55 protein-coding genes and 3 tRNA genes (1 of these 58 cut by a window edge) are annotated in these 55,306 nt (G+C 60.8%); 34 read left to right on the plus strand and 24 right to left on the minus strand.

Annotated elements, in window-relative coordinates:
- Window positions 1-94 precede the first annotated feature (94 nt).
- Window positions 95-171, plus strand: a tRNA-Met gene (locus GDN47_RS00005).
- A 49-nt stretch (window positions 172-220) separates the two neighbouring features.
- On the opposite strand, the gene GDN47_RS00010 is transcribed toward GDN47_RS00005, so the two are convergent.
- Window positions 221-1,027, minus strand: coding sequence for a class I SAM-dependent methyltransferase (locus GDN47_RS00010; protein WP_152092838.1), 807 nt, complete (start codon window positions 1,025-1,027; stop codon window positions 221-223).
- Window positions 1,028-1,232: 205 nt separating this feature from the next.
- Here GDN47_RS00010 and GDN47_RS00015 point away from each other — a divergent pair, with 205 nt between their 5' ends.
- Window positions 1,233-2,096, plus strand: a complete 864-nt coding sequence (locus GDN47_RS00015) for an alpha/beta fold hydrolase (protein WP_145636551.1) — start codon at window positions 1,233-1,235, stop codon at window positions 2,094-2,096.
- 65 nt (window positions 2,097-2,161) lie between these two features.
- On the opposite strand, the gene GDN47_RS00020 is transcribed toward GDN47_RS00015, so the two are convergent.
- The 3 genes from GDN47_RS00020 to GDN47_RS00030 form a co-directional block, all read right to left on the minus strand.
- Window positions 2,162-4,723: a GcvT family protein gene (locus GDN47_RS00020; protein WP_145636554.1), complete on the minus strand. Its 2,562-nt coding sequence runs from the start codon at window positions 4,721-4,723 to the stop codon at window positions 2,162-2,164.
- Window positions 4,724-4,924: 201 nt separating this feature from the next.
- On the minus strand, window positions 4,925-5,815 hold the full coding sequence (locus GDN47_RS00025) for an amino acid ABC transporter substrate-binding protein (RefSeq protein ID WP_145636558.1): 891 nt from the start codon (window positions 5,813-5,815) through the stop codon (window positions 4,925-4,927).
- 144 nt (window positions 5,816-5,959) lie between these two features.
- Complete coding sequence (locus GDN47_RS00030) at window positions 5,960-6,823, minus strand: haloalkane dehalogenase (protein WP_145636561.1); 864 nt, start codon at window positions 6,821-6,823, stop codon at window positions 5,960-5,962.
- 76 nt (window positions 6,824-6,899) lie between these two features.
- Between GDN47_RS00030 and GDN47_RS00035 the strand changes: the two genes are divergently transcribed.
- Together GDN47_RS00035 and GDN47_RS00040 are read left to right on the plus strand one after the other, a co-directional pair.
- Window positions 6,900-7,382 (plus strand): MarR family winged helix-turn-helix transcriptional regulator, encoded by a 483-nt coding sequence (locus GDN47_RS00035; protein ID WP_145636563.1) that lies wholly within the window; start codon window positions 6,900-6,902, stop codon window positions 7,380-7,382.
- Window positions 7,383-7,599: 217 nt separating this feature from the next.
- On the plus strand, window positions 7,600-8,304 hold the full coding sequence (locus tag GDN47_RS00040; protein WP_145636565.1) for a cysteine hydrolase family protein: 705 nt from the start codon (window positions 7,600-7,602) through the stop codon (window positions 8,302-8,304).
- 60 nt (window positions 8,305-8,364) lie between these two features.
- Here GDN47_RS00040 and GDN47_RS00045 read toward each other — a convergent pair whose 3' ends face one another.
- Window positions 8,365-9,096 (minus strand): dienelactone hydrolase family protein, encoded by a 732-nt coding sequence (locus GDN47_RS00045; protein ID WP_145636568.1) that lies wholly within the window; start codon window positions 9,094-9,096, stop codon window positions 8,365-8,367.
- A 208-nt stretch (window positions 9,097-9,304) separates the two neighbouring features.
- Between GDN47_RS00045 and GDN47_RS00050 the strand changes: the two genes are divergently transcribed.
- The gene (locus GDN47_RS00050; protein WP_145636572.1) at window positions 9,305-10,831 is read left to right on the plus strand and encodes a S10 family peptidase; all 1,527 of its coding nucleotides are present in this window, start codon (window positions 9,305-9,307) and stop codon (window positions 10,829-10,831) included.
- Between the two features lie 46 nt (window positions 10,832-10,877).
- On the opposite strand, the gene GDN47_RS00055 is transcribed toward GDN47_RS00050, so the two are convergent.
- Complete coding sequence (locus GDN47_RS00055) at window positions 10,878-11,483, minus strand: TetR/AcrR family transcriptional regulator (protein ID WP_145636574.1); 606 nt, start codon at window positions 11,481-11,483, stop codon at window positions 10,878-10,880.
- 79 nt (window positions 11,484-11,562) lie between these two features.
- On the opposite strand from GDN47_RS00055, the gene GDN47_RS00060 reads away from it, so the two are divergent.
- Window positions 11,563-12,174 carry an NAD(P)H-dependent oxidoreductase gene (locus GDN47_RS00060; protein WP_145636576.1) on the plus strand — a complete coding sequence of 204 codons (612 nt, stop codon included), beginning with the start codon at window positions 11,563-11,565 and terminating at the stop codon, window positions 12,172-12,174.
- On the opposite strand, the gene GDN47_RS00065 is transcribed toward GDN47_RS00060, so the two are convergent.
- A complete protein-coding gene (locus GDN47_RS00065) occupies window positions 12,171-13,685 on the minus strand; it encodes a mechanosensitive ion channel family protein (RefSeq protein WP_145636578.1) in 1,515 nt (504 codons plus the stop codon). The two genes, GDN47_RS00060 and GDN47_RS00065, sit on opposite strands and share 4 nt — an antisense overlap.
- Window positions 13,686-13,909: 224 nt before the next feature.
- Here GDN47_RS00065 and GDN47_RS00070 point away from each other — a divergent pair, with 224 nt between their 5' ends.
- Window positions 13,910-15,496, plus strand: coding sequence for an aldehyde dehydrogenase (NADP(+)) (locus GDN47_RS00070; RefSeq protein ID WP_145636580.1), 1,587 nt, complete (start codon window positions 13,910-13,912; stop codon window positions 15,494-15,496).
- Window positions 15,497-15,682: 186 nt separating this feature from the next.
- Here GDN47_RS00070 and GDN47_RS00075 read toward each other — a convergent pair whose 3' ends face one another.
- The gene (locus GDN47_RS00075; RefSeq protein WP_113332532.1) at window positions 15,683-16,597 is read right to left on the minus strand and encodes a YncE family protein; all 915 of its coding nucleotides are present in this window, start codon (window positions 16,595-16,597) and stop codon (window positions 15,683-15,685) included.
- 251 nt (window positions 16,598-16,848) lie between these two features.
- On the opposite strand from GDN47_RS00075, the gene GDN47_RS00080 reads away from it, so the two are divergent.
- On the plus strand, window positions 16,849-17,832 hold the full coding sequence (locus GDN47_RS00080; RefSeq protein ID WP_152092493.1) for a substrate-binding domain-containing protein: 984 nt from the start codon (window positions 16,849-16,851) through the stop codon (window positions 17,830-17,832).
- A gap of 71 nt (window positions 17,833-17,903) precedes the next feature.
- Here GDN47_RS00080 and GDN47_RS00085 read toward each other — a convergent pair whose 3' ends face one another.
- From GDN47_RS00085 to GDN47_RS00105, 5 genes are read right to left on the minus strand one after another with little or no spacing between them, the layout of a single operon-like run.
- On the minus strand, window positions 17,904-19,169 hold the full coding sequence (locus tag GDN47_RS00085) for an ABC transporter substrate-binding protein (RefSeq protein WP_145636584.1): 1,266 nt from the start codon (window positions 19,167-19,169) through the stop codon (window positions 17,904-17,906).
- 32 nt (window positions 19,170-19,201) lie between these two features.
- The gene (locus tag GDN47_RS00090) at window positions 19,202-20,038 is read right to left on the minus strand and encodes a carbohydrate ABC transporter permease (RefSeq protein WP_145636586.1); all 837 of its coding nucleotides are present in this window, start codon (window positions 20,036-20,038) and stop codon (window positions 19,202-19,204) included.
- A complete protein-coding gene (locus tag GDN47_RS00095; RefSeq protein ID WP_145636588.1) occupies window positions 20,035-20,958 on the minus strand; it encodes a carbohydrate ABC transporter permease in 924 nt (307 codons plus the stop codon). The genes GDN47_RS00090 and GDN47_RS00095 overlap by 4 nt, the downstream gene beginning before the upstream one ends.
- Window positions 20,951-22,114 (minus strand): ABC transporter ATP-binding protein, encoded by a 1,164-nt coding sequence (locus tag GDN47_RS00100; protein WP_145636591.1) that lies wholly within the window; start codon window positions 22,112-22,114, stop codon window positions 20,951-20,953. Before GDN47_RS00100 ends, GDN47_RS00095 begins: the two co-directional genes overlap by 8 nt.
- Complete coding sequence (locus tag GDN47_RS00105; protein ID WP_145636593.1) at window positions 22,111-22,944, minus strand: metallophosphoesterase family protein; 834 nt, start codon at window positions 22,942-22,944, stop codon at window positions 22,111-22,113. Before GDN47_RS00105 ends, GDN47_RS00100 begins: the two co-directional genes overlap by 4 nt.
- A 234-nt stretch (window positions 22,945-23,178) precedes the next feature.
- Here GDN47_RS00105 and GDN47_RS00110 point away from each other — a divergent pair, with 234 nt between their 5' ends.
- From GDN47_RS00110 to GDN47_RS00135, 6 genes are all read left to right on the plus strand, one after another.
- Window positions 23,179-23,388, plus strand: coding sequence for a SlyX family protein (locus GDN47_RS00110; protein WP_113354466.1), 210 nt, complete (start codon window positions 23,179-23,181; stop codon window positions 23,386-23,388).
- A gap of 120 nt (window positions 23,389-23,508) precedes the next feature.
- Window positions 23,509-24,258, plus strand: a complete 750-nt coding sequence (gene msrA, locus GDN47_RS00115) for a peptide-methionine (S)-S-oxide reductase MsrA (protein WP_113354467.1) — start codon at window positions 23,509-23,511, stop codon at window positions 24,256-24,258.
- Between the two features lie 130 nt (window positions 24,259-24,388).
- Window positions 24,389-25,312, plus strand: a complete 924-nt coding sequence (locus tag GDN47_RS00120) for a bestrophin family protein (RefSeq protein WP_145636595.1) — start codon at window positions 24,389-24,391, stop codon at window positions 25,310-25,312.
- Between the two features lie 64 nt (window positions 25,313-25,376).
- Window positions 25,377-25,916, plus strand: a complete 540-nt coding sequence (locus tag GDN47_RS00125) for a sigma-70 family RNA polymerase sigma factor (RefSeq protein WP_113354469.1) — start codon at window positions 25,377-25,379, stop codon at window positions 25,914-25,916.
- A complete protein-coding gene (locus GDN47_RS00130) occupies window positions 25,903-26,673 on the plus strand; it encodes an anti-sigma factor family protein (RefSeq protein ID WP_113354470.1) in 771 nt (256 codons plus the stop codon). Before GDN47_RS00125 ends, GDN47_RS00130 begins: the two co-directional genes overlap by 14 nt.
- 22 nt (window positions 26,674-26,695) lie before the next feature.
- On the plus strand, window positions 26,696-27,412 hold the full coding sequence (locus tag GDN47_RS00135) for a Bax inhibitor-1/YccA family protein (protein WP_112341769.1): 717 nt from the start codon (window positions 26,696-26,698) through the stop codon (window positions 27,410-27,412).
- A gap of 324 nt (window positions 27,413-27,736) precedes the next feature.
- Here the strand turns inward: GDN47_RS00135 and dgoD are convergent, their stop codons facing one another.
- Window positions 27,737-28,885, minus strand: a complete 1,149-nt coding sequence (gene dgoD, locus GDN47_RS00140) for a galactonate dehydratase (RefSeq protein ID WP_145636597.1) — start codon at window positions 28,883-28,885, stop codon at window positions 27,737-27,739.
- Window positions 28,886-28,915: 30 nt separating this feature from the next.
- Window positions 28,916-29,710: a FadR/GntR family transcriptional regulator gene (locus GDN47_RS00145; protein ID WP_145636599.1), complete on the minus strand. Its 795-nt coding sequence runs from the start codon at window positions 29,708-29,710 to the stop codon at window positions 28,916-28,918.
- A gap of 359 nt (window positions 29,711-30,069) precedes the next feature.
- On the opposite strand from GDN47_RS00145, the gene GDN47_RS00150 reads away from it, so the two are divergent.
- The 5 genes from GDN47_RS00150 to GDN47_RS00170 all read left to right on the plus strand — a co-directional run bounded on the left by GDN47_RS00150 (window position 30,070) and on the right by GDN47_RS00170 (window position 36,326).
- Entirely contained in the window at window positions 30,070-30,501 is a 432-nt protein-coding gene (locus GDN47_RS00150) for an OsmC family protein (protein WP_004117925.1), read from the plus strand.
- A gap of 117 nt (window positions 30,502-30,618) precedes the next feature.
- Complete coding sequence (locus GDN47_RS00155; RefSeq protein WP_145636601.1) at window positions 30,619-31,098, plus strand: hypothetical protein; 480 nt, start codon at window positions 30,619-30,621, stop codon at window positions 31,096-31,098.
- Between the two features lie 228 nt (window positions 31,099-31,326).
- Entirely contained in the window at window positions 31,327-31,935 is a 609-nt protein-coding gene (locus GDN47_RS00160) for a TetR/AcrR family transcriptional regulator (protein ID WP_113332469.1), read from the plus strand.
- A gap of 60 nt (window positions 31,936-31,995) precedes the next feature.
- Entirely contained in the window at window positions 31,996-33,144 is a 1,149-nt protein-coding gene (locus GDN47_RS00165) for an efflux RND transporter periplasmic adaptor subunit (RefSeq protein WP_113354474.1), read from the plus strand.
- Between the two features lie 23 nt (window positions 33,145-33,167).
- Window positions 33,168-36,326 (plus strand): efflux RND transporter permease subunit, encoded by a 3,159-nt coding sequence (locus GDN47_RS00170; protein ID WP_173002422.1) that lies wholly within the window; start codon window positions 33,168-33,170, stop codon window positions 36,324-36,326.
- A 56-nt stretch (window positions 36,327-36,382) separates the two neighbouring features.
- Here the strand turns inward: GDN47_RS00170 and GDN47_RS00175 are convergent, their stop codons facing one another.
- The 3 genes from GDN47_RS00175 to GDN47_RS00185 all read right to left on the minus strand — a co-directional run bounded on the left by GDN47_RS00175 (window position 36,383) and on the right by GDN47_RS00185 (window position 38,675).
- Window positions 36,383-37,126: a metallophosphoesterase family protein gene (locus GDN47_RS00175; protein WP_113354475.1), complete on the minus strand. Its 744-nt coding sequence runs from the start codon at window positions 37,124-37,126 to the stop codon at window positions 36,383-36,385.
- A 229-nt stretch (window positions 37,127-37,355) separates the two neighbouring features.
- Window positions 37,356-37,829, minus strand: coding sequence for a VOC family protein (locus GDN47_RS00180; protein ID WP_113354476.1), 474 nt, complete (start codon window positions 37,827-37,829; stop codon window positions 37,356-37,358).
- Between the two features lie 99 nt (window positions 37,830-37,928).
- Window positions 37,929-38,675, minus strand: coding sequence for an SDR family oxidoreductase (locus tag GDN47_RS00185; RefSeq protein WP_113354618.1), 747 nt, complete (start codon window positions 38,673-38,675; stop codon window positions 37,929-37,931).
- A gap of 112 nt (window positions 38,676-38,787) precedes the next feature.
- Here GDN47_RS00185 and GDN47_RS00190 point away from each other — a divergent pair, with 112 nt between their 5' ends.
- Window positions 38,788-39,702, plus strand: coding sequence for a LysR family transcriptional regulator (locus GDN47_RS00190; RefSeq protein ID WP_145636603.1), 915 nt, complete (start codon window positions 38,788-38,790; stop codon window positions 39,700-39,702).
- 8 nt (window positions 39,703-39,710) lie between these two features.
- On the opposite strand, the gene pdxA is transcribed toward GDN47_RS00190, so the two are convergent.
- The 3 genes from pdxA to GDN47_RS00205 form a co-directional block, all read right to left on the minus strand.
- Window positions 39,711-40,724 carry a 4-hydroxythreonine-4-phosphate dehydrogenase PdxA gene (gene pdxA / locus GDN47_RS00195; RefSeq protein WP_113354478.1) on the minus strand — a complete coding sequence of 338 codons (1,014 nt, stop codon included), beginning with the start codon at window positions 40,722-40,724 and terminating at the stop codon, window positions 39,711-39,713.
- Window positions 40,721-41,905, minus strand: coding sequence for a four-carbon acid sugar kinase family protein (locus tag GDN47_RS00200; protein ID WP_113354479.1), 1,185 nt, complete (start codon window positions 41,903-41,905; stop codon window positions 40,721-40,723). Before GDN47_RS00200 ends, pdxA begins: the two co-directional genes overlap by 4 nt.
- A gap of 199 nt (window positions 41,906-42,104) precedes the next feature.
- The gene (locus GDN47_RS00205; protein ID WP_113354619.1) at window positions 42,105-42,956 is read right to left on the minus strand and encodes an oxidoreductase; all 852 of its coding nucleotides are present in this window, start codon (window positions 42,954-42,956) and stop codon (window positions 42,105-42,107) included.
- A gap of 182 nt (window positions 42,957-43,138) precedes the next feature.
- Here GDN47_RS00205 and GDN47_RS00210 point away from each other — a divergent pair, with 182 nt between their 5' ends.
- Complete coding sequence (locus tag GDN47_RS00210; RefSeq protein ID WP_113354480.1) at window positions 43,139-44,017, plus strand: AraC family transcriptional regulator; 879 nt, start codon at window positions 43,139-43,141, stop codon at window positions 44,015-44,017.
- 118 nt (window positions 44,018-44,135) lie between these two features.
- Window positions 44,136-44,483 carry a CAP-Gly domain-containing protein gene (locus tag GDN47_RS00215; RefSeq protein WP_113332530.1) on the plus strand — a complete coding sequence of 116 codons (348 nt, stop codon included), beginning with the start codon at window positions 44,136-44,138 and terminating at the stop codon, window positions 44,481-44,483.
- Window positions 44,484-44,518: 35 nt separating this feature from the next.
- Here the strand turns inward: GDN47_RS00215 and GDN47_RS00220 are convergent, their stop codons facing one another.
- Window positions 44,519-45,583: a D-alanine--D-alanine ligase family protein gene (locus tag GDN47_RS00220; RefSeq protein ID WP_152092494.1), complete on the minus strand. Its 1,065-nt coding sequence runs from the start codon at window positions 45,581-45,583 to the stop codon at window positions 44,519-44,521.
- A gap of 126 nt (window positions 45,584-45,709) precedes the next feature.
- Window positions 45,710-46,264 (minus strand): hypothetical protein, encoded by a 555-nt coding sequence (locus tag GDN47_RS00225; protein WP_145636608.1) that lies wholly within the window; start codon window positions 46,262-46,264, stop codon window positions 45,710-45,712.
- On the opposite strand from GDN47_RS00225, the gene GDN47_RS00230 reads away from it, so the two are divergent.
- Window positions 46,244-46,684, plus strand: a complete 441-nt coding sequence (locus tag GDN47_RS00230; RefSeq protein ID WP_145636610.1) for a hypothetical protein — start codon at window positions 46,244-46,246, stop codon at window positions 46,682-46,684. The two genes, GDN47_RS00225 and GDN47_RS00230, sit on opposite strands and share 21 nt — an antisense overlap.
- Here the strand turns inward: GDN47_RS00230 and GDN47_RS00235 are convergent.
- Window positions 46,663-46,737: transfer RNA gene (locus tag GDN47_RS00235), tRNA-Thr, on the minus strand. The two genes, GDN47_RS00230 and GDN47_RS00235, sit on opposite strands and share 22 nt — an antisense overlap.
- A 221-nt stretch (window positions 46,738-46,958) precedes the next feature.
- Here GDN47_RS00235 and GDN47_RS00240 point away from each other — a divergent pair.
- From GDN47_RS00240 to GDN47_RS00290, 11 genes are all read left to right on the plus strand, one after another.
- Window positions 46,959-47,177 carry a hypothetical protein gene (locus GDN47_RS00240; RefSeq protein WP_113354620.1) on the plus strand — a complete coding sequence of 73 codons (219 nt, stop codon included), beginning with the start codon at window positions 46,959-46,961 and terminating at the stop codon, window positions 47,175-47,177.
- A gap of 145 nt (window positions 47,178-47,322) precedes the next feature.
- Window positions 47,323-48,615, plus strand: coding sequence for a UDP-N-acetylglucosamine 1-carboxyvinyltransferase (murA, locus tag GDN47_RS00245; RefSeq protein ID WP_113354483.1), 1,293 nt, complete (start codon window positions 47,323-47,325; stop codon window positions 48,613-48,615).
- Window positions 48,616-49,057: 442 nt separating this feature from the next.
- Window positions 49,058-49,501: a DUF2948 family protein gene (locus GDN47_RS00250; protein ID WP_113332527.1), complete on the plus strand. Its 444-nt coding sequence runs from the start codon at window positions 49,058-49,060 to the stop codon at window positions 49,499-49,501.
- A 58-nt stretch (window positions 49,502-49,559) separates the two neighbouring features.
- Window positions 49,560-50,858 carry a histidinol dehydrogenase gene (gene hisD, locus GDN47_RS00255; protein WP_113354484.1) on the plus strand — a complete coding sequence of 433 codons (1,299 nt, stop codon included), beginning with the start codon at window positions 49,560-49,562 and terminating at the stop codon, window positions 50,856-50,858.
- 3 nt (window positions 50,859-50,861) lie between these two features.
- Window positions 50,862-51,335 carry a UPF0262 family protein gene (locus tag GDN47_RS00260; RefSeq protein WP_069615945.1) on the plus strand — a complete coding sequence of 158 codons (474 nt, stop codon included), beginning with the start codon at window positions 50,862-50,864 and terminating at the stop codon, window positions 51,333-51,335.
- A 5-nt stretch (window positions 51,336-51,340) separates the two neighbouring features.
- Complete coding sequence (locus GDN47_RS00265) at window positions 51,341-51,823, plus strand: arsenate-mycothiol transferase ArsC (RefSeq protein WP_113354485.1); 483 nt, start codon at window positions 51,341-51,343, stop codon at window positions 51,821-51,823.
- A gap of 141 nt (window positions 51,824-51,964) precedes the next feature.
- Complete coding sequence (gene infA / locus GDN47_RS00270) at window positions 51,965-52,183, plus strand: translation initiation factor IF-1 (RefSeq protein WP_004117876.1); 219 nt, start codon at window positions 51,965-51,967, stop codon at window positions 52,181-52,183.
- Window positions 52,184-52,272: 89 nt separating this feature from the next.
- Window positions 52,273-52,893, plus strand: a complete 621-nt coding sequence (locus GDN47_RS00275) for a Maf-like protein (protein WP_095435914.1) — start codon at window positions 52,273-52,275, stop codon at window positions 52,891-52,893.
- A gap of 5 nt (window positions 52,894-52,898) precedes the next feature.
- The gene (gene yacG, locus GDN47_RS00280) at window positions 52,899-53,114 is read left to right on the plus strand and encodes a DNA gyrase inhibitor YacG (protein WP_075851761.1); all 216 of its coding nucleotides are present in this window, start codon (window positions 52,899-52,901) and stop codon (window positions 53,112-53,114) included.
- 195 nt (window positions 53,115-53,309) lie between these two features.
- Window positions 53,310-53,385: transfer RNA gene (locus tag GDN47_RS00285), tRNA-Phe, on the plus strand.
- A 334-nt stretch (window positions 53,386-53,719) separates the two neighbouring features.
- Window positions 53,720-55,306, plus strand: partial view of a PrkA family serine protein kinase gene (locus GDN47_RS00290; RefSeq protein WP_069615949.1) — the 5' portion only. The gene runs 360 nt beyond the window's last position; only the first 1,587 of its 1,947 coding nucleotides appear in the window; its start codon is at window positions 53,720-53,722; its stop codon lies off the right edge, out of view.

Raw genomic sequence — 55,306 nt, forward strand, 5'->3', positions numbered from 1 at the left:
TGACGCAAGTCGGCTCCGCCGGCTTGCTACTCGCGACAAATCGCTCCGCGATTTGCGCAAGCGCGATAAGCCGCAACGCGGCTTACGCTGGTGACGCGGGGTGGAGCAGCCCGGTAGCTCGTCAGGCTCATAACCTGAAGGCCGCAGGTTCAAATCCTGCCCCCGCAACCAAGCTCTCCAAAATACATTAGATAGCGCTCGCGCGAAGACTGCTGCTCAGTCAACGGACTCGCTCGGCAGTGATGATCCATGCGCGGGAGTCGAAGAGCACGCCTTCGCAGGTCATGTGCGCTTCCAGCAAATTACGCAGCCGCTGCAGTGGTTGGTCGGGTGCCTCGTTGGTGTGCATGAGTGCGTCCTTGACCCTATAGAGGCCGGCAAGGGCATCGAGGGCGGCCTCGACATTTGCTCCATAAAACACTGGTTCCTTCACCTCGGTGAAGTCGATCGAGGTGAAGCCGGCAGCGCTTAGCAGCTCTTTGGCTATGGTGGGATTGCCAAGCGAGAACGGCTTGCCGGCATTTTCTGGAATTGCGCTTCCCGGAGCCAGCGCATGCCTGATGGCGCCAGACCATTCGTTGCGCTCCTGGCTTTGCCATACCATCCAGGCGATGCGTCCACCCGGGCGGATTGCTTGGGCGATATTGGCGAATGCCACCGGCGGATCGGCAAAGAACATAACGCCGAACCGGCTGATGCATAGGTCGAAGCCGGCTGCTGGGAAGTTGTGGTTTTGTGCGTCACCCAGCTCGAAGCTGACGTTGCGCAATCCCGCTTCAGCGCTACGCTGGCGGGCAATCTCTAGCATCTCGGCGGAAGTGTCCACGCCGACCGCGCTGCCTTGTGTTGCGGCAAGAGCTGCTTCGCGAGTGGTTTGTCCAGCGCCGCAGCCGATATCGAGTATCCGGTCATGCGTCCGGACTGGGGCGGCGGCCCGCAAATGCAGGTTATGCCGTGATAGTTCAGCGTCGTAAAAATCAGCACATTGCAGCACTACAGGCCTCCCTTGTCTCGCCTCGATCTCCATCGGGCGCAGTTCTTGCAAGATCTTCCAACAGCTCCAACGGCATTATTCCCACGCAATTCCGAATGGAAAACTGCTGAGCGCTTTTCTGGAACTGCTCTGACGGACGTCGATGACCGTGTTGCAGCTTCCTCATAAACTGATTGCATAATAAGATCAGTTATGCAATATCAATCCAGTTGCGATTTGCAATCGGATGGATTCTGTCATGGAAGAAACGAGATCATTCATCGCCACCGAGACGTCAATCGAGGTCAAGGGAGCGAAACTTCAGACCCAGGCTTTCGGTGATCCCTCCAGCCCGCCCATCATATTGATCATGGGGATGATGGCTTCGATGCTGTGGTGGCCGGACAGGTTCTGCGAGGCGCTTGCCGCCCGCCAGCGCTATGTGATCCGATATGACCAGCGTGACACGGGCCTTTCGACACATTATCCACAAGGCGAGCCGCGTTATTCGTTCAACGATCTTGCCGACGATGTCATCGCCATTCTCGACGGCTATGGGTTGGAAACGGCACATGTGGTGGGCATGTCGATGGGTGGCGTCGTTGCGCAAGAAGTCTCGTTGCGCCATCCTCGGCGTGTTCGGACGCTCACGCTGATCAGCACATCACCGCTCGGCGTCGAGGGCTTGCCTTCCTCGACAAAGGCCTATCAAGAGCATTCCAGGTCTGCCGAAGCAATCGACTGGTCGAACCTCAAGGCCATTGCCGATTTTTTGCGTCGCGATACGGCCATGCTTGCCGGCACCCGGCACCCGCATGATCATGACGCTGCAAATGCCCTGATCGCCCGTGACATGGCCCGGGCACCGTCATTTGCGAGTGCTACGAACCATTTCACGCTCGTGAGCGAGGAAAGGCCCGAAAGACTTCAAGCTTCCGATATCAAGCTGCCGGTGCTTGCGATCCATGGCACGGCCGATCCGCTGTTTCCTGTAGGACACGGCGAGGCCTTCACCAAGGTCGTGCGAGATGCCCGGCTGCACCGGGTCGAGGGTGGAGGGCACGAAATCCACGAGCGCGATATTGACGAGATTGCGCAGGCCATCATCGATCACACGACCTGACAGGCGTCCGGCCCGACAGACGACCGGAAAGCAAGGCATGACCTCGCTTTCCGGTCTGTTGGAGATCAGCTTCTCGGCTTCAGGTTCTCTGCGTCGTAGAGCGGTTTGTAGCCGACGCCGGCGACTTCGACCGGGTAGGTCTCGCCGAAATATTCGACCTTCAGCTTGCGGCCTTCCTGGGCATAGGACCAGGGGAGATAGGCGAGCGCAATGTTCTTGCCGATGGTCGGGCCGTAGGCGATCGAGGTGGTGAAGGAGCGGCGGCCGAGCTCGTCGACCAGGGTTTCGCCGGTTTCGGGATCCATGACTGGCAGGATGCCGACGGGGTAGCGGGCCACGCCGTTGGAGTCGATATTGTCGGTCATCACAAGCGTGCAGAGCATGGCCGGCTGATGCTCGCGGGCGCGGTATTCGAGGTGCTTCGCCTTGCCGCGGAAATCGGCCTCCTTGACCTTCGGGCGGGCGAGATCGGCTTCGAGAAGATTATATTCCGTCAGCAGGTCGGCATTCTGCAGGCGCAGGCTCTTTTCCATGCGGCGGCTGTTGGCATAGGTCTCGACGCCGACGGCAATGGCGCCGGTCGAACGCAGCGCATCCCAGACCGCCAGCGCATCACCATAGGCCATGTGCAGTTCCCAGCCCTGTTCGCCGACATAGGAGATGCGGAATGCGGTGACGTTCTTGCCGGCAATGCGGATCTGCCTGATCGCGGCGAAGGGGAAGTTTTCGTGCGAGAGGCTTTCCGGGCTTTCGACGACCTTCTGCAGGTTGGTGCGGGCATTCGGTCCCCAGATACCGATCGTGACATAGCGTTCGGTGACGTCGGTGATGGTGACGTCAAAGCCCTTGTCCTCGGCAACGCGGCGCATGTAGTGGAAATCGCGCGGGCCGGCATCGGCGCCGTCGATCAGGCGGCAACGGTCGGCCATGCGGATGACGGTAAAATCGGCCCGCACCATGCCCTCGTCGTCGAGGAAGTGGGTGTAGATGCCCTTGCCGATATTGGCATCGCCACCGATCTTGGCCGCACAGAGCCATTCCAGCAGCTCGACATGATCGGGGCCCTCGATGTCGTACATGGCGAAATGCGAGAGGTTGATGATGCCGCAATCTTCGCTGAGCGCCAGATGCTCGGCATTGGAGACGCGCCAGAAATGGCGGTTATCCCATTCGTTTTCGCGCACGGGGATGCGATCGCCATATTTTTCCAGCAGGTGCTCGTTGGCGGCATAGCCATGCGCACGCTCCCAGCCGCCAAGCTCCATGAAGTAGCCGCCGAGCTCCTTTTCGCGCTCATAGAAGGGCGAGCGGCGGATGTTGCGGCCGGTCGCGTAGGGCTCGCGCGGATGGACAGCGGGATTGTAGATCTTCTGCGCGGCCTCGGTGCAGCGGCCTTCGATGAATTTCTCTTCCAGCATATGCGGGTAGAAGCGGGAATAATCGATCCTGTTGTGATCGATCGGCGTGCGGCCGTCGGTCATCCAGTCGGCGACCAGTTTGCCGAAGCCCGGGCCGTCCTTCACCCAGATGGCGACGCAATACCAGAGCCCGCGGACCTTCTGGCTTTCGCCGACGGATGGGCCGCCATCGGTCGTGACCTGCAGAAGGCCGTTGAAGGAATGGCCTTCATTATAGCCGAGTTCGCCAAGGATCGGCGTCAGTTCCATGGCGCGCTCGAGCGGCTCGATGATCTGCTCCATTTCGAGATCGCGCTGCGAGGGCGAGAGGCGGGCCTCGTGCTTTTCAAGGAGATCGCGGGGATGGCAGAGGCGCGGGTTCTTCTCTTCGTAATAACCCCATTCGATCTGGCCACCCTCGGCGGTCTTCGGATCGCCGGTGTCGCGCATATAGGCTGAATTGCCTTGGTCGCGCATCAGCGGGAAGCCGATTTCCTTGCCGGTATTGGCGAATTCATTGTAGGGGCCGAAGAAGGTCAGCGGGTGGTCGACCGGCATGACCGGAAGATCTTCGCCGACCATTTCGGCGATCAGGCGGCCCCAGAGGCCGGCACAGACAATCACATATTCGGCTTCGATGGTGCCGCGATGGGTGACGACGCCGGAGATGCGACCGTCCTTGACGATCAGCGACTGGGCCGGCGTATTGGCGAAGGATTGCAGCTTGCCGCTCTTCTCGCCTTGATCGATCAGCTTGCCGGCAACAGTCTGCGAACGGGGAATGACGAGGCCGGCATCCGGGTCCCACATGCCGCCCTGCACCATGCTTTCCTCGATCAGAGGGAATTTCTCCTTGATCTCGGCGGGTTCGATCAGGCGGGCGCGCGTGCCGAAAGCCTTGCCCGAGGTCACTTTGCGCTTGATTTCCGCCATGCGGTCGTCATCGCCGACACGGGCGACTTCCAGTCCGCCGACGCGGGCATAGTGGCCGAGCTTATCGTAGAAATCGATCGAGTAGAGGGTCGTCCAGCAGGAGAGGAAATCGTGGCTGGTCGTGTAGCAGAAGTCGGAGGCATGGGCCGTCGAGCCGATATCCGTCGGGATGCCTGATTTGTCGATGCCGACAATATCGTCCCAGCCGCGCTCGATCAGATGGTGGGCGATCGATGCGCCGACGATACCGCCGAGACCGATGATGACGACCTTCGCCTTTTGAGGAAATACTGCCATTGCGTGCGACCCTGATTGATATTGAAGACGGATTTTATGACGTGTGCGACGCCGACCAGAGCCTGTCTACGACATATTGAAGATGCTTGCACGACGACTGTCACGCTGTCCCGTCAGGAAGTGGCTGGGTTTGTCGGCGACATATGATCAGGAGAACTGTCGCAAAGGCGACTTTGTGACAACCGGAAAGTTGCTGCCGCATTATTGCGGGATAGATTGCATCATGATCTCGCGGCGCAGGATCGGGCCTTCCTCGCCGAAATAGGTGGTCAGCAGCTTGGCGAAATCATCCGACTGGTAGATCTCGGTCAGCGTTTGATCAACGAGCAGGCGGAAGGCGGAGTCATCCTGCCGGAGGGCGATGCCATAGGGCTCATGTGTGAAGAGGCGGTTGCCGATGGCGAGTGTGAACGGATTGCGGGCATGAGAAGCGAGATCGAAGAGCAGGGCGCGATCGGCAAAATAGGCATCGATCTTGTGGTTTTCGAGCGCGACTAGGCCCTCCTGATGCGTAGCGAAATCGGCGATCCGTGTCTTCGGCACGTCGGAGCCTAGCGCCTCGCGCAGGGTCGCACCCGTCGTCGTGTCGGCGCGAACGCCGATCGTGCTCGTTGCGGGGGCGGGCTTGGCGGAGACTTGCGCCAGCCGCTTGTCGAGGAACAAAGCCATCAGATAATCGGGCGAATCCTTGCGCAGCAGGGCGCTTGCGCCGGTGATGAAGATCGGCTGCGAGAAATCGACGCTTTGGCGTCGCCCGAGATTGATGGTGATGGCGCCGCAGAGAAGGTCGACCTGGCCGCTTTTGACTGCATCGAAGCCATCGGCAAGCGTGGTTTCGACATAGTCCCGCTTCAGATTGGCGACCTTGGTACCGACAGCATCGGCAATCTTGCCGCAGAGGTCGATGGCATATCCCGTTGGGTTGCCATCCTTCTTCTTAAAGGAGAAGGGTTCTTCGTCGCTGATATAGCCGATGCGGATCGTGCCCTTTTGCGCGATAGTGTCGAGTGTCTGTGCGGCCACCGCCGTATAGGCAGACATGCCTAGGAGAATGCCTGCCAGAACCAGTCGTCTCATGCAGTTTGCCGGCATGATCCCGATCTCCAAAAGAAAAATGGGCAATCGCAAGGGCTTAGGCGCAGATTATGGGCTGGCAGGTTTTTGTCAACGATGGATTGTTCCCGGTGGTTAGTGATCGAGCACGAGTGGCGCAAGGCTCCTGTTCGATTACGAGGCCTATCTGGAGAAGGCGTGACGATCCGCCCAGTCGGAAATCGCTGACGCGATGGCCTCCGGCTGATCTTCCGGCGCATTGTGCCTGGCCGGCCCGCAATTCCTGATCTCGAGGTCGGCTATATTCTCCCGGCACCAGGCGGTCATCACCTCGCTGATTAGCAATGTCTCTGCCGGTCCTTCGAAGGTCAGCAGTAGCTTCGGGACATCAGCGCTTTGTGCCAGCCAGGCGTCATAAGCTTCGATGCGCTTGATCACGTCGGCCGGTTCTCCTTCGATTGGCATCGAGCGGGGCCAGGCGAGCAGCGGTCGTCGGCTGTCGCGCGTCGGATAGGGTGCCGCGTAGACGGCATGATCCTCTTCGCTGAGGCCGTTGAGAACGGTAACCTTCAATGCCTGCTCGATGAAGAAATTCTCGTCCAGCACTTTGGTCTCACCGATACCAGGCGACCGGAGCGCTTCAAAACGAGGACGCGCGCCCGGAAAATCGTCCCAGGTCATCGGCCGGACGATCGTTTCCATGAAGGCGATGCCGCGCACGCGCTCTGGGTGGCGAGCTGCCCAATCGAATCCGAGCGCACCGCCCCAATCGTGGCCGACGAGCACGACATCGTCGAGCGCCAGGGCGTCGAACCAGGCGTCGAGATAGCGGGCGTGATCGTGGAAGCTGTAGGCAATATCCGGTTTGCCGGAGCGGCCCATGCCGATGAGGTCAGGCGCCAGACGACGGCCCGGCGTGGTGACGCCAGGCGACACATTTCGCCAGAGGTAAGATGAGGTGGGATTGCCATGCAGGAACACGAAAGGCGTTCCCGTTCCCGTGTCCTGATAGAAAATGGTTGAATCCAGCACGTTAAGCGAGGGCATGTGGATATCCTTTCCTTGGTAAGAATGGTAAGGTACCTGTCTATCTACCATAATAGTCAGGCGCCTGTCTATATTCATGAAAGAACCTATTTCCCCCCATCTGTCGCTGGGCCTGCTTTTGCGGCTCGTTCATCAGCATTATGCGCAGGCTGTCGATGCCGCGCTGGAGGAGGCCGGCTTCCGTGACATCCGCCCGCCGCATTCCAACGTCTTCACCTTCGCGCGTCCGGAAGGCATCCAGGTGAGCGAACTCACCCGGCTTGCTCATGTGCGCAAGCAGACGATGACGCAGGCGGTGGAGGAACTGGAGCGCCTGGGTTATGTTGAACGGCGACCGGATCCGAACGACCGGCGCGCGCGGCTGGTGTTTCTGACCGAGCGCGGCAAGGGTGTGCGGCCGGTCGCCATGGCCGCGGGCAAGATGGTGGAGCAGCGTTGGTCCGACATGGCCGGTTCGGGCGAAATCGAAGTGATCAGGCAGGGATTGCAAAATCTGCTGGAGACGCTGCGTGGTGGCGAAAAAGGTAGCGAACAGCCGTCCGACGATGCCGGCGCCTAAAGCAATTGCGTGAAAAATGCGCAGCGGTTTTCCGTCTGGGATTGCGTGAAAACAAAGGGATAGAGCGGCTCAGAGATTCCGTGAAAAACTGAACCGCTCTAGCGGCTCCTGTTGCTCGCCGTGATCTGGGCGGGCGGCGCATCACGAAGAGTTTCGGTGCCCTGTCGGAATTTATGGCCTATCTCTCTTCCACCACCGTCAATCCAAGAGGACGTCGATGCAGGAGAGGAACTCGATCAGAAAAACAAGCGGCAGGGTTGGCAAGACAAGCTTTGCATTCGGTGCGGGTTTTGCAATCCTATGCATAGGCTTCAGTTCTGCGCTGATCTCGCCGGCAGCCGCCCAGACGATCATCGATGACTGGCAGAAGGTGAAGCCGCCGGCGGCGCCGGAGCTGAAGCAGGTGACTGTCGATCCGAAAACGACGGCGCTTCTGATCCTCGATTTCAATGGCACACAGGACCCGACCAAAGGGCCGTGCAACGCAAAAACCAAGCCGCGTTGTCTGGCGTCCGTCCCCAAGGTCAAAATCCTGCTCGATCAGGCGCGCGCCAAGGAGATGCTCGTCGTCTTCAGTCTGGCCGGCGCTGGCGAGGCGCAGGATATAGCAACGACACTGGCGCCTCTGGCGAGCGAACCGATCGTCAAATCCGGCCCGGACAAGTTTATCGGCACCAACCTGCGCAGCATTCTTTCCGACAAAGGCATCAAGACCGTCATCGTCACGGGTACGGCCTCGGAGGGCGCGGTGCTCGATACGGCAACGGATGCCGCATTGAATGGTATGAATATCGTGCTGCCCGTCGACGGCATGTCATCGACAGAGCTCTATGGCGAGCAATATGTGGCCTGGCACATGGTCAATGCGCCCGGCGTCTCCCAGAAGACGACGCTGACCAGCATCGACAGGATCAAGTTCTGATCTCTGGATCGGATAGCGGCATCCCGCTCGTGATGCCAACGGGATGCCGTCATCGATCGATTACACCAGGGCTTCCTCGAACAGGTTCAGCAGCCGCTTCCAATGCCTTTCGGCGCCGGTCTCGTCATAGACGCCATGATCCGGCACGGTCCATCCATGCGCCATTCCGACATAGTTTTCGATGGTGTGATCGACGCCGCCAGTGCGGAGCGCTTCGGCAAGACGCGCCGATTGTTCCGGCGGAAAGCTGTTGTCGACGCCGGCGACACCGATATAGGCGCGCGCCTTGATATTGGCGGCGAGCCGGTGCGGGCTGTCTTCCGCGTCGCTCGCAAGATTGCCGCCGTGGAAGCTTGCGGCTGCCGCGATGCGATCGGGATAAGAGGCAGCGGCAGTCAGCGCGCGGCCCCCGCCCATGCAATAGCCTACCACGCCGGCCGCACCTTTGGCTCCGGCAGCTGAGAGAGCGTCGAGGAAGGCGGCACTATCGACTTTGGTCATTTCCTGCGTCGTGCCGCGCAGCATCGTCATGATCGTTTCGCGGGAGGCCGGATTGCCAAAGGCACCGCCGTCGAAGGGGCCATAGGCGCCGAAGCGATAGAAGAGATCGGGAAGCAGCACGATATAGCCGGCATCAGCCAGCCGCTGCGCCATGCCATCGAGCGCCGCGCGGGGACCCATGGCATCCATATAGAGTATCACGCCATGCTCGGCTGACGTGCCATTCTCGGGGCGGAATATGCCGGCTTTGGCGGTGCCGTCGGCCGTCTTGATTTCGATATCCTGTTTCATCGTCGTTTCCCTTGCGATCTCATTATCGGCTGATGTCCCCGCGGCACATACCACTTTGGCAAACGATATATAGACCCTCAAGATCATGGCTCTTCGAAAAGGCCGAGACCATCAATCAACATCTCTTGAGTTTCGGCGCTTGTCGTTCGTGACATAGTATCGCCGGTAATGACGTCTATGCGACGATCCCCTTGGAGGATTTGATTTCATGTCTTTTCGCCAGATGGTTCCCGGCCTGGCGCTGGCCCTTTCGCTGCTATCGGCAACAGCGTCAGCCGCTCCGCCCGAGCAAGGCCATGGCGCGCCAAGCGCTGGTGGCGTGCTCTCGCTCCTGCCGCCTGACGCGGTGAGCGATCATGTGCTGAATGCCGATGGCAAGACCATTCCCTACACGGCGACAGCCGGAACGCTCGATCTTTTCGGCCAGGATGGTCAGCGCAGTGCCGCGATCTTCTACACTGCCTATGTCGCCAAGAACCGCGATACGAGCCGCCCCGTGACCTTCGTGTTCAATGGCGGGCCGGGCGCGGCTTCGGCCTTCCTCAATCTCGGACTCGTCGGCCCACGCATCGTCGATTTCGGCGCGGATGGGCGCGATGGCGCCCATGCCAAGCTGGTCGACAATCCGCAAAGCTGGCTCGAATTTACCGATCTCGTGCTGATCGACCCGATCGGCACCGGCTGGAGCCGCACCGCAAAGCCCGATGATCAGAATGATTTCTATAGCGTCGACAGCGATGCCGAAAGCCTTGCCAAGGCGATTGCCCTCTACGTCGCCCATAACAGCCGGGCGGCATCGCCGAAATATATTCTCGGGGAGAGCTATGGCGGATTTCGTTCGATCAAGGTTGCCAACAGCCTGCGCGAGGATCAGGGCATTCTGATTTCCGGCGTCGTGATGCTGTCGCCCCTGCTGGAGGGCCGGTTTGTCTTTGGCGGCGGTGAGGATGCGCTTGGCGCAGCCTTGCAACTGCCGTCGCTGGCGGCGGCCGAGCTGGAACGGCAAAACGCCTTCAGCGAGAAGGCGGTTCAGGATGCCGAGGCGTTTGCCCTAAACGAATATCTGCCAACTCTTGCCGGACGGCCGCCCTCGGCAGATGCCGGCCAAGCCTTCTACGGGCGCGTGGCGAAGCTGGCCGGCATACCGCAGGATGTCGTCGCCAAGAACCAGGGCTTTCTTGGCGGGGTCTATCGCAAGCATTCCGATGGCGATGGCGCGGATGTGGCGAGCGCCTATGATGCTTCCTTTCTGGCGCCCGACCCCTATCCGCAGTCGGAGGCCGAGCATGGCGGCGATCCGGTTCTGGATGGCTTCGTCCGCGCCTATGGTGGTGCCTTTTCCGGCTATGCCCGTGACGAGTTGGGCTTCCATACCGACATGACCTACACACTGCTGTCGTCATCCGTGAACAGGGAATGGAAATGGGGTGGGCGCAATGGCGGCTCGCGCGGGACCGCGGGCGTTGGTGACGATCTCAAGGAGCTGCTGTCGCTCTCGCCATCATTCCGGGTGATGATTGGGCAGGGTTACAGCGATCTCGTCATTCCCTTCGGCGTGAACAAATATGTGCTCGACCATATGCCACCCGTTTTTGCGGATCGCATGGAGATGAAGCTCTATCGCGGCGGCCATATGTTCTACACGCGGCCAGCGTCGCGTGAGCAGTTCACGGGCGATGCCAAGTCGTTTTATACGGGGCAGGTCAAGGCGGTGCCGACACCGCAATCGAACTGACCGCCATGCGGGGCTCTACCTGGAATGCGGCGGCGTTGGCTGGCCTTCATCTGTTTCTCGCAACCATGGCCTTGATGGTTTCAAAGAGTTCGTCCTTTGCCTGCTGCGGGCTGATATCCCCCGTCGTCGCGGCATAGGACAGGGCTTCGGCCGCACCCAGCATCGCCCAGAGGCCCGCCGATGCAATGGAACCGGTAGTAGCGAAGGGAGCAAGCAGCGCACGGCACTTCTCGAGGAAGGCCGTTTCATATTCGCGCTTGATTTTTTCAAGCTCCGGCGAGCCCGCGAGCGCGGCGATAATGCCGGGTATTTCGCGCCCCTGCAGCAGCACGCAATCGACATAGGAGGCCGCTATCACCTCCGCCCGACCTGCCAGTGTCGGGGTGCTTGCATCAAGCGCCTTGTCCATCACCTCCGTCTGCCTGATATCGAACTCGCGATAGAGGGCGGCCAGCAGGCCGGAACGGGTGACAAAATGGTCGTAGACCACAGGTTTCGTCACACCGGCGCGCTCAGAGAGCCGCCCCAGCGTCAGGGCTTCCGTTCCCTCCTCTCCGGCGATTTGCCAGGCGACCTCGATGAGCTGCCGATAGCGCTCCTCCCGCGTCAGCCGGCTGCGGGACTCCGGTTTCTTTGTCTGCATGCTTGACATCGCTATATACCAAAAGTAACCTACTAAAAGTATATAAGACTGAGCCGCCGCTCACAATGTGTCAGCCGGAGTTTTTCACATGCACGCGCTTATCGTCGTCTCCAATCCGAATTCGGCTTCTTTCGGCCACAGCGTCGCGGCCAAAGTCGCCGAGGGTGTAACGGCTTCGGGCGGCTCGTATGAAATCGCGGATCTTGCGGCGGAAGGTTTTGATCCTAGGTTCAGCGCTGCTGATATTACCGCCCATCTCAGAGAAGGACCATCGCCCGAGGATGTCTTTGCCGAGCAAGCGCGGATCGATCGCGCGGATGCACTGGTGCTCGTCTATCCCGTCTATTGGTGGTCCATGCCCGGGCTTCTCAAGGGATGGATCGACCGAGTGTTCAGCAATGGCTGGGCCTATGACGACATACCGGGTAACGGAACGATCAAAAGATTACGCCATCTCCGCGTCCATCTGATCGCTATCGGCGGTGCGACCATGCGTACCTATGCGCGCCACGGCTATTTCGGCGCCATGAGGACGCAGATCGATCATGGAATTTTCGGTTATTGCGGCGCTCCCGTCGCGACCTCCGAATTGTTGCTGACGGAGACGCAGGATATGAGTTCCCATCTCGACACCGCCCGCGCCATCGGGCGAAATCTCTTTGCTGTTTCGCGATCGACGAAGGCAGCGGACGCGGCCTAATCGTGCTGCTGCAGTTGAAAGAGATGCTTGATGCGCGAGCTTAGCGAGGTCACGTGAGTGCCATGGCCGAGCATATCGACATTGGCGAATAGATGCTGCTCCGCCTCGATGCGTTTTGCCAGAATGGCGCCGAGCTCTTCGGCAAGGGTCGGCCGATCGTGCAATAGCGGCGCCAGACATTCCTCGCCGATTTCGTAGGTGACGACAAAGGTCAGGGCGCGAACCGTCCCGACTTCACCTGACCCCATCAGCAGCCCGTTCTCCCCGAAATAATCCCCTGGCGCAAGGCGCGTCAGCTCGATCTGGCGATGTCCTTCGCGGCGGGTGATGCTGACGACGCCCGAGCGGACGATCGTGAGTGCCCGCATGCGGGCGTCCTGCTCAGCGATGACGGCATCCTTGCGATAGGTCCGGCGCTGCATATGTGACGCCAGATGTTCCTTTTCATCCTCGGTCAGCGAAGAGAACAGGGGGATATTGCTGACAAGCCGCCAAGGCGTTCCGGGTGCATGTTGCTTCTCATCGGCCGCCTCGGGTTTTTGCTCCATCGGAAGCATGATCGTGCCGGGGGGATCGGCGAATTTCAAGTTTGCCGCCTTGGCGTGACGAAATAGCAGATCATAGATCTCGTTCTTCGCGGCTTGGGTCAGCGACATGTCGCGCACGCGAAAAGACAGCTGCAGTTCGATCGCTTGCCCATCGATGGAATTGATGGCGACATTGGGTTCCGGGTTCTTCTGGATCGAATTGCAGCTGATCAAGACGTTTTGCATCACATCCGCGATGATGCGCGGCAGAGTGGTGGGTTGAATCCGAACGGTGACGGTGGCGCCATGGCTCTCATCGGGCGCGGAAAGATTGGTCAGCCGCGTCTTGGCAAGGATGCTGTTCGGAATGACGACCAGATCGTTGGTGCCGCTCAGCAATTGCGTGGCGCGCCAATTGGTTTCGACGACGCGGCCCTGGACATCATTTTCGAGCACGATCCAGTCGCCGACGGAGTAGGGGCGGCCGAGATTGAGAGCGATGCCGGAGAAGACGTCACTCAGGGTACTCTGCAAGGCAAGGCCGAGAATGATGGCGAAGACGCCCGATGTCGCGATCAAGGTGCCGATGGGCACACTAAAAACATCGCCGACGATGGAGAGAATGGCCCCGAGATAGATGACACCGACGATCAGATCCTGCAGCAGCCGGCCTTCGCGGGGCTTGCGCTCGAAAATCAGGAACAGCCGCACGCAGGCGATCAGTACCCAGGCACCATTGACCCACCAGACGATCTTGGCAAAGCCCGTGAAGGTGCGCAGCGTCACCGAGTCCTGCGGCGGGCTCGGCTCATAGGGCACGATGCCGTGATAGAACAAAAGTGCGGTCAGGCAGACGAAAAAGGCGACCTGACCGATCAGGCGGCCGGCCCGCTGACGACGCAGCATGACGCGGCTGACGAATGTGCCGACGACAACCAGAATGAAGAACTGGACGATCGGATCGCCAAGAAGTGCAATGGACATGGGGACTTGGTCGCACTCGGTCTTTCGGATGGGCGCTAAATTGGCACGAAAGAGGCCGCAGCGCCATATCTGGAAAAAGTATGATTAATTGACGCGGACGCCTTGATCTCAGGACTTGTACCTTGATAATTAGATGACGATTATCATCTTATATCTGTCATCCCATCCTGCTATCTGCTCTCGCAGCGCAATCCCCGGCGCTCCGACATCATTAAGGAATACCCATGACACAGTCTTTCGAGATTCGCGGCGATCTGCTGATCGGCTCAGATTCCACCGGCGGCAACAGAACCGTGCGTGCTATCAACCCGGCGACCGGCGCAAACCTGGAACCGGCCTTTGCGATCGCGGGCGAGAGCGACGTTGCCAAAGCGTGCGAACTGGCGGCGCAGGCGTTTGACGTCTACCGTGCGACCAGCCCCGAAGAGCGCGCAGCATTCCTCGAAAAGATCGCCGACAACATCATGGAGATCGGCGATGCACTGATCGAGCGGGCGACGGAAGAGACCGGCCTGCCGGTGGCGCGTCTGCAGGGCGAGCGCGCCCGCACTGTCGGCCAGCTCAGGCTGTTCGCACAGGTGGTCCGCGCCGGCGAGTGGCTCGACCTGCGCGTCGATCCGGCACTGCCGGAGCGCAAGCCGCTGCCGCGCCCTGATCTGCGTCTGCGCCAGATCCCGCTCGGCCCGGTCGCCGTCTTCGGCGCCAGCAACTTCCCGCTCGCCTTCTCGGTCGCCGGTGGTGATACGGCGTCGGCTCTTGCCGCCGGCTGCCCCGTCGTCGTCAAGGGCCATCTTGCCCATCCGGGCACGGGCGAGCTTGTCGGCCGCGCCATCCGCGCCGCCGTTGCCGCCTGCGGCCTCCCGGAAGGCACGTTCTCGCTGCTGACCGGTGCCAACGAAACCGGCGCAGCACTGGTGCGCGATCCGCGTATCAAGGCCGTCGGCTTCACCGGCTCGCGTGGTGGCGGCCTGGCGCTTGGCGCCATTGCCGCGGCCCGTCCGGAGCCGATCCCGGTCTACGCCGAGATGAGCAGCGTCAATCCCGTCTTCCTCTTTCCGGCCGCGCTTGCTGCGCGTGCCGAGGCGATCGGGACCGGCTTCATCGATTCCCTGACGCTCGGTGCCGGCCAGTTCTGCACCAATCCGGGGCTGCTCTTCGCGATCGAGAGCCCGGATCTCGACCGCTTCGTCCAGGCGGCCAGCGGTGCCCTGACCGGCCGCGCGCCCGCGCCGATGCTGACACCAGGCATTCACGCCGCCTTCGACAAGGGCGTTGCCGCATTGGCGGAGCATGAGGCGGTCAAGACCGTCGCTCATGGTGCTCCGGCCGAAGGCGTCAATCGCAGCCCCGGTATCTTCTTCGAGACAGAAGCGGAGGAGTTCCTCGCCGATGAGCGCCTCGGCCACGAAGTTTTCGGCGCGGCAAGCCTTCTGGTGCGGTGCAAGGACGTCGACCAGATGATCGCCGTTGCGGAAAAGCTCGAGGGCCAGCTGACCGCGACGCTGCAGGTCGAAGCGGATGACTATGCGACGGCCGCCAAGCTGGTGCCGGTGCTGGAACGCAAGGTGGGGCGCATCCTCGCCAATGGCTGGCCGACCGGTGTCGAAGTCTCCCATGCCATGGTGCATGGCGGGCCTTTCCCGGCGACCTCGGACAGCCGCACGACCTCGGTCGGCACGCTCGCCATCCGCCGCTTCCTGCGCCCGGTCTCCTATCAGGATCTGCCGGAAGGGCTGTTGCCGGCGGAGCTGCGTGACGATGGGGTGAAGTCGCTGCCGCATCTGCTGGATGGTGTGCGCGGGGGCAACTGATCGGGAGCTCCATCCGCCCTCGCCCTTCGAGGGGTCCTTCGGACCCTCCTCAGGGTGAGGGCTAATCAGTTCGTCGCGCGGCCAAAACGAGCAAGCATACTCGGTGCCGCCGAATTCGCTCCGACCTCATGGTGAGGAGGCCCGCAGGGCCGTCTCGAACCACGAGGTCGGCCACACGGTAAGCTCTCAAACCTCCGCGTAAACAATCCCTGTGAACGAGCCGGCATGATGCAGCAGTTCTCGCTCGCCCGAACCATCGAGGCTGGCGGAATAGAGATTGCCGCCGATGTCGGTGAAGAACATGCGGTTGTTGGGGAGATCGAGTGAGAGGCCGATGCCTTCGTCCAGGCCCTCGAGGACGACTTCGGAGGTTGCGGCGATATCGTTCATCGCTGCGCGGTTGACGGTATTGCCGCGGGGGAGATTGCCACGGTCGGTCCAGTAGATCGTGCGGGTGGCGAGATCCAGTTCGAGGTCGATCGGTTCCGGCAGTTTGTCGAGCAGGGTTTCGATGTCGCTGCGGCTTGTTGCGGTTTCGCCGGCGGGAATATTGATGCCGGCACGGAAGATGCGGCCGAGACCGGCATCCGGCGGTCCTTTCTGGGTCCAATAAATCTGCCCAAGCGGCAGATCGAGGGCAATGCCGACGCACCAGCGTTCGATATCGGCGCTATCTTCCGGGCTGTCGCCGTTCTGCACAAGGGTTTCGATATCGCTGCCGTCGATATTGGCGCGCATGACGCGCATGCCTTCGCGGTCGCACCAATAGAGCTTGCCGTTGTCACGGTCGAGCTGGATCTGCTTCGGCGTGACGAGCGTGCTGCCCGGCGGGATCAGGGTGATATGGTTGCCGCCGTCGAGGTCCATGCGCTCGATGGAGCCGTCATGGGCGTTGTAGTCGTTGCCCATCTCCGTCCAGTAGATCCAGCCGTTCTCGCTATCGACGAGAATGCCGTCCGGGCTGCGGCCGGCCCGCTGGACGATGAGCTTGAGATCGGTGCCGTCGATGGCGGAGGAGAGGATTCGTCCGTCGTTGATATCGAGGAAAAACAGTCTTTCGATCTTGTCGGTGGTGGAGGCAGGCGTCCGTGCTTCTGACATGAGAGCATCCTTTCGAGGGGCGGATCTGCGGATCACAGCGCGGCAATCATGGCATCGGTTGATGACAGCATCATTGGCGGCTGCGAGCGGGACGAGCATCTGCTGCGCTGCAGCAAAGATCAAGGGCCGGATTGTCGCGGTGCGCGCGGAGGGCTGTCAAATAAGTGTCATCGGCCTGATATAAATCCCCGACATTCCCTTAGGGCTGCACCAGTCGAGGGCTGACACCGAAGCCGGAGGTGATTGATATCATGTCGACGCTCCAGCAGGTCGCCTTTCGCGCCGGTTGTTCGGTCGCGACCGCCAGCCGGGTGATGAATCGCACCGGTCCGGTCAGCGACGAGATGGTACGGCGCGTGCGCCGGGCGGCGGCAGAGCTTGGCTATCGCGCCGGCAGTCGTAGCGCCAATGGCCGGCCGGCGATCGGCGTGCTCATTCCCAGCATCACCAATCCGGTTTTCGCAGCTTCGCTCTCGAGTATCCAGAACCGAGCCCTTCACGCGGGGCATAGCGTGCTGATCGCGCAATCGAACTACGATCCAGCACAGGAGGTCGATGCCGTCGCCTCGCTGCTCCAGCAGCAGCCGACTGGGTTGATCCTCACGCTCTGCGATCCCGAACGCAGTCTGGTCCTGTCATCCGCCCTCCCGCCGACCGTGCTGCTCGGAAATCTTCCGACCAGCCGCTTCACAGCTGCGGTCGCGACCGATAATTTCGGTGCGGGCCGGCACCTGACGGAGCATCTTCTGGGCAAGGGACACCGCCGCATCCTGTTCATATCAGGCCACTTCGCGGCATCGGATCGAGCCAAGCTACGCTATCTCGGCTATATCAGGGCGATGGAAGGGGCGGGGCAACAGCCTCTCGATGCCCTGGAGATTTCCTTCGTGAATAGCCTGGAACAGCTCGATCTTTCGGATGCCGTTTCCCGGTTCGGTCCGACGGCGATCATTGCCTCCAACGATCTTCTGGCGCTCGGCGTCATGGGCGCGCTCCGGCGTCAGGGTCTTTCGATCCCGCGCGATATTTCCGTCGCCGGCTTCGACGGGATTTCCCTCGGTTTTCTGGGTGAGGTGTCCCTGACGACGGTGGAAATTCCGGATGGAACCATGGGTGCCGCTGCCGCCTCGCTGCTGCTCGATATGGCTGAGAATGCCGCGCCGCCGCGTCATCTGACCGTGCCCTATCGGCTGCGTTTCGGCGGAACGGTGCGCAATCTCACCCTCCAATCCTGACATACCTTTGCATATGAAAACGCCGCCTCTCGTTAAGAGGCGGCGCGGATGTTTCAGATGGGTTCGAAAGATCAGCTGCGTGGCAGCAGGCCCTCGACGTCGGAAGCGGCGTCGTCGAGTGCTTCCTTCGGCTCTGCCGAGCCATCGACGATGCGCGAGAGGTTGTCGACGATAGTCTGCGTGACTTTGACGCCGTTGGAGCCCGGGAAGGCGTACCAGGGAACCATGATCGACATCTGGCTGAGGCCGGCCTGGAACAGCGGGTTCTTCTTGTAGAAGTCGCCGAGATATTCGGCCGACTTGGCAGCAAGCTCATTGTTCGGAACATAGCCGGTACCGGGAACGACGACAGAGGCGCCATAGGGGCCAGCGGCAAACTTGGCGAATTTCCAGGCAGCTTCTTCCTTGACCGGATCATGGGTCAGGATGACGACGGCGTTGCCGCCCGTCGGCAGGCGGCCGTTGACCGGGTCGATCAGCGGCAGCTTGGCGGTGCGCAGGTCGAACTTGGCGCCGACATTCTTGATGGTGTTGACGAGAGCACCGGTCGTCTGGAATTCGAAGCCGACCTTGCCGGCTGCAAAGGCCTGTTCGCCGGCAGCCTTGGTGAAGACCGGCATGCCGCCTTCCTTGACGAAGCGCTGGATCAGTTCGACGGCCTTCTGGCCCTCGGGACCGTTGAAGGCGACCTTCGTCTCGTCGTCGCTCAGCATCTTGCCGCCGGCGCCGAAGAGGAGGGCGGAGAACATCCAGTCGTCACCCTGCCAGCGGAAGTCCATGCCGTCGACGCCATTGCCGAGCGCCTTGATCTTGCCGGCAAGCGCGATGACCTCGTCCCAGGTCTTCGGCGGGTTGTCCGGGTTGCCGCCGGCAGCCTTCACCAGGTCGGCGTTGTAATACATGATCGGGTTGGACGTCGCGAAGGCGAGGCCGACCTGCTTGCCCTTGACCTGGGCGAGCTTCAGGATCGTGTCCGAAAAGCCTTGCTCGGCCATATTGCCCTCTTTCTTGACGAGGGGACCGAGGTCGACGGCGACATTGCGCTCGTCGATCATGCGCAGGCGGTTGAGGCCGATGAAGGTGACATCGGGCATCTCGCTGGTGCCGGCCTGGCGCAGGATGGTCTGGATGCCTTCCTCATAGGTGGCCGAAGGAGCGGCGAACTGGATCTTGATGTCGGGATTTTCTTCCATGAACTTCTTCGAGATCGTGTCCATCACGTTCTTGAAGAAGCCCGGCATGGGATAGTGAACCGTCAGGGTTGTTTCGGCGTAGGCCGGGACCGACACGACCATCGAAATGACCGCGGCGGCGAGAATCTGGGTGATATGCTTCATCGCTCGTTCTCCGTTTTCGAATTTCGAACCGGTCAGCCTTTGAGACCGGTCATGGTGATGCCCTCGACGAAACGCTTCTGTGCCAGAAGGAATGCCGCGACGAGGGGAAGGGTGATGATGAGGGTTGCAGCCATCAGCGCGCCGTAGTCGTCGCCGGCTTCGGCGGCGCGGAAATACATGAGACCCAGCGGCGGCGTGAAATATTCCTGCTTGGTGATGACGATCAGCGGCCAGTAGAGATCGTTCCAGTGCGCGACCACCGAAAAGATCGCGAAAGCCGTGACTGCCGGCCAGGCATTCGGCACGATGACGCGGGCGACGATGCCGATTTCAGACATGCCATCGAGGCGGGCGGCGTGGATCAGATCGTCGGGCATGGCGCGGAAGAACTGCAGGAACATGAAGATCGCGAAGACCGAGATCGAGAAGGGCGCGACCAGGGCGGCGTAGCTGTTCAAGAGCGACAGGCTGTTGAAGCCGACATAGAGCGGCAGCGCCGTCGCATGGATCGGGATCAGCAGGCCGAGCATGACCAGCACCATCATCATGCGCGCCGCCGGGAATTTCAGCTTCGCCATGGCATAGGCGCAGGGGATGGCGATCAGCACCTGGAAGAAGAAGATCAGGCCGCAGACGAAGACGCCGTTGAACAGCAGCGTGCCCATCGAAACCTTGCTCAGCGCCTTGGCGATGTTCTCGACGTAATAGAAATGCGTCGGGATCAGCTTTAGTGCCGAAGTGAAGATATCGTCCTGCGCCTTGCCGGCGGTCGAGATCATGAAGATGTAGGGCGCGAGGAAGACGAGCGAGCCCAGGATCAGCAGAGAGAGGCGCAGGATGCGGCCGGGAGTGTAGCCTGTCGAGGTCATGTGTAATGCACCTGCCGGTCTTGGACGCGATATTGCAGGAAGGTCAGCACCACGAGGATAGCGAGAAACACCGTGGTCATTGCCGAGGCATAACCGACGCGGAGATAGACGAAGCCTTCCTGGTAGATGGTGAAGAGCAGGACTTCGGAGGCATGGTTCGGGCCGCCGTCGGTCAGGGCCTTTACGGTGTCGAAGACCTTCACCGCATTGATGATGCTGATTGTGGTCACAAACAGCGTCGTCGGCCCGAGCATCGGGCAGGTGACGAGCCAGAAGCGGTCCCAGGCCGATTTCGCACCATCGACTTCGGCTGCGGCGTAGAGTTCACGCGGGATGGCGGTGAGGCCTGCGAGAAACAGCACCATGTTGAAGCCGACCGATTGCCACACGCCGATGATCGACAGGCTGTAGAGCGCGGTCGCCGAGGCGCCAAGCCAGTTAGGGCCACGCACGCCGATCTCGCCGAGCAGCGCGTTGATCGGGCCGATCGTCGGATGGAAGAGATATTGCCAGACGGTCGCCATCGCGACGATCAGCGAGGCGACGGGCAGGAAATAGGCCGTGCGGAAGAAGCTGCGGCCGATGCCTTCGCTCTCGATCAGCAACGCGACGCCGAGGCCGAGCACGATCGAGACGGGTGCCACGATGGCGGTGTAGGTCGCCGTGTTCCAGAGCGATTTCTGGAAGGCGCGGTCGCGAAGCAGATGCGCGTAGTTCTCAAAAGCCACGAAACGCAGGCTCTTGTCGCCGAGCTGGAAATCCGTGAAGCCGAGTACGACGACGGCGACGATCGGCACGATGATGAAGAGCACGATCAGGATGATGGCGGGCAGAGCGAAGAGGAGAGCCGTACGGGCCTCGCTGCGTTCGCGTGCCGCGGCCGCCTGCATCGGCAGGGAGGTGGCAGCGATGCTAGCCATGCGCCTTCTCCCGCGTGGCATCGACCGTCGTCGGGCTCGCGCGCAAACGGCGGCCGTCTTCGGCGAAGACCAAGGCTTGCTCGGCCGTGAGCGTCAGCGCAACCGGCGCACCGGCGGATAGACCGGCGACTTCTGCCGGTGCGAGCTTGACGACCATGGTTTCGCCGATGGCGTCGAGCTTGGCATAGAGGATGACTTCCGAGCCTAGGAATTCCATGCGCTCGATATGGGCGGCGAGCGCATCCTGGCGGTCCTGGGAGAGCTGGACGAATTCCGGGCGAATGCCGAGGGTCACATTCCTGCCGGCAAAGCTGCTGTCGTCGAGCGCCAGCCGGATGCCGCCGAAGGCGACGGTGCCGTTTTCGGCGAGCGCCGGCAGCAGATTGATGCGCGGCTGTCCGACAAAACGGGCGACTTCCACATGAGCCGGGTCGTCATAGATCGTTTGCGGCGAGGCGATCTGCAGCAATTGCCCGCCGATCATGACGGCGACGCGGTCGGCCATCGACAGCGCCTCGGCCTGATCGTGAGTGACGTAGACCGTGGGAACACCGGCGCGGCGATGCAGATCGACGATCTCACCGCGGGCATGGACACGCAGATTGGCGTCGAGATTGGAAAGCGGCTCGTCCATGAGGAAGACGGCGGGACGGCGGACCATGGCGCGGGCCAGCGCCACGCGCTGGCGCTGGCCGCCCGACATCTGGCCCGGCTTGCGATCGAGCAGGTGATCGATCTTCAGCGAGACGGCCATGTCGCGGACATCGCGGATGATGCCGGCGCGAGCCGCGCGCTGGCCGGGGATGAGCGAGCCGATGAAGGGGAGGCGCTGGACGCGCGACAGGCGGCGCATGGCGAGCGGCACGGCAATGTTTTCCGAGGCCGTCAGGTGCGGATAGAGAGCGTAGGACTGGAAGACCATGGCGATGTTGCGATCGGCAGCTGCAACGCCGGAAACGTCGCTGCTGCCGAGGATGATTTCGCCGCTGTCGGCATGGTCGAGACCGGCGAGGATGCGCAAGAGCGTGCTCTTGCCGCAGCCCGAGGGGCCGACGAGGGCGATGAATTCGCCGGGCTGGACGTCGAGATCGACGCCCTTGAGGATGGCGTTGCCGCCGAAGGATTTGGCGATGCCGCGAAGCGAGAGTGCGCTCATTCGGTCGGCTCCTTTGCCTTGGGGGCGGCCTGCGGATAGACTTCCATGACAACATCATCGAGGAAGTAGGCAGTCATGCCGGGTACGGCGACGAGCTCCGTAGAGACCGTTTCGCTAAGTTCATGGATCGCTGCGCCGATCAGCCGTTCGCCGGGCATTTCGCGTTCCATCTTGTCGAGGATGAAGGCGCCGGGCGGTGCCCATACCAGGTTGGTGTCATTGAAGCGGCCTTCCCAGGTCCAGTGCAGGTGGCCGCTGCCGAAGAGGGCGACGTCGTGGGCCGCGATCAGATCGTAGAGACGGCGGCGCTGGGCCGGGCGCACGCTCCAGTAACCGGTATCGCCCTCATCGGGCGCATCAACGAAGAGCGGCTTGTGGGCGAAAAGGGCAATGCGACGCTCGCCACGGCTTTCGAGTATCTCCTGCAGCCAGTCGAACTGCTTCTGCTCCTCGGCATCCTCGACGCCCATGAGCAGGCTGTTGAGGCCGATCAGCCGCCAGTTGCCGACATCCTTCGCCCAATAATCCGGGCCGACGAGGCGGCGCCAGCGGTCCAGCCGTTCGGGATTGACGGGCTGATAGGAGCCGGGCAGGTGGCCGACATCGTGGTTGCCGGGGACGATGAGCATTGGCACGGAGACCTGCCGCATCATCTCCATGGAGAAGACGAGATCTTCATCCCTATCGGCGCCGTCAACGCTGAGATCGCCGGTATGAACGACGAGATCGGCGCCGCTTGCCTCGATCCATTTCGCCAGCGGCTCCCAATTGCCGTTGAAATGTGGCTTGTTGGGGCTCAAATGGGTGTCGGTGATCTGGATGATCTTCACGGCGCTTCTCCGAGGTCTTCAGAATGGTGCGCCTGTGGAAGGGATTGCCTTCAAATGGGCGCGTCTATGCGCTCTCTTTAGAAGGCGCCCATGTCAGTCAGGTAACAGGTCTTTTCAGCTGTTTTTCAGTTTTGTCATATCGCCGTCAAATGGCGCCGCCTTTCGCTTCGTGCCAAATGGAAGCACTGTACGCGGCGATGTCGGTGCTATAGATCGTTGCGAAAGGGGTCCGATATGTCATACGAAGAGAGCCGCATCACCAAACTCGAGGAGATGGTCGCTCATCAGGCCAAGACGATCGAGGAACTGTCCGACCAGATTGCCGAGCAATGGAAGGTCGTCGAACAGACCAGGCAGAAGCTCGACCGGCTGACCGAGCGGTTTTTGACGCTGGAGGAACAATCGCTCGAAGCGCCGGCCATTACCAAGCCGCCGCATTACTGAATCAGGTCACCGCGTCATTCACGTTTCGGTGTTACACGCGGGCGTGTGTAACAAAAGAGCCTGTCTTCCCGTATTTCTTTGTGACCGGAGCATTTGCATCGCGGTCGAGAGGAAATCACCATGAAGATTTTATCGACGGACATGATCCGATTCCGTTCAGCACGCTTTGTTCGCTTCGCCGGCCTGACAGCGGCAGTATTGCTTGGCGGCGTTGCGCTGCAATTTGTCGGCCGTGCTTCGGCCGAGGACGCGCGTGTCATTCCCGCACCGAGCATGGACGAGAAGGCAGCCTCTGCCAACACGGAGACGGCGGTGCTTGCCGGCGGCTGTTTCTGGGGCGTGCAGGGCGTCTTCCAGCACGTCAATGGCGTCATCAGCGCGACGTCAGGCTATACCGGTGGCAGCAAGGATGCGGCGCATTATGAAATGGTGAGCGGTGGCGATACCGGCCATGCCGAATCCGTGCGCATCGTTTTCGATCCGCACAAGATCAGCTACGGCCATCTGCTGCAGATCTATTTCTCAGTGGCACATGATCCGACGGAGCTGAACTATCAGGGGCCGGATACCGGGACGCAATATCGCTCGGCGATTTTCCCGACCAGCCAGTCACAGGCCGATATTGCCAAGGCCTATATCGATCAGCTCAACCATGCCAAGGTCTTCGACGCCATGATCGTCACCAAGATCGAGCCGGCGCGGCAATTCTATGCCGCCGAGAGCTATCATCAGGATTTCCTGACGACGCATCCGACGTATCCGTACATCGTCATCAACGATCTGCCGAAGATTAAGAACCTCGAGCATCTCTTTCCTAGGGATTATCGCCCCGACCCGGTTCTGGTGACCGCGAGCGCCGGCGCGAACTGACCGATAGCCGATGAGCTAACCGGCGAGCGATGCCCGCCGGTCACGGCCGCCTTGCAAGAAATGCTCATTACTCTCAGCGCGTCTGGTGTATTGCTGCGCCACCTGACATTCATCGAGAGTGCGCTTCGCCATGATCGTCCGCGACCGGCCGAATCTTTTCCAGCTTTTCTTCATCCTTCGTGGGTCGATCATCCGGCGTATCCTGCCGCAGATCATTGCCATCTTTCTGCTGTCAGCATTGATCGTCTGGGGCCATGAGGAGCGGCCGAACCTCATCGTCTCCTTCAACGGCTCGGCGCTATCGCTGCTCGGTATCGCGCTTTCGATCTTCCTCGGTTTTCGCAACAATGCCTGCTACGACCGTTGGTGGGAGGGGCGGCGCGACTGGGGGCAGCTCGTCCATCTCGCGCGTGGCTTCGCCCGGCAGACGTTGGTGCTGGAGAGTGCAGGGGAGGCCGGCATCGAAGCGCGCAAGGACCTGCTGCGCCTGACGATGGCCTTCGCGCAGGCGCTGGTCTGTCTTCTGCGGCCCGGCAGCGACGAGGGCAAGGTGTTTCGCCTGCTTGCTCCGAGCGAGGCGGAGTTTTACCATGCGGCCCGCAACAAGCCCGATCTCATTCTGCGCCTCATGTCTGCCGATCTGGCGCGATTGAAGGCACTGGGCACGATTTCGGATATCCAGTACCAGATGCTGGATATCACGATCGGCCAGATGGGTGCGGCCCAGGCGGCTTGCGAGCGGCTGCGCAATACGCCGCTGCCCTTTGGCTACACGCTGCTTCTGCATCGCACCGCCTATCTCTTCTGTTTCCTGCTTCCCTTCGGTTATGTCGATACGCTCGGCTGGGGGTCGCCCTTCGTGACCGCCCTGATCGCCTATACCTTCTTTGGCCTGGATGCGCTGGGCGACGAGCTGGAAGACCCTTTCGGCCATCGCCCCAATGCGCTCGCCATCGGTGCGCTTGCGGATACGATCGAGATCGATCTGCGCGAAGCGCTGGGAGAAACCGACCTGCCGCCGCTGCCGCAGCCCAAGGACTTTCTGCTGATGTGAAAATCGGCAAAAAATATTCTTTGGGCGATGGAATAGAATCCGGAGTGCTTCCGTATATAGGTGTATGGAACGCAAAGGACGCACATTCGATGTTTTAGGGCAGCTCGGTTCGCTGAGACGTTATGCCCGCTCGCTCGTGCGCAATGCGGACGAGGCCGAGGATCTGGTGCACGACGCGCTGGTCAAGGCCTATGAGCGCAAGGCTTCTTTCAGGCGCGACGGCAATCTGCGCACCTGGCTGCTATCGATCCTGCACAATGTGCATATCGACCGCCTGCGCCAGAAGAAGTCGTTGAACCGCCGTCACGAGGAGGCTGCGGCCGACCTCGAAACGGCATTGCCGGCATCGCAGGATCACACGGTTCGCCTGAACCAGGTCCGCGAAGCTTTCTTCAGTCTGCCCGAGGAGCAGCGCGAGGCGCTGCATCTGGTGGCGATCGAGGATCTCTCCTATCAGGAGGCGGCATCAGCACTTGGCATTCCTCTGGGCACGCTGATGTCCCGCATTGCCCGGGCTCGCGCGAGCCTGCGCAATTTTGAGGAGGCGACCTCCAAGGTTTCACATCTCAGGCTTATCGAGGGAGGCGGCAATGAAAATCGTTGATCCGATCATCGATACCGATCTCGACGCCTATGTCGACGGCGAACTGACGCTTGCGCGCCGTGTCGAGGTGGAATCCTATCTCTCGGAGCATCCGGAGATCGCCGCCAAGGTAATGGCCGATATGAGCATCCGCGGCGAGCTGCGCATGGCGCTGGCCGGAGAAGGCCATGTGGTTCGGGCGGAAACGCGTGAGGCCGCACGGCGGCTGGAACGCGGGCTGGTCTACGGCCGTATGCTGGGCTCTTTCCAGCGTGTTGCGGCCGTTGCCGTGCTGGTCACGACCGGCTGGGTTGCGCATACGTCCTTCGGCGCCTTTACGGCGAGCGAGGTCAGCGCGTCGACACGGCCGCCGGCCTTCGTCGACGATGCTGTGCGCGCCTACAAGACCACGGCCGTGCGCGAAGAAATCAAGCCGCAGTCGGCGGCTGCAAATTACAATCCGGATGAAATCCGCGCATCGACGGCAATCATTTTGCCGCAGCTGCCGGGCGACTGGCGCGTCACCGATGCGCAAATCTATCCGTCCGAATTCGGTCCGAGCGTCGAAATGATGGTCGATGCCGGCGCAGACGGACATTTGTCACTGTTTGCCGTCCGTCCGGGCAATTTCGCCGTGCAGGATGTCAGTCACATCAAGCGTGACGATGTCCAGGCTGCCTATTGGCAGATCGGGGAAGTCGCCTATGCGCTGATCGGCAACGGCAAGGCGGGTCAGCTTGACGGCGATGCCGAAAAGCTTGCCCGCAGCCTCTACTAGTTTGGATTAAAGGAGAACGACCATGAACCCGACCAATCCGCGATACGGCTACGGAGCCGCCGCCGGCTCTCAGGCGCTCTTCGACGAGGGGCTGCGCCGGCATATGCTGCGCGTCTACAACTACATGGGTATCGGCCTTGTCGTGACGGGTATCGTCGCGCTGATCGTCGGCACGACGCCGGCGCTCTATGTGCCGATCTTCCAGAGCCCGCTGAAGTGGGTCGTCATGCTGGCGCCGCTTGCCTTCGTGTTCTTCTTCTCGTTCCGCATCCAGTCGATGTCGGCCAGCACGGCGCAGATGATGTTCTGGGCCTTCTGTGCCGTCATGGGCCTGTCGCTGGCCTCCGTCTTCCTGGTTTTCACCGGCACGAGCATCGCGCGTACCTTCTTCATCGCCGCGACCATGTTCGGCGCGACCAGCCTCTACGGCTATACGACGAAGCGTGATCTCTCGAACATCGGCTCGTTCCTGATGATGGGTCTGTTCGGTGTCATCATCGCCAGCATCGTCAATATCTTTCTGGGTTCGAGCGCACTGCAGTTCGCCATCTCGATCATCGGTATCGTCGTCTTCGTCGGCCTGACCGCCTGGGATACGCAGAACATCAAGGAGCAGTATGCCGAAAACTACGATCAGGAATCGCAGCAGAAGCTCGCCGTCTTCGGTGCCCTGTCGCTCTATCTGAACTTCGTCAACATCTTCCAGTTGCTGCTGAATTTCACCGGCGAGCGGGAGTAGTTTGAAATTGCCTGCTTGAGCATGGTCAGAGCTAAAGGGCACTCCACGCCTTTGGTGATCATGCTCCGGTAATGCGTCTCCCTGGGGGCTTGTTGAGACGCATGACGCGCCTGCAGTATCTGCGCCGATACTGCAGGCGCAACTTTTTTGGGAGAACGGCACACGGGATGTGCACCGATATTCGCCGCCACGCGGCAAAGGGGAAGGTGCCGGATTAAAAGAGCACTGTCTAAAGAAAAGGCCCGATAGCGCAGATCTGCTGCCATCGGGCCTTTCATCATTGGAGATATGCGGTTTCTCGTCCGTCAGGAGACGAGCCTGATCTTACCATTCGGCGACGCTGCCGTCCTCATGGCGCCAGACAGGGTTGCGCCAGCGATGGCCTTCCTTGGCACGCTCGATGACATAGGCTTCGTCGACTTCGATGCCGAGGCCGGGTCCCTGCGGGATCGAAACGAAACCATCGGCATAGTGGAACACTTCCTTGTTGGAGATGTAGTCGAGGATGTCGTTGCCCTTGTTGTAGTGAATGCCGAGGCTCTGTTCCTGGATGAAGGCATTGTAGCTGACGGCGTCGACCTGCAGGCAGGCGGCAAGCGCGATCGGGCCGAGCGGGCAATGCGGGGCGAGCGCCACGTCATAGGCTTCGGCCATGGCCGCGATCTTGCGGCATTCGGTGATGCCGCCTGCGTGGGAGAGATCGGGCTGAAGAATGTCGACATAACCGTCCGACAGGACCGACTTGAAGTCCCAGCGCGAATAGAGACGCTCACCCAAAGCGATCGGCGTCGAGCAATGATTGGCGATTTCCTTCAGCGCCTCGCGGTTTTCCGACAGCACCGGCTCTTCGATGAAGAGCAGCTTGTAGGGTTCCAGTTCCTTGGCGAGTACCTTGGCCATCGGACGATGGACGCGGCCGTGGAAATCGACACCGATGCCGATATAGGGGCCGATTGCCTCGCGGATGGTGGCGATGGTGTCAACGGCCTTCTCCACTTTGTCATAGGTATCGACGATCTGCATTTCCTCGCAGCCGTTGAGCTTGATCGCCTTGAAGCCGCGGGCGACCACATCCTTGGCGTTGTTGGCGACGTCGGAGGGGCGGTCGCCGCCGATCCAGGAATAGACTTTGATCTTGTCACGCACCTGACCGCCGAGCAGCGAATGGATCGGCTGACCCAGCGCCTTGCCCTTGATGTCCCAGAGAGCTTGGTCGATGCCGGCCAGCGCCGACATGTGAACGGCGCCGCCGCGGTAGAAACCGGCGCGGTACATGACGGTCCAGTGATCCTCGATCAGGAAGGGGTCTTTGCCGATCAGATAGTCTTCCAGTTCGTGCACGGCGGCCTGTACGGTCAGCGCACGGCCCTCGACCACGGGCTCACCCCAGCCGACGATGCCTTCATCGGTCTCGATCTTCAGGAACAGCCAGCGCGGGGGAACGATATAGGTCGTCAGCTTGGTGATTTTCATGGGAATGATTCCGTTTGGCTTTGGGTTGTGTCAGCGGCGCGAGGCCGCAGATCTCCGGGTTTCGGGATTGGTTATCCGGCCTTCGTCCAGCCGTCGTTCGACAGCGAGATCGCGGGCCGCAAGATCGAGCATGCGATGGGCACAGGCGCGTGCGGCATCGCGGTCGCGCAGGCGCAGTGCCTCGACAAGTTCGCCGTGAACGGCAATCGCTTCGTCGCGGCTATCGGCGGCGACGTTGGAGGCGTGCAGAGCATATTTCAGGCCGGCATGCATGGCGCTGGAGAGGCGCCGGAACACCTGGTTGTGACTGGCGCTCAGAAGTACGCTGTGGAAGGTCACGTCGGCTTCGGTAAAGCCTTCCGGATCATCGCCGCTGTCGCGCATCTGCTGCCATGCACTCTCCAGGTCGGCAATTTCGCGGGCCGTGGCGCGCTCGGCCGCATATTCTGCGGCGGCGGGCTCTATGGTGCGGCGCGCTTCGAGAATGGAGCCGAGAATATCGAAATCGGCGATATAGGGACCCATCCATGCCAGCACGTCCTGGTCGAGAATGTTCCAATCGTCCTTGTCGCAAACGGTGGTGCCGATGCGCGGCTTGCCACGCACGAGCCCCTTGGACTCCAGCACCTTGAGGGATTCGCGGATGACCGTGCGGCTGACGCCGTACATTTCGCAGAGATCGTTTTCGCGCGGCAGGGTCGAGCCGGAGGGGTAGCGTTCGGCACAGATATCTTCGGCGATCGCCGCCGTCACGTTTCTGCGCACGCGCGGACGGCGGCCGGGCTGAGCCGATGACTCGTGCCCCTGTCTTTCGAGCGATTCCACCCTATCTCCTCCACACCGTTTCGCATGCTTTTCCGAATACCTTCTCTTTCGACGAGAGGGGCTTCCATGCGGGCGATGCCTTGCCGCGCTTCGCGCCCAGGTGAACGCGATGATATGGTAATCATCATACATTGGCAATATGCTTGTATGATGATTTAAAAAGGCTTCGATGAGGCTATCCGGGAACAATCCCTCGTCCCATGCTTTTCGAAATCGGCCTCGCTGCTGTTACGGCGGCGTCGTCTTGGGCGGATAGAAGAACTATGGTGACGATGCAGGCGGTCAAGCCGCTTGCCGTCGATCATCAACGGGAGGCGCGGTTCCGCTCCCGAAATTCATTCAACGACAAGGAGGATGACATGCAGATCAATCGCACAGGTTCGGCTCAATGGTCCGGTGGCTTGAAGGACGGCAAGGGTCAGATCTCGACGCAGAGCGGCGCGCTCAATCACTATCCTTACGGTTTTGCCAGCCGCTTCGAAGGCGTTGCCGGCACCAATCCGGAAGAGCTGATCGGCGCGGCGCATGCCGGCTGCTTCACCATGGCCCTGTCGCTGATCCTCAATGAAGCCGGTTTCACCGCCGAAAGCATGGAGACGACGGCCAAGGTGACGCTTGAAAGCGTCGAAGGCGGCTTCGCCATCACCGCAATCCACCTGACGCTGACCGGCAAGGTGCCCGGCGCCGATGAAGCGACCTTCACCGAGCTTGCCAACAAGGCGAAAGCCGGCTGCCCGGTTTCCAAGGCGCTTGCCTCCGTTCCGATCTCTCTGGAAGTTCACGCCGCCTGAGCGGCCTCTAAGGTCTTCGCGTCGCGCTGGCTGGCGCGGCGCGTTTCGTATATATTCCGCATTCGGGGCATTGGGCTGTCATTTCCATCGAAATGCAATGCTCACTTGGAGGGGCGAATGTCTGGAATTCTCTTGATTCACGTCGTCATCAGCTTGGTCGCCATCATCAGCGGCATCGTGGTAGCCTACGGCTTTCTCACCGCCGACCGTCATAATCGTTCGACGCTCGTCTACATGCTGACGACGGCTCTCACCAGCTTGACGGGTTTTCTGTTCCCGTTTCATGGCGTGACGCCGGCGATCATCGTCGGCATTATCTGTTTGCTGATCTTCATTCCGACGGCGCTGGCGCGCTACACATTCCACCTTGCCGGCATATGGCGTGCCATTTTCGTGATCGGCGCGCTCGTGTTGTTGTTCTTCAACTGTCTGGTGCTCATCATTCAATCGTTCCAGAAGATACCGGAGCTCAATGCGCTGGCGCCCACCGGAAACGAGCCGCCGATTCTCGCGGCGCAGGTGGCGCTTTTGGTGGTCATCGTCTTCGTCGGCTTTTTCAGCCTTCGACGTTTTCATCCGACACTCTTGAGCGCCTGACAACGCAGCGGCGGTGCCGCGATAAAATTTCGGACACTTTCGGCTTCGCCCCGCGAGGCTGTTGTCGATCGTTTAACTGTTGCTTCAAGTAGTTCGGCGCATTCTCGGTTTATTGAATAGCATCTAAAAGCCGCCCAAGTTGTGGTCGGCTTTATTGACATCGGCGCTCTGATGGTTTACGAGTGACGAAAATTGAAAATCGTCACTCGTAAACCATCAGGCCTGCTTATGCTCGATCTTTCCGACGTTAGCGCCGATCCTGCCCGCCAGGAAAACATCACGCGCATTCTCGATGCCGCCGAAAAGCTGTTTCGCCACTATGGCTACAGCAAGACGAACGTCGCCGATATCGCCCGGGATCTCGGCATGTCGACGGCAAATATCTACCGGTTCTTCGGCTCCAAGACGGAAATCCACCAGGCTCTTTGCGGGCGCATGCTCGGCCAGAGCTATCAGATGGCTCTTGGTATCCGTAATCAGCCGATCAGCGCGACCGAGCGGCTACGGGCTTACGCGCTATCTCAGTACAAGATGATATTGGAGACCATGCTGGATGAGCAGAAGGTTCACGAGATGGTCATCGTCGCCATCGAGCGCGACTGGCATGTCATCGAAAAGCATATCGAGCGTACGCAGGCGCTGGTCGCCGAAATCATCGCGGAGGGGATTGCTGCCGGCGAATTCGCCGAACAGGACCCGCATCTTGCCGCCAAATGCTTCGCTGCGGCGACCGTCGATCTCTGTCACCCGCAAATGGTGGCCCAGTGCCTTGCCAAGCCCTACCAGGCAGATCCCGAAGATATCATCGCATTCGTCATCAGGGCTTTGAAGAAATAGCAATGCGCGCACCGGATGGCCGGCGTGTTTCCACTTTTTGTTCGATTTTAGGAGAGCGACATGGTTTCGCTGACGACCAACACTCTACGGGCCGCTGCCGGTGCGGTTCTACTTGCAGCCTTGGGGCTCGGGCTTTCGGGCTGCAATGAGAAGAAGGAAGAGACGGCGGAGGTGATCCGGCCGGTCAAGGTCGTCGAAATCGCCCAGGCGGACACGACGCGCAAGCTCGACTATTCCGGCGCCGTTCGTGCGCGGACGGAAATGAATCTCGGCTTTCGCGTCAATGGCAAGATCATCGAGCGCAAGGTGGATATCGGCCAGAGGGTAAAGCCCGGCGATGTGATCGCCCGCATAGATGCCACCGACTATATCCTCGCCGTGCGCCGCTCGCAGGCCGATCTGGATGCGGCCGAAAAGCAGGTGCAGACGACCGAGCTTGCCCGCACGCGTGCACAGACGCTCTTTAACAAGAATGTCACCTCGAAGTCGCAGCTCGAGCAGGCGGAGCTTTCCTATGAGCAGGCCGTTTCGACGCGCGATTCCGCGGTGTCGGCATTGACCGAGGCGAAGAATCAGGTCGCCTATGCTGACCTGACCTCCGACATGAATGGTATCGTGACCGCAATCAATGCCGATGTCGGCCAGGTGGTCAGTTCCGGCACACCAGTCATCACCGTTGCCGTCGATGGCGAGAAGGAAGTGCAGGTCGCTGTCCCGGAAATGGACATCGCCCAGTTCAAGGTCGGCAAGGACGTCAAGGCGCGCTTCTGGTCCGACGCGGCGCTCGTGCTGGATGGAAAGGTGCGTGAAGTGTCCGGGAGTGCCGATCAGTCGCGCACCTTCGCGGTGCGTGTGAGCGTGCCGAACGATCCGCGCGTTCTGCTTGGCATGACCGCGACGATCGAGGCGCTTGCCGACAATACGCAGCCCTATGTTTCCATTCCGCTGAGCGCGCTTGCACAGAGGGACGGGCAACAGATCGTCTGGCTTGTCGACCGCAGTGCCGGCACTGTGCATTCCCGGACCATCAAGGTCGCGGACTTTTCCGATGACGGCGTGCGCGTGGCCGATGGCCTCAAGACCGGTGATGTCGTCGTTGCAGCCGGCACCCAGTTCATGAGCGAAAACATGAAGGTCAAGCTTCCGAGCGTCGGCGCTCAGCAGGCCTCCGCTGACACCAAAGCCGCTTCGGCGGATATCGTACGCTGATCCGGATAGAGGGGGACGACGTCATGTCCATCAATAGCACCTCTGGCGAGAGGAAGCGTTTCAACCTGTCGCGCTGGGCGATCGCCCATCCAAGCATCGCGCGCTTCCTGTTCGGGCTCATCATTATCGCCGGCGCGCTCGGCCTGACCCATATGGGTCAGAAGGAAGATCCGGATTTCACCTTCCGCGTCATGGTCGTGCAGACCGTCTGGCCCGGCGCCTCCCTGCAGGACATGGAAGACCAGGTGGTCAACAAGATCGAGCGCAAGCTGCAGGAAACGCCGCATCTCGATTGGGTCAAATCCTACACCCGCGCCGGTTTTGCCATCACCACCATCCAGATCAAGGGCGACACCAACACCGCCGAGGTGAAGGACGCCTTCTATCAGATCCGCAAGAAGGTCGGCGATATCGGCAACGAGCTGCCGTCCGGCCTGCTTGGGCCTTATTTCAACGATGAATTCGGCGATACCTTCATCACGCTGCATTCGATCAGCGGCGACGGCTACACCTATCCGGAGCTGAAGAAATTCGCCATCCAGGCCCGTGACATGCTGCTTTCGACGCCTGGCGTCGAGAAGGCCACCATCATCGGCGATCAGGCGGAGCAGATCTATATCGACGTCTCCTCCAAGGTTCTGGCGGAGCGCGGGCTGACGCTCAACGATCTGAAGAACGCCGTTGTCGGCCAGAACAATGTCGATCCGGCCGGTAATGTCGATACGAGCACGCGCTCCGTGCGTATTTCGGTCGAGGGTGACGTCAACAAGATCGAGGACATCAAGAACCTGCGGCTCAACGCCGGCGGGCAGGTGACTCGTCTCGGCGATATCGCTACCGTCACCGCCGGCCTGCAGGATCCCTATACAGCCAAGTTCCTCTACAATGGCCATCCGAGCGTTCAGCTCGGCGTCGTCATGGCTCCTGGCTTCAAGGTGACCGATGTCGGCAAGTCGGTTGAGGAAACCTATAAGCGCTTCGAAGCCTCGCTGCCGGTCGGCGTTCAGGTCGATCAGATCGCCAACCAGCCTGATGTCGTCACCGACGCGATCAGCGAGTTCATGCATGCGCTGGGCGAAGCTCTCGTCATCGTGCTGATCGTCTCGTTCCTCTCGATCGGCTGGCGTTCCGGCCTCGTGATTGCCATCGCCATTCCGCTGGTGCTGGCCGCGACCTTCGCCATCATGTACGAGTTCGGCATCGACCTGCAGCGCATTTCGCTCGGCGCGCTCATCATCGCGCTCGGCCTGCTGGTCGACGACGCCATGATCGTGGTCGAGCTCATGGAGCGCAAACTGGAGGAAGGCCTCGTCAAGCTCGATGCGGCCAGCTTCGCCTATTCCTCGACCGCCTTCCCGATGCTGACGGGCACGCTGATCACCACAGCCGGCTTCATCCCGGTGGGCTTTGCAGCGTCGACAGCAGGCGAATATGTCCGCACGCTCTTCTACGTCGTCGGCATCGCGCTCGTCGTCTCCTGGTTCGTGGCCGTGTATTTCACGCCATGGCTCGGCTACATGATCCTCAAGCAGCGCCACCATGCCGGCGAGCATCATGATGTGTTCGACACGCGCTTCTATCGCCGCCTGCACTCCTCGGTCGCCTGGGCCGTACGCCATCGCGTCATCGTTCTGCTGCTGACGCTTGCCGCCTTTATCGGCAGCCTGTGGTCCTTCCAGTTCATTCCGCAGAACTTCTTCCCGCAATCGTCGCGTCCGGAAATCCTCGTCGATCTCTGGCTGCCTGAGGGCACCAGCATCAAGGAGGTCGAGCGCGAGGCTCAAGCGCTGGAAGCCCGTATGGCCGATGATCCGGACAAGCGCTTCATCGCTACCTATGTCGGCCAGGGCGCGCCGCGCTTCTTCCTGCCGCTCGATCAGCAGCTTACTAACCCGAACTATGCCCAGATGCTTGTCATGGCCAAGGACGAGCCGGCTCGCGAGCGGCTGATCGCCAAGATGCGAGGCATCCTGGCGGCGGATTTCCCCTCCGTCCGTGGCAAGGTCGACCGCCTGTTCCTCGGCCCGCCCACAGGCTGGCCCGTGCAGCTACGCGTCATGGGTCCGGACCGGCAGGAGGTTCGCCGTATTGCCGACCAGGTGAAGCAGCGCTTTACCCAAAACCCGCTGCTCGGCGCCATCCATGATGACTGGCTCGAGCCGGTGCCGGCGATGAAGCTGGTGATCGATCAGGACCGTGCCCGCGCTCTCGGCGTTACCTCGCAGCGCATCCGCCAGATGCTGCAGGCCTCGATGTCCGGCTTCACGCTCGACAATTATCGCGAGGGTGAGGAAACCGTCGGGATCGTTGCCCGCGAGCCGGAGGCAAGCCGTCATCTGCTGACCTCGGTCAACTCCGTCTATATCCCGACCGACTCGGGCGGGTTCGTGCCGCTGTCGCAAGTCGCCAAGATCGTGCCCGTCATGGAGCAGAGCATCGAATGGCGCCGCGATCGTCTGCCGACTATCTCAGTGCGGGCAACCTTGCCTGATAACGTGCAGTCGAACGACGTGACGGCCAAGCTCTACAACGATATGGCTGATCTGAGGAGCAGCCTGCCGGCCGGTTACAAGATCGAGATCCAGGGCGGCGCCGAAGACAGCGCCGAAAGTCAGGCCTCGATCGCCGCCAAGGCGCCGATCATGCTCGTCATCATCGTCCTGCTGTTGATGGCGCAGCTGCAGCACTTCGGTAAGGCAATGCTGGTGCTGGCGACCGGCCCGCTCGGCATCATCGGCGCAGCAGGGGCTCTGCTCATCAGCGGTGCGCCCTTCGGCTTCGTCGCGATCCTCGGCGTCATCGCTCTGCTCGGCATCATCATCCGCAACTCGATCATCCTCGTCGACCAGATAGACCAGGATATCGCGGCCGGGATGGATAGGAAGGAGGCGATCATCGGCTCGGCCGTACGTCGTTTCCGCCCGATCATGCTGACGGCGCTGACGGCCGTTCTGGCGCTGATCCCGATCTCGCGCGGCGTCTTCTGGGGACCGCTCGCCTACGCCATGATGGGCGGCATTCTGGTCGCGACCGTGCTGACGATCTTCGTCCTGCCCGCCGGCTACGCCCTGTTCTTCGGCCGCGAGCCGAGGAGCAAGTCGGCGGAACCGCCGGCCAAGGAGCAGGCCGACGCGGAGGAGCAGAATACGATCCAGCTGCCGCCGGCCGTGGCGGCGGAGTAAGGCACCTGAAAGAAACAAATATCCCGGCTTCGAGCCGGGATATTTGTTTGAACCGTTCAGATCGATGGCAGGATCGTCTGTTTACCTTCGGCGATCTTGAGGATCGTCAGAGTTCCGCCCATCGAAACGGCCGTATCGATACCGATGCGGCTGAGACCAAAAACGGGATGCGAACCTGGTGTGTGGCCGTGGACCACCAGCAGCGGCAATTGCGGTCCGCCCGACAGGAACGGCTCACGAATCCACATCAGATCTTCATCCGTCTGCTCACTGAGAGGAAGGCCGGGTATGATGCCGGCATGGACGAAGAGTATCGAGCCGTAAGTGACAGCTATAGTTAGCGAACGCAACAGGTCGACATGCGCTGCCGGCATTGCCTTAAGCGTCATGTCGCGCAACTCCGCCACGCTGTAGCCTAGGTCGAAGAGCATATGTCTGGCGTCGATGCCGTAGGATGCGAGCGTCGGCAGGGCACCGAACTCCAGCCAATGGATGTTGCCATCGGGATCGTCCAGAAAGCGCAGGAACACGTCGTCATGATTGCCGCAAAGCGCATAGCGATCAAAGCCTTCAGGCGGCGGCGCGCTAAGATGCGCCAGGACATCGCTGGAACGTGGGCCGCGATCGACATAATCGCCGAGAAACAGCAGAAGCTTTCGGCCGGGAAGGGTGCGCGCATCCGCGATGATGTGCATTTCGGCCTCCATCATCTCATCATAACAGCCATGGATGTCGCTGAGCGCGTAGATCGCCGTGTAATCACGTCCGGTGAGATCGATGCGGTCTCGTTGATGCTGCATGAAATCGACCGTTTCCTGCCGGGTCGCGCCTGAACGGCCGCGGCAGTCCAATTGCTTGACATGGTGTCGAGAAACCCGCCTGTGGCGAGCCCATAGTAGACGGTATTCCAAGCGTCGATCCGCCGCAAGTCTTACGGGCACAGGCATTGGTCTGAACCGCTGAAATTGCAGGGAAATTCAGAACATCTTCGGCGGACCTCGTCCATAACGCGATCCCCAGAACGGTCGCTCAGCCGCGATAGGCGGCTTCGAGCCCGGCAATGTCGAGCTTGACCATGCCCATCCAGGCTCGCATGACACGAGCGGCCTTGGCGGGATCCGGATCGGCGATATATTTGCGGAGCACCGCCGGCACGACCTGCCAGTAGACGCCGTAGCGATCCGTAACCCAACCGCATTCCACCGGCGCGCCACCATCGACAAGGCCATCCCAAAGGCGGTCGACCTCAGCCTGATCGGCGCAATCCACCTCCAGCGAGATCGCATGATTATATTCGATGCGGTCGCCGCCGTTCAGTGCCATGAAGGACTGACCGGCGAGCGTGAAAGTAACGACCAGAACCTCATCGGGCTTGCCGGAGGGCATGTCGACAATGTTCTTCTGCACGTGATCGATCCGGGAATCGGGGAAGAGCGAAACATAGAAATTCGCAGCCTCCTCGGCTTCGCGCGCAAACCACAGGCATGGGGCAATCTTGGACATCGGGTGCTCCTCTCTCGTTGGGTACCCCAAGGACGAAAGAGGAGCGGCAAAGCCGACAGGATTGCGGAATTTTTCGAGTTCGTGCCGACAGTCGAGCGGCTAGACCAAGCGGCCGCCACCATCGATATGCAAGATCTCTCCCGTCACAAAGCGGTTGGCCATCAGGAAGAGGATCGCCTGCGCGATATCTTCCGGCCGGCCGATATTGCGGCTCGGCAGGGTCGAGGCGGTCTGTTCGAGCACCTGCCGCTTGGCCTCGCCCATCAGGCCATCGAGCAGCGGGGTATCCACCCATCCCGGCGAAACCGCGTTGATGCGCATTGGCGACAATTCGATGGCGAGGGCGCGAACCGTGCTTTCGACCGCGGAAACGGCGGCCGCCACGACCGCACCGATGGCGGCGGGACGGGAGGCTAACTGCCCGGAGGTCATGGTGATCGAGCTTGCAGGATGCAGCAGGGGAAGAGCAGCCTTGATGGCGAGCAAGGGCCCGATCAGCCGTTCGTTCATGACCTTCGAGAGATCAGCCTCGGACTGATCCTTCAGCGACTGCAGGTGCACGGTCCCCGCCGTGATCAGCAGATGGTCGATTCTTTCGATCCCCGCAAACATCGCCGGCTGCGGGGCGGCAATATCAGAGACGATCTGGACCGCGCCACCGATCGCCCCGGCGGCTTCCCGAAGACGCTCAGGGTTGCGGGATAGTAGAAAGAGATTTGCGCCGGCTTCCTTAGCCTGTCTGGCCGTTGCCAAGCCGATCCCCGAGGAGCCGCCGATGATGACGATGTTCTGACCTTGGAACGATTGAGGCTGCGGATTGCCCGTTTGAATGGTGCTGGTCTGCAAGACTGGTTCTCCGATTGGGTTGTTGACCGGCCGGAAGATCGTCGATCGGCATATGCTCGGGAAGAAAGCGAATAGCGATGTCATTTATCGTAAAAGACGATAAGATGTGGTCATGGATATGCTTTCCGCCATGCGCATCTTTACCCGCGTCGTGGAACGCGGCAGCCTTTCGGCCGCCGCGCGCGATCTTGGCCTTGGCCAGCCCACCGTCAGCGAGCGTGTCGAAAAGCTGGAGAAGCATCTGGGGGCGCGGCTCCTTTACCGCACGACGCGTTCTGTGCAGGCGACCGATGCCGGTGCGCGCTTCTATGATTATGCCAAGCGCGCCATCGAAGCAGCCGAAGAGGCTGAGGCTTCCGTCGCCTCGGCCGAGACATCGCTGACCGGAACGTTCCGGATCGCCGCGCCGCATGGGCTTGGAGAGATGACATTGCCGAGGCTGCTCGTCGAATTTCAGACGCGGCATCCAGCTTTGGCCATCGATGTGATCCTGAACGATCGCTTCGTCGATCCGATGACCGAAGGCGTGGATCTCTCCATCCGCATCGGTGAGGTTGGCAGCGGCAATTTCATCGCCCGCCGACTGGGGACTATGCAGCGACTCATGCTGGCCGCTTCCGGCTATATCGAGCGGCATGGGTTGCCGCGCGAACCGGCAGAGTTGGCAGCCCACCCTTTCATTCGTTTCCCAGGCTTCGCGGCGGATGAGCGGCTGCATCTAATCGGTCCCGACGGCGGCCCGGTGGAGGTGCCCATCCGCACCGCGTGGCGCGTCAACCACTGGCGGCCCCTCATGGAGGCGGTATTGGCGGAAAGGGGAATAGGCGCTCTGTTCACATTTGTCTGCGGCCGGGAGATCGCCGATGGCAAGTTAGTGCCCGTACTTCCTTCCTACGAGTTCAGGCGAGTGGGTGTCCATGCCATCTATCCGCCTGGACCGCGACCGGCTGCCCGGACAAAGGCTTTCCTTGCGTTACTCGCCGAGCGGATGGATCTCCTCCTTGGCGAGGCACATGAGCCTTCTTGAAGGACCTATCAACCGCCTGCCAGCCTCTCCGCGAATTCGATCGCCTCTATCAGGCTGCGCTCATTGGCAATGCCCTTGCCGGCAATGTCGAAGGCGGTGCCGTGGTCGACGGAGGTGCGCACGATCGGCAGGCCGAGGGTGATGTTGACGCCGGAAAGGTCAATCCATTTGCCCGTCGCCGGATCGATCTCGAAACCGAGCAGCTTGACCGGAATATGCCCCTGATCGTGATACATGGCGATGACCGCGTCGTACTGGCCGGCGCGCAGCTTGACGAAAACCGTGTCGCCGGGAACCGGGCCGACGATATCGAGCCCATCGGATACCGCCTTGGCGATGGTGGGCGCGGAGATATCGATATCCTGCCGGCCGAAGAGGCCGCCTTCGCCGGCATGCGGATTGAGCGCTGCCACCGCGATCTTCGGGCTGGCGATGCCGAGGTTTTTGAGCGCCTTGTGCGTGAGGTCGATGACGAGCCGCAGCCGCTCGGGCGTCAGGCGCTTCGGCACATCCTCCAGCGCGACATGGGTGGTGACGTGGCTGACGCGCATATTGCCGTGGGCGAGCATCATCACGGAGCCGCGCGCGCCGGTAAGCTCCGCCAGCAGTTCGGTATGGCCGGCATAATGGAAGCCGGCCTTGTTCAGCGCTTCCTTGTTGAGCGGTGCGGTGACGATGCCGCCGACCTTGCCCGATAGCGCCAGCTGAACGCCCTTTTCGATCGCCTTGAAGGCCATGCGGCCGCCATCGGCGGAAAGCCGGCCCGGCAGGATCGGCTCTCCTTCCGCATCGGCCTGGAGGAAGCAGAGATTCGGCCAGTCGCCCTCCATCTCAGCTTCGGGGATTTCGATATCGAGGCCGAACTGCTTTTCGGCAAGCCGCAGGGCAGGGCCGCTGCCGATAATGGTTAGTTTCAACTTACCATCGTCGAGCCTGCCCTTCAAGCGGGCGGCAGCCTTGACGATAATTTCCGGGCCGATACCGGCGGGGTCGCCCATGGTGATTGCAAGATGTTGCGTCATGGTTCTTCTCCTCCGGCAATCAGCCCGTTTTCACTCAAGAGATCGCGCCATAGGGTGGGGCCGCCGAATGCGCCTGATTTCGAGATGACCGTCGTGCCTTCCCAGGGACCGCCGACGATCGTCGAGCGCGGCAGGCCGGGTGCTGCCTGGCCGGTGATGCTGAGGGCTGACACGTTGAGCGCCGAACAGAGATTGCGCAGGGTCTCGCCGCCCGCGACGATCAATGTCCCTGGGGCGGGCAGTGCCTTGACCATGCCGCCGAAGCTCGCCGCGATCCGCCTTGCAGCATCATCGCGTTCAAGCCCCGTCGGCAGGTCGAGGCTGACCATGGCGACGCCGCTTTGCCGGATTTGATGATCGATAGTATCGGCATCGGCCCCTTCCGCAAGCTTCAGCCAATTGGGGCCGCAGGCCTGGAGCTGCGCCAGCGTGATTGGCTGATCCGAGCCGAACAGACCGAGCACCGGCCTCCGCAGCTTGCGCGAGATAGGGACCGATGGCGCTGAGTGGCGTTCGCCTTTGTCCTTGTTTGCGCGAGGCAGGTGATGAGTCGCCAGCTCGATATTACGCGCTAGAGCCCGGGCAAGGCCGCCTGTGCCGCTCCAGAGGACCGGCCCCTTCAGCTCAGATGAGACCCATGCGATGATGGCATCGAGATCATCATCCGTGTGCGCATCGAAAACATGGATGCCATCCGGGATGGACTGGCCTTCGAGCCTATCGAGTGGTGTGTTAAAAGCCGGCAAACCCTCGGCGCGCAAATGCGCTGTTATATCGCCGCTGATGTCGCGCCAGGCGTCCTTGCCGGCATAAAGCACCTGCCGTCCGCCCCGCGTGTGCCGCCCGTGATGCGGGAATGCCGGCGCGAGGATGCAGTGGCGCCAGTGGCCGAGCCGGAAGCAGGCTGCGAGCTCCACAGCCCAGGGGCCGCGAAACAGGCTGTCCACCTTCTTGAAGGCGAGATCGGCGCCCTGCAGCAGCGGCGCAATGCCGCCGACGATCACTTCTGCTTCGGCGGCCGTTTTCTCGCGAGTACCGCTGTCGATCGCGAGACAATCCGGCAGGTTCTCGGAAAGCGCATCGCTGCGCTCCACGTCGATCGGCCCGTAGACACCCACGAATTCGACGGCGGTATCGAGTGCGCCGGTCAAGTCGTCGGCAATGAGGCGGAGGGTGGGCATGAACTCAACGAGCCTTGCGGGTATGGGATATGGAAGCAAGGCCTTACGGCTGCTTGAACGAAGCGCAATCTTCAGCCTTCCAGGGGCCTTGTCAACGCTTGCTTTGTCATCGTTTCATTGATCGGGACCGTGACAATCATCGTGTTCTCGCAGGCGCCTAACCGAGTGTCGCTAACGACGGCTCGCGCCTGCGAGAAAGTCAGTCCTTCCGCAAGTCAGGAAAGTCGGTGCTCAGCGTAACATCCTTCCAGGCATCGAAATTCGCCTTGAGCGCTTCGAGGCGCTTGTAGGCGATATCGAGTGCCGGAGCGCCCAGCAGCAAGCGAAGCGGCGGCACCTCGGCTTCGACCGCCTTTATGATGGCGGCCGCGGCACGCGAGGGGTCACCCGGCTGATTGCCGGAGGATGCTTTCGTGGATTGGCGGCGCTTTCCGGCGGTGTCGTCATAGTCCTCGATCCGGATCGGGGATTCGACCATCGAGCTTCCGGCCCAATTGGTGCGAAACGCGCCCGGCTCGACAATCGTCACCTTCAAGCCAAGTGGCGCAACCTCATAGGACAGGGATTCCGAGATCGCTTCAACGGCAAACTTCGTCGCGTGATAATAGCCTGTCGCAGCGAATGCGACCAAGCCGCCCAATGAAGAGATATTGACGATATGGCCCTTTCTGCGGGCGCGCATCCCGGGCAATACTTCCTTGGTGACATTGATGAGACCGAACAGATTGGTTTCGAACTGTTTGCGCACGCCCTCATCGTCGCCTTCCTCGATGGCGGCGAGATAGCCATAGCCTGCATTGTTGACGAGCACGTCGATCCTGCCAAAAGCGGCGATGGAAGCGGCCACGGCCGCGCGGATCGTGGAGATGTCGGTGACATCGAGGCGCAGCGCCAAAGCGCGTCCTTCGTGTTCCGCGACAAGGGCTTCAAGTTTCTCAGGCTGCCTTGCCGTTACGACGGCCCGCCAGCCCCGCTCGAGTACGGATTTTGCAAGTTCATATCCAAGGCCGGCGGAGGATCCGGTGATAAGCCATACGGGTGTGTCGCTCATGGTCTGCTCCTTTGTTTGCATGTTTTGGTAGCCTTCCGTCGAAGGATTGCCTTGAGCAAAACTAGGGGCGACTGATGCCCAGGCGTTAGGGCAGAAGGACCAGAGTTTCCTACGATCCTTCCAATTTTGCCTGTTGGCGATATCATGTGTAGGAAATGTCGCCATCATCGAAAGCCGAATTTATGGACCCGTCGACACAGCTGCTAGAGCTGATCAGCCGCCACGCCGCCGCTCCGAAGCAGGCGACCGAAGTACAGGGGCTGACGCTTTATAGAGTTGAGCAGCCGACGCTGCCGACGGATACCGTCTACAGTCCGAGAATCTGCATGGTATTGCAGGGGACGAAGACGATCCGGCTCGGAGAGCGGGTTTTTAGCGTCGATTCCTCGCAATATTTCATCGCGACGGTCAATCTGCCGGTGTCTGCGCGGATCGAGCAGGCCGATCCTGCCAGCCCGCACCTGGCGCTTTCCTTCGAACTGGAGAGGGAGGAGATCGCAAAGCTCCTTGCGGAGGCTCCGGTGATCCATGCGGCGGAGCCTCGCGATCACGCCGGAATTGCGGTGTCGCAGCAGACGCCGGAGATCGTGAGTGCTGCATTGCGCCTTGTCTCCTGTCTCGACGCGCCTGACGATATCGAGATGATGGCAAAGCTTGCCAAGCTTGAACTCTATTACCGGCTGCTGCGCGGCGAGCTCGGGCCGATGCTGCGGCAGCTTGCCACGCATGGCACAAATCTGGCGCAGATCGGCCGCGTCACCGACTGGATCAAGGGCCATTTCGCCGAGGCCATGAGTATCGGCAAACTAGCCGACATGGCGGGAATGAGCCCCACATCGCTGCACCGGCATTTCAAGGCTGTGACATTGATGACGCCGTTGCAATATCGGGCGCTCATCCGGCTGCAGGAAGCGCGTCGCCGGCTGCTTCTTCGCGAGGGCAATGCACGGGAGATCGGATTTGAGGTCGGTTATGACAGCCAGACGCAGTTCACGCGTGAATACCGCAAATTGTTCGGTCGGCCGCCGGCGACGGACGCGGCCTTTCTCAGCGGCAGATGACCGAGATTCGCAGGATATTTGTTCTGGAGAGTGAAGCGCACCGGGTTTGCCGATATCTGGCCATGTTCCTGCCTTAGCGGCAGGAGCGATCATGTTTCGTCGCCTTAAGGAGGGCAGGGTGAGCTACGATTTTCATGTGGGCCAGAAGGTCGTCTGCATCGACGATACGTTCAAGCATGTCAGCATCGATCAGCTGATCCGCAAGGGAACGATCTACACCATCCGCTGGGTCGGCGAATACACGCATTATGTCGATGGCACGTTCATCGGCGTGAAGCTGGAGGAGATCCATCGCGGCAATGACGACGGCCCGGAAGGCTATGGCGCCGCCGACATGCCCTATCGCGCCAGCCGCTTCCGCCCGCTGGTGAAGGACAAGATCGCCTCGCTCAGAAAGCTACTCGCGCCGACGCCGGATGCGCCTGCCGAGCCAAAGGTGAAGACCAAGAAGACGGAAAAGGTCTGAGGGCAGGCGGCATCGAGGCTTGCCGCCCCTCTGGATTACACCTGCCGCGCCCGCGCCAGACCGTGCTCGATCAGGCGGCTGACGAGCTCCGGATAGGAAATGCTCGAGGCATCCATGGCCTTGGGATACATGCTGATATTGGTGAAGCCGGGCATAGTGTTGATCTCGTTGATGACGGTGCTACCATCCGGCCGCAGAAAGAAATCGACGCGCGCCAGCCCTTCGCATCCGAGCGCCCGGAAACCATCCGCCGCCATGCGCTTCAACCCCTCTGCCGTGTCGGCCGGAATATCCGCCGGCACGGTGACGACGGCGCCGTTCTGATCGAGATATTTCGCCTCGTAGGAATAGAAGCCGTGGGTCGCGGCCGTGGCGATCTCGCCCGGCACGGAGACGAAGAGCGAACCGTCAGGCTCTTCCAGCACGGCGCATTCGATCTCGCGAGCGCGCACGAATTCTTCCACCAGCACCTTGCGGTCATGCCGGAAGGCCTCGGCCAGTGCTGCCCCGAAGGCCGTGGCATCCTGCACTTTGCTGACGCCGACCGACGAGCCCTGGCGCGTCGGCTTGACGAAGACGGGCGAGCCGAGCGTGGCGGCAATCTCATTGAAATCAGGCTTTTCGCCACGCGTGAGCGTAACCGAGCGTGCCACCGGCAGGCCGGCCTCGCGCAGCAGGCGCTTTGCCATATCCTTGTCGATCGCGTTGGCCGAGCCGAGAATGCCGCAGCCGACGAGGGGCAGGCCGACGATCTGGGCAAGCCCCTGAATGGAGCCATCCTCGCCGTTCAGCCCATGCAGCACCGGAAACAGCACATCGACCGCAGGCAGCTCACGTGCGCCAGACCCCTCCAGCGCCATCAGCCGGCCCTTGCCGCCCGGAACCAGGCAGACTTGCCGGCCCTCATAGGCAACCGGCTCCGGCAGCGCGCCACCCTTTTCCTCCACCAGCAGCCAGCGCCCGCCGCGATCGATCAGGATCGGCACGATCTCATATCGCCCGCCATCGATCGCCTTGACGACATTGCGGGCCGACATGACGGAAACCTCATGCTCGGTAGACTGACCGCCAAACAGAACGGCGACGCGTAGTTTCGACATTGAGGCTTTTCTCCCGGGCCAAGAAGGATGTGATGAGAGAAAGGTTTAAACGGGGGATTGCAGCGGAATTGGGGAGGGATGAGGTGTGCTGTCACAAGAACAGATTTGTACGTGCCGGAGTTCGTATCATGCCAGGGCGCGCAGCTCCCCATCTGCATTGTCCAATTTGGGGAAAGGCAGAGCCTGATCGAAGACCGGCCACAATTCGTTGAGTAGGATTTTCGTTGCGCCATCGAAGTGGTTTAGACCAAGCGGCACGGGGAAGTGCAGAATGAAATCAATACCTGCAAGGTCGCCACAGAAGGTGGTCTCGATCGGATTAAGATTATCGTACATCAGGACGATGCCGACGTTTCGCGGTTGGTAGTTCCGCGCAAGCTCGACGAGATCGATCTGCATGGGTGCGTAGGCGTCAATATAGTCCTTTGCGAGCACGATGGGATCCTGTCCAAGCCGCGCACCCTGCCAGCGGCTTTCCAGTGTCGTCCTTTCGATGCGGGCGAACAATTCAGGCCGAAAGCCGGTTTGGGGATTGATCGCGAAAGAGAGAATCGTGGCGTCGCTGCCGCTGTGCTTAAGCCGTTGATCCAGCAGTAACCCCATTCTGATCGCCGCGTATCCGCCGGCGCTGGAGCCAATCATTTTGATCGCCGCAATGTCATGTTCGACGATGTAACGCATAAGGATGCCGAGAATGCGGTCCTGATGCTCAAGATACCAGGAACCCTTCTCTTCCACGAACCAGATGGCATGCGCATCGTAGCGGATGATTTTTCGATAATTCTGGAATTTTGTTCCGAAGGGCCTGCCGGGCTGTTTGCGGGGGCGATTCTCCGCACCATAGGAATTGAAGTAGACGATCAGGTTATTGGAGCGATTTTGTCGGACAACCGAGAGCAATTCTCCCTTTTGCGGAGCCGTCGTCTCAAAAATCGCTCGAAGTTCTCCGCCAATCATGATCGAATTTCACCCTCGGCCACAACGAATCTGATTGGTGTATTATGGCGCAAACGCCAAGTTCAGGTAACGCGCAATCTTACGCTGCAGCTCAACGGATTAAGAGATTTCCGGAGGAAAACTGGTGCTGCTAGAGAGATTTGAACTCTCGGCCTCTCCCTTACCAAGGGAGTGCTCTACCCCTGAGCTATAGCAGCATTCCGTGGCGCTGATAGGTGCGCCGTATTGGGCGAGGCGGCTATTGCCATAGGTCGGGGCGGAGTGCAAGCCGCAAATTGCAAGTTCTGTGAAAGTTCGTTGGAAAAAATGTGTCGGTCTTTTGAAGGCCGGGGTTTTCGGCTATCAGAAATTCATGGCTGCGGATAAGACGAAAATCGATGAAGGGCAGGCTTTGCAGGGCGGTTCGACCCCCAGCGGGGTGAGCGGCGAGGCGGGCGCGCGGGCGGATGCCCAGCAGGTCACGGAGGCGGATCGGCGGCGCGAGCGTGCGGCGCAGAAGCTGCGCGAGAATCTGGCGCGGCGCAAGCAGCAGGTCCGGGCGCGGCGCGCCGGGCAGGCGGACGAGACGGATGGGCTGCCGGGCGCAAAGCCTGGGGATAGTGCCGATTCCGCCGCAAAAAGGGACGAATCGCAATGATTGATGTCGCCCATCATCAATCGAATTGATGCGTTAATCTATTTCGTCTAAAGAGCGCCTTTTACCAAGGTGCACGAAACCTGGCGCCCGCGATTTGAGGCGCCCGGGACTATCAGGAAAGGCGGGCCTCGCCCGTATTGCTTATATGGATCGTATCAGGATTGTCGGCGGCAATGAGCTCAACGGTATCATTCCGATCTCCGGCGCCAAGAATGCCGCCCTGCCGCTGATGATCGCCTCGCTGCTGACAAGCGATACACTGACGTTGGAAAACGTGCCGCATCTCGCCGATGTCGAGCTCCTGATGCGTATTCTCGGCAATCACGGCGTCGATGTCGCCGTCAACGGCCGGCGCGAGCGCCAGGAAGACGGCTATTCCCGCACGATCCATTTCACCTGCCGCACCATCGTCGATACGACCGCACCTTATGAGTTGGTCGCTAAGATGCGCGCGAGCTTCTGGGTCATCGGGCCGCTGCTCGCCCGCGAGGGCCAGGCGCGCGTGTCGCTGCCCGGCGGCTGCGCCATCGGCACGCGCCCGGTCGATCTCTTCATTGAGGGCTTGCAGGCGCTCGGTGCCACCATGGAAATCGATGGCGGCTATATCAATGCCACCGCGCCGAAGGGCGGCCTCATCGGCGCACGTTATGACTTCCCGAAGGTTTCCGTTGGTGCGACGCATGTGATGATGATGGCCGCCACGCTTGCACGCGGCACCACCGTCATCGGCAATGCGGCCCGCGAGCCCGAGATCGTCGATCTCGCCAATTGCCTGATCGCCATGGGCGCCAAGATCTCCGGCGCCGGCACCAGCACGATCACCATCGAGGGCGTCACCTCGCTCTCCGGCGCCCGCCACCGCGTGCTGCCCGACCGTATCGAGACCGGCACCTATGCCATGGCCGTTGCCATGGCCGGCGGCGACGTCACGCTTGAAAACACCGATGTCGCGCTGCTTGACACCGCGCTCGAAAGCCTGCGCCGGGCCGGCGCCACGGTTTCGCCGACCAATAACGGCATCCGCGTCATGCGCAATGGCGGCGGCATCCAGCCGGTCGACGTCGTCACCGATCCGTTCCCCGGCTTCCCGACGGACCTGCAGGCGCAGTTCATGGCGCTGATGACCCGCTCCTCGGGCGTCTCCAACATCACCGAGACCATCTTTGAAAACCGCTTCATGCATGTGCAGGAGCTCGCCCGCCTCGGCGCCAAGATCTCGCTTTCCGGTCAGACCGCCCGCGTCGAAGGCGTTCAGAAGCTGAAGGGCGCGCCCGTGATGGCGACCGATCTTCGCGCCTCCGTCTCGCTCGTCATCGCCGGCCTTGCCGCCGAAGGCGAGACGGTGGTGTCGCGCATCTATCACCTCGATCGCGGCTTCGAGCGGCTGGAAGACAAGCTGACGCGCTGCGGCGCCGTAGTCGAGCGCATCAGCGACTAAGGCTCATCGCTGCCCCCCACAATCGCATATGGTGGGATCATCTTCGGAAACTCCTTCTCCCCTCGGGGAGAAGGTGGCCCGAAGGGTCGGATGAGGGGGCTGACTGATTTGAATTCACGAGTTTTCGTACTCCTGGCAGGCACCCCCTCATCCGCCTGATGGCACCTTCTCCCGAGGGGAGAAGGGTGGCGGCAACGATTTCAGCTCATATGCGATTGTCCTGCCTCCCGGGCAGTCCTCCGGTTTTTGCATTCCGCTGTCGCAAAAGCGCGACAGCATTTTGGATGATCGGGCTTATTTCCATCCATCGGCGCGAAGAGAGCGGGCCAGCCCGCTTTCTTCGGTTGCGTCTTTTGCGCTCCCATCCTATGTCCAGAATGAGGGAACGCCGGCAATCGTGCTTGCCGGGGGTTCCAATGGCGCGATCAGGGATAAAGGACGAATGAGCGATCTCAAGCTAATGGCACTCGACACCGAGGACCTGGATGTCATCTCTGCCTATATGCAGGATAGCGTCTTCAAGGTCGGCGACATGTCCTATGCGCCGAAGCAAGAGCAGTTTTCGCTCGCGGCCAACCGTTTCGTCTGGGAACAATCGGACCAGCGCAGCAAGCCTTACGAACGCCATCGTTCCGCGCTGGTGTTCAAGCGCGTGCAGGCCGTGCGCTCCAGCGGCTTCGACCGGCGCAACCGCGACGAGGTTCTCTCGCTGCTCGCCATCCGCTTCGAGCAGAAGGGCGAGGGGCCGGACGGCACGATAGAGCTTGCCCTAGCCGCCAACGCCACGATTGCGCTCGATGTCGAATGCATCGAGGCCCAGCTTGCAGATATCGGCGGCGCATGGGAAACGGCCCACAAGCCCCGACATCCGGATGCGGGCGAATAGGCAGCGACGGTTGGATTTTTGCCGCCGCAGGCGGCCGCAGTGAAAGAGGAATATCAGTTTGGCTATCTGGCTGGATCAGGCGTCGGAAGGGTTCGAGCAGCAGTTCGCCGCGTTCCTGACGACCAAGCGGGAAGTGTCCGAGGATGTGAATGCCGTCGTGCGCGGCATCATCGACGATGTGCGGGCGCGCGGCGATGCCGCCCTTGCAGACTATTCTAAGAAGTTCGACGGCGTCGATTTCGCCGTAACGCCGATGCGCGTCAGCGAAGCGGAGATCGATGCGGCGATCGCGGCCGTTCCGGCAGAGGTTCTGGGCGCGCTGAAGGTCGCCGCCACCCGCATCGAATCGCATCACCGCCGGCAGCTGCCGAAGGACGATATCTATGAAGACGATCTCGGCGTCGGCCTCGGATCGCGCTGGACGGCGATCGAAGCGGTCGGCCTCTATGTGCCCGGCGGCACGGCGAGCTATCCGAGCTCGGTTCTGATGAATGCCGTGCCGGCCAAGGTCGCTGGCGTCGACCGTGTCGTCATCGCAGTGCCGGCGACCGGCGGCGCCGTCAATCCGGCCGTGCTTGCCGCGGCGCGCATGGCCGGCGTCAAGGAGATCTACCGCATCGGCGGTGCGCAGGCGATCGCGGCCCTTGCCTACGGCACAGGGACGATCAAGCCGGTCTATAAGATCACCGGCCCCGGCAATGCCTATGTGGCGGCAGCCAAGCGCCAGGTGTTCGGTACTGTTGGTATCGACATGATTGCCGGCCCCTCCGAAGTGCTCGTCATCGCTGACAAGAACAACGATCCGGACTGGATCGCCGCCGATCTGCTGGCGCAGGCTGAGCATGACGAAAGCGCCCAATCGATCCTCATTACCGACGATGCCGAATTCGGCAGAGCCGTGGAAGCGGCGGTAGAGCGGCAGCTGAAGCAGCTCAGCCGCTCGCAGACGGCAGCGACGAGCTGGCGGGATTTCGGCGCGGTTATCCTGGTCGCCGAAGTGAAGCAGGCCATTCCGCTTGCCAACCGCATCGCGGCCGAGCATCTGGAACTGGCGGTCGATGATCCCGAGCCGCTTTTGGCCGGTGTTCGCAATGCCGGCGCGATCTTTGTCGGCCGTCATACGCCCGAAGTGATCGGCGATTATGTCGGCGGCTCGAACCATGTGCTGCCGACGGCCCGCTCTGCACGCTTCTCCTCCGGGCTGTCGGTGCTCGATTTCGTCAAGCGCACCTCTATTCTCCGGCTGGGGTCGGAGCAGCTTCGCGCACTCGGGCCGGCGGCGATCGCGCTTGCCAATTCCGAGGGGCTGGATGCGCATGCGCGGTCGGTTGCGATCCGCCTCAATCTCGAGGGGTAAGGCATGGCGAAGGGCGTCTTCCGGCTGAGCGATGTGGTCCTGGACGACACGATCGGCCGCTCGACGCCTGATGTCGAGCACGAGCGCGCCGTCGCCATCTTCGACCTGATTGAGGAAAACAGCTTCGAGCCTGTGGGACATCAGGGCGGCCCCTATCTCCTGAACTTGTCGCTGGTCGACCAGAAGCTGGTCTTCGACATCCGCATGGAAGATGGCGGCGTTGTCGCAACTCATATCCTGTCGCTGACGCCGTTCCGCCGGATCGTGAAGGATTATTTCATGATCTGCGAGAGCTATTACGAGGCGATCCGCTCGGCCACGCCAAGCCGCATCGAGGCGATCGACATGGGCCGGCGCGGCATTCACAACGAAGGCTCGCAGACGCTGATGGACCGGTTGAACGGCAAGATCAGCGTGGATTTCGATACGGCGCGCCGGCTCTTCACGCTCGTTTGCGTGCTCTATTGGCGCGGGTGATTGCCATGGATGAGCCGCAGGCGATCGAGCAGAATGGCAGGTCGCCCGGGGGCAAATCCCCCGGCGCCATCCTCTTCATGTGCGGCCTCAATGCCATCCGTTCGCCCATGGCCGAGGCGATGGCGCGCAGCATGCTGCCGCAGGGCACGTATATCGCCTCGGCGGGGGTGCGAGCCGGCGAGCGCAATCCTTTCGTCGATGTGGTGCTTGCCGAGATCGGGCTTTCGCTTGGCCGCCGTCAGCCGCAGACCATGGAAGAGCTGGAGGATGATTTCTTCGATGTCATCATCACGCTGTCTCCCGAGGCGCATCATGCCGCGCTGGAACTGACGCGGGCGAACGCTGTCGACGTCATCTATTGGCCGACGATGGACCCGTCGGCGACGGATGGAACGCGTGAGCAGGTTCTGGATGCCTATCGCGCGGTGAGGGACTATCTTCTCGGCCTCATAGAGAGCAGGCTTGTGGAACATCGCGGCTCGCTTTAGAGCCGCAAATGAAACAAATGCAGAAACCCTTATCAACGTGGTTCACAAAACCGCGGCGATTGTGTAGTTTCCGCGCAAATTTCCGGCGCCCCAGCCTTTTAACAGGAGCGCTGGCCCCAACCGACAGGAAAAGAAGCTTTAATGCCGAAAGAAGAAGTCCTCGAATTTCCCGGTGTCGTCACCGAACTCCTACCGAACGCGACCTTTCGCGTGAAGCTGGAAAACGAGCACGAGATTATCGCCCACACCGCGGGCCGCATGCGCAAGAACCGCATCCGCGTTCTGGCCGGCGACAAGGTGCTGGTGGAAATGACCCCTTATGACCTGACCAAGGGCCGCATCACCTACCGTTTCAAGTAATCCGCCGTTCGCTGGAGCCGGATGCCGCCGACATTTTCGGCATCATGCTCCGGACCGGCTCTCATTCCCGCATGACAGGTCGAGATCTGATGGCGTTGAAACACAAGCTGATACTGGCCTCCGGATCGCCGCGTCGCGTCGAGCTCCTGCATCAGTCAGGCATCGAGCCCGCGCGTCTCATGCCCATGGATATCGATGAGACGCCGAAGAAATCGGAGCATCCGCGCTCGCTGGCGCGGCGGCTTTCGGCTGAGAAGGGTGATGCCGCCTTTGCGGCCATCAAGAGCGACGCCGCCTGGCAGGGGAGCTACATTCTTTCCGCCGATACGGTCGTCGCCGTCGGGCGGCGCATCCTGCCGAAGGCGGAATTCGTCGATGAGGCGGCTGCGGCGCTGCATCTGCTCTCCGGGCGCGGCCATGTCGTCTATACCGGCATCTGCCTGATCACTCCCGACCGCAAGGCCCGCCAGAAGGTGGTGGAAACCAAGGTGCGTTTCAAGCGGCTTTCCAGCCGGGATATCGACATGTATCTCGCCTCCGGCCAGTGGCGGGGCAAGGCGGGGGCCTATGGCATTCAGGGGCTTGCCGGCTCCTTCGTGCAAAAGCTTGTCGGTTCCTACACCAATGTCGTCGGATTGCCGCTTTATGAAACCATGCTGCTGCTGGCAGGCGAGGGCTTCGATGTCCATGCCGGATGGCAGGAAGGATAGTCGTCATGACGAAGGCTGAAGAGATCAAGGTCGGTTCGAAAGTCGAGCCGCTGCGAAAGACGCGTCCCTGTCCGGAATGCGGCCGTCCTTCGCTGCGTGAACATTATCCCTTCTGCTCGGATCGCTGCCGCTCCGTCGATCTCTCGCGGTGGCTCAACGGCTCCTATGCCATCCCCGTCACCGAGGACGAGACGAAGGCCGACGGCTCCGACCAGGACTGAGTGCGTTTTCCAAAGGGGCAGGATCTCACGAACCCTTTCATTTTGTTCGCGAATTGGCAAAATTCGATTTCCTGTCAAAAAAGAGTCATTTGCGGCTGGACATGGCCGAACAAGATGCTATAACCCCGCTCGCTTCCGGGGCGAACCAACCGCCCAGCGCCTGCCAAGGCTCTTCCTTCAACGGGAAGCTCGGATGCCCAGATAGCTCAGTTGGTAGAGCAGCGGATTGAAAATCCGCGTGTCGCTGGTTCGATTCCGGCTCTGGGCACCATCTTTTCTCCCCAATCATGCGGACAATGAAGCTTGACGCTGGCTTCGATCAATTCTTCGCCGAGATCGTGTATTTGCAAAAATATGCGGCAATAGGCCGGTTGAGGTTGCATAACCACTGAGTGCGTTGTATTGCCACAACAATCTTCTGGTTGTGTTTCATTAATTCGGTGCATGACCCCATCAAGATATTGATGACATTTGGAATCAAGCGTACGAATTATTGACAGATCACCTATTGATTCGTAGCGAGTCATACCGCACTTTAGATACAGCGGGATAAAGTGATCTCGTAAAAGCCGGCGTTAATTGCAATAGCAAGCTACCGAGGCGCCATGTTAAACAACGATGTTCTGTTCAACACGTTCGCCCGTACTTTTGAAGCACGGCGCGAAGTCGAGATGTCATTCTCAGAATACCTGGAAGCGTGCCGGGATGATCCGCTCATGTATGCAAATGCGGCTGAGCGGCTGCTGGCAGCCATGGGCGAACCACTGCTGATCGATACGGCCAAGGATACAAGGCTTGGGCGTATTTTCATGAACCGGACCATCCGGACTTATCCGGCTTTTTCGGGCTTTTTCGGCATGGAAGAGACGATCGAACGCATCGTCGCCTTCTTCCGCCATGCGGCCCAGGGGTTGGAGGAGCGCAAGCAGATCCTCTATCTGCTCGGGCCTGTCGGCGGCGGCAAGTCATCCCTCGCCGAGCGGCTGAAATCATTGATGGAAGTTCATCCCATCTATGTGCTCAAGGCCGGAAACGAGCTTAGCCCGGTCTTCGAAAGCCCGCTCAGCCTGTTCGATCCCGTCACCATGGGGCCGATGATCGAGGAGCGCTATGGCATTCCGCGCCGGCGCCTGACCGGGCTGATGAGTCCCTGGTGCCTCAAGCGGCTGGAAGAGTTCGAAGGCGATATTTCCCGCTTCCGTGTCGTCAGGATGCAGCCCTCAAGGCTGCGGCAAATTGCCGTCGCCAAGACGGAACCGGGCGACGAGAACAACCAGGACATTTCCTCGCTGGTCGGCAAGGTGGATATCCGCAAGCTCGAAAGCCTCGCGCAGAACGATCCGGATGCCTACAGCTACTCCGGTGCATTGAACCGTGCCAACCAGGGCATTCTCGAATTCGTTGAAATGTTCAAGGCACCGATCAAGATGCTGCATCCGCTGCTGACGGCGACGCAGGAAGGCAATTACATCGGTACGGAAAATATCGGTGCGATACCCTTCTCCGGCATCATCCTGGCGCACTCAAACGAATCGGAATGGCAGACATTCAAGGCCAACAAGAACAATGAGGCATTTATCGACCGCATCTGCGTGGTGAAAGTGCCTTATTGCCTGCGGGTCACCGAGGAGCAGAAGATCTATGAGAAGCTGATCGAGGAATCCGAGCTCAGCGACGCGCCCTGCGCGCCGTCGACATTGGAGACGCTCGCCCGCTTCACGGTTCTGACGCGGCTTTCCAAGCACGAGAATTCGACCGCCTTCTCCAAACTTCGGGTCTATGACGGCGAGAGCCTGAAGGAGACCGATCCGAGAGCGCGCAGCGTGCAGGAATATCGTGACTCGGCCGGTGTCGACGAAGGCATGGATGGAGCCTCCACCCGTTTTGCCTTCAAAGTGCTGGCGGCGACCTTCAACTACGATACGACAGAAGTCGGTGCCGATCCGGTGCATCTGATGTACATGCTGGAGCAGGCAATCCGCCGCGAACAGCTGCCGCTTGAAACCGAAAAGCTCTATATCGAGTTTATCAAGAGCGAACTGGCGCCGCGCTATGCGGAGTTCATCGGCAACGAGATCCAGAAGGCCTATCTGGAATCCTATGCAGATTACGGACAGAACCTCTTCGATCGCTATGTCGACTATGCCGACGCCTGGATCGAGGATGTCGATTTCAAGGATCCGGATACCGGG

The organism is Martinezella dioscoreae, from assembly GCF_009176305.1.
Classification (GTDB): Bacteria; Pseudomonadota; Alphaproteobacteria; order Rhizobiales; family Rhizobiaceae; genus Rhizobium; species Rhizobium dioscoreae.

What these genes read in the sequence shown, in the direction of transcription:
- GDN47_RS00010 (WP_152092838.1), bottom strand. Translation starts at nt 1,027, where the DNA reads ATGGAGATCGAGGCGAGACAAGGGAGGCCTGTAGTGCTGCAATGTGCT.
- GDN47_RS00015 (WP_145636551.1), top strand. Translation starts at nt 1,233, where the DNA reads ATGGAAGAAACGAGATCATTCATCGCCACCGAGACGTCAATCGAGGTC.
- GDN47_RS00020 (WP_145636554.1), bottom strand. Translation starts at nt 4,723, where the DNA reads ATGGCAGTATTTCCTCAAAAGGCGAAGGTCGTCATCATCGGTCTCGGC.
- GDN47_RS00025 (WP_145636558.1), bottom strand. Translation starts at nt 5,815, where the DNA reads ATGCCGGCAAACTGCATGAGACGACTGGTTCTGGCAGGCATTCTCCTA.
- GDN47_RS00030 (WP_145636561.1), bottom strand. Translation starts at nt 6,823, where the DNA reads ATGCCCTCGCTTAACGTGCTGGATTCAACCATTTTCTATCAGGACACG.
- GDN47_RS00035 (WP_145636563.1), top strand. Translation starts at nt 6,900, where the DNA reads ATGAAAGAACCTATTTCCCCCCATCTGTCGCTGGGCCTGCTTTTGCGG.
- GDN47_RS00040 (WP_145636565.1), top strand. Translation starts at nt 7,600, where the DNA reads ATGCAGGAGAGGAACTCGATCAGAAAAACAAGCGGCAGGGTTGGCAAG.
- GDN47_RS00045 (WP_145636568.1), bottom strand. Translation starts at nt 9,096, where the DNA reads ATGAAACAGGATATCGAAATCAAGACGGCCGACGGCACCGCCAAAGCC.
- GDN47_RS00050 (WP_145636572.1), top strand. Translation starts at nt 9,305, where the DNA reads ATGTCTTTTCGCCAGATGGTTCCCGGCCTGGCGCTGGCCCTTTCGCTG.
- GDN47_RS00055 (WP_145636574.1), bottom strand. Translation starts at nt 11,483, where the DNA reads ATGTCAAGCATGCAGACAAAGAAACCGGAGTCCCGCAGCCGGCTGACG.
- GDN47_RS00060 (WP_145636576.1), top strand. Translation starts at nt 11,563, where the DNA reads ATGCACGCGCTTATCGTCGTCTCCAATCCGAATTCGGCTTCTTTCGGC.
- GDN47_RS00065 (WP_145636578.1), bottom strand. Translation starts at nt 13,685, where the DNA reads ATGTCCATTGCACTTCTTGGCGATCCGATCGTCCAGTTCTTCATTCTG.
- GDN47_RS00070 (WP_145636580.1), top strand. Translation starts at nt 13,910, where the DNA reads ATGACACAGTCTTTCGAGATTCGCGGCGATCTGCTGATCGGCTCAGAT.
- GDN47_RS00075 (WP_113332532.1), bottom strand. Translation starts at nt 16,597, where the DNA reads ATGTCAGAAGCACGGACGCCTGCCTCCACCACCGACAAGATCGAAAGA.
- GDN47_RS00080 (WP_152092493.1), top strand. Translation starts at nt 16,849, where the DNA reads ATGTCGACGCTCCAGCAGGTCGCCTTTCGCGCCGGTTGTTCGGTCGCG.
- GDN47_RS00085 (WP_145636584.1), bottom strand. Translation starts at nt 19,169, where the DNA reads ATGAAGCATATCACCCAGATTCTCGCCGCCGCGGTCATTTCGATGGTC.
- GDN47_RS00090 (WP_145636586.1), bottom strand. Translation starts at nt 20,038, where the DNA reads ATGACCTCGACAGGCTACACTCCCGGCCGCATCCTGCGCCTCTCTCTG.
- GDN47_RS00095 (WP_145636588.1), bottom strand. Translation starts at nt 20,958, where the DNA reads ATGGCTAGCATCGCTGCCACCTCCCTGCCGATGCAGGCGGCCGCGGCA.
- GDN47_RS00100 (WP_145636591.1), bottom strand. Translation starts at nt 22,114, where the DNA reads ATGAGCGCACTCTCGCTTCGCGGCATCGCCAAATCCTTCGGCGGCAAC.
- GDN47_RS00110 (WP_113354466.1), top strand. Translation starts at nt 23,179, where the DNA reads ATGTCATACGAAGAGAGCCGCATCACCAAACTCGAGGAGATGGTCGCT.
- msrA (WP_113354467.1), top strand. Translation starts at nt 23,509, where the DNA reads ATGAAGATTTTATCGACGGACATGATCCGATTCCGTTCAGCACGCTTT.
- GDN47_RS00120 (WP_145636595.1), top strand. Translation starts at nt 24,389, where the DNA reads ATGATCGTCCGCGACCGGCCGAATCTTTTCCAGCTTTTCTTCATCCTT.
- GDN47_RS00125 (WP_113354469.1), top strand. Translation starts at nt 25,377, where the DNA reads ATGGAACGCAAAGGACGCACATTCGATGTTTTAGGGCAGCTCGGTTCG.
- GDN47_RS00130 (WP_113354470.1), top strand. Translation starts at nt 25,903, where the DNA reads ATGAAAATCGTTGATCCGATCATCGATACCGATCTCGACGCCTATGTC.
- GDN47_RS00135 (WP_112341769.1), top strand. Translation starts at nt 26,696, where the DNA reads ATGAACCCGACCAATCCGCGATACGGCTACGGAGCCGCCGCCGGCTCT.
- dgoD (WP_145636597.1), bottom strand. Translation starts at nt 28,885, where the DNA reads ATGAAAATCACCAAGCTGACGACCTATATCGTTCCCCCGCGCTGGCTG.
- GDN47_RS00150 (WP_004117925.1), top strand. Translation starts at nt 30,070, where the DNA reads ATGCAGATCAATCGCACAGGTTCGGCTCAATGGTCCGGTGGCTTGAAG.
- GDN47_RS00155 (WP_145636601.1), top strand. Translation starts at nt 30,619, where the DNA reads ATGTCTGGAATTCTCTTGATTCACGTCGTCATCAGCTTGGTCGCCATC.
- GDN47_RS00160 (WP_113332469.1), top strand. Translation starts at nt 31,327, where the DNA reads ATGCTCGATCTTTCCGACGTTAGCGCCGATCCTGCCCGCCAGGAAAAC.
- GDN47_RS00165 (WP_113354474.1), top strand. Translation starts at nt 31,996, where the DNA reads ATGGTTTCGCTGACGACCAACACTCTACGGGCCGCTGCCGGTGCGGTT.
- GDN47_RS00170 (WP_173002422.1), top strand. Translation starts at nt 33,168, where the DNA reads ATGTCCATCAATAGCACCTCTGGCGAGAGGAAGCGTTTCAACCTGTCG.
- GDN47_RS00175 (WP_113354475.1), bottom strand. Translation starts at nt 37,126, where the DNA reads ATGCAGCATCAACGAGACCGCATCGATCTCACCGGACGTGATTACACG.
- GDN47_RS00180 (WP_113354476.1), bottom strand. Translation starts at nt 37,829, where the DNA reads ATGTCCAAGATTGCCCCATGCCTGTGGTTTGCGCGCGAAGCCGAGGAG.
- GDN47_RS00190 (WP_145636603.1), top strand. Translation starts at nt 38,788, where the DNA reads ATGGATATGCTTTCCGCCATGCGCATCTTTACCCGCGTCGTGGAACGC.
- pdxA (WP_113354478.1), bottom strand. Translation starts at nt 40,724, where the DNA reads ATGACGCAACATCTTGCAATCACCATGGGCGACCCCGCCGGTATCGGC.
- GDN47_RS00200 (WP_113354479.1), bottom strand. Translation starts at nt 41,905, where the DNA reads ATGCCCACCCTCCGCCTCATTGCCGACGACTTGACCGGCGCACTCGAT.
- GDN47_RS00205 (WP_113354619.1), bottom strand. Translation starts at nt 42,956, where the DNA reads ATGAGCGACACACCCGTATGGCTTATCACCGGATCCTCCGCCGGCCTT.
- GDN47_RS00210 (WP_113354480.1), top strand. Translation starts at nt 43,139, where the DNA reads ATGGACCCGTCGACACAGCTGCTAGAGCTGATCAGCCGCCACGCCGCC.
- GDN47_RS00220 (WP_152092494.1), bottom strand. Translation starts at nt 45,583, where the DNA reads ATGTCGAAACTACGCGTCGCCGTTCTGTTTGGCGGTCAGTCTACCGAG.
- GDN47_RS00230 (WP_145636610.1), top strand. Translation starts at nt 46,244, where the DNA reads ATGTTCGACGATGTAACGCATAAGGATGCCGAGAATGCGGTCCTGATG.
- GDN47_RS00225 (WP_145636608.1), bottom strand. Translation starts at nt 46,264, where the DNA reads ATGCGTTACATCGTCGAACATGACATTGCGGCGATCAAAATGATTGGC.
- murA (WP_113354483.1), top strand. Translation starts at nt 47,323, where the DNA reads ATGGATCGTATCAGGATTGTCGGCGGCAATGAGCTCAACGGTATCATT.
- GDN47_RS00250 (WP_113332527.1), top strand. Translation starts at nt 49,058, where the DNA reads ATGAGCGATCTCAAGCTAATGGCACTCGACACCGAGGACCTGGATGTC.
- GDN47_RS00260 (WP_069615945.1), top strand. Translation starts at nt 50,862, where the DNA reads ATGGCGAAGGGCGTCTTCCGGCTGAGCGATGTGGTCCTGGACGACACG.
- GDN47_RS00265 (WP_113354485.1), top strand. Translation starts at nt 51,341, where the DNA reads ATGGATGAGCCGCAGGCGATCGAGCAGAATGGCAGGTCGCCCGGGGGC.
- infA (WP_004117876.1), top strand. Translation starts at nt 51,965, where the DNA reads ATGCCGAAAGAAGAAGTCCTCGAATTTCCCGGTGTCGTCACCGAACTC.
- GDN47_RS00275 (WP_095435914.1), top strand. Translation starts at nt 52,273, where the DNA reads ATGGCGTTGAAACACAAGCTGATACTGGCCTCCGGATCGCCGCGTCGC.
- yacG (WP_075851761.1), top strand. Translation starts at nt 52,899, where the DNA reads ATGACGAAGGCTGAAGAGATCAAGGTCGGTTCGAAAGTCGAGCCGCTG.